57 protein-coding genes (2 of these 57 cut by a window edge) are annotated in these 57,671 nt (G+C 45.2%); 40 read left to right on the top strand and 17 right to left on the bottom strand.

The window, feature by feature from the left end; translation table 11 throughout:
* A protein-coding gene (locus AC4PM4_RS06755; protein ID WP_491613169.1) for a DNA methyltransferase crosses the window boundary here: on the top strand, positions 1 to 980 show its 3' portion. It extends 709 nt beyond the left edge of the window; 980 of the gene's 1,689 nt are visible here — the last part of the coding sequence; its start codon lies beyond the left edge, outside the window; the stop codon is at positions 978 to 980.
* A gap of 59 nt (positions 981 to 1,039) precedes the next feature.
* On the opposite strand, the gene AC4PM4_RS06760 is transcribed toward AC4PM4_RS06755, so the two are convergent.
* Positions 1,040 to 1,381 carry a helix-turn-helix domain-containing protein gene (locus AC4PM4_RS06760; RefSeq protein ID WP_491613171.1) on the bottom strand — a complete coding sequence of 114 codons (342 nt, stop codon included), beginning with the start codon at positions 1,379 to 1,381 and terminating at the stop codon, positions 1,040 to 1,042.
* Between the two features lie 142 nt (positions 1,382 to 1,523).
* On the opposite strand from AC4PM4_RS06760, the gene AC4PM4_RS06765 reads away from it, so the two are divergent.
* From AC4PM4_RS06765 to AC4PM4_RS06785, 5 genes are all read left to right on the top strand, one after another.
* The gene (locus tag AC4PM4_RS06765) at positions 1,524 to 2,039 is read left to right on the top strand and encodes a HEPN domain-containing protein (RefSeq protein WP_491613172.1); all 516 of its coding nucleotides are present in this window, start codon (positions 1,524 to 1,526) and stop codon (positions 2,037 to 2,039) included.
* Positions 2,040 to 2,262: 223 nt separating this feature from the next.
* Positions 2,263 to 2,457 carry a hypothetical protein gene (locus AC4PM4_RS06770; protein WP_491613173.1) on the top strand — a complete coding sequence of 65 codons (195 nt, stop codon included), beginning with the start codon at positions 2,263 to 2,265 and terminating at the stop codon, positions 2,455 to 2,457.
* Between the two features lie 161 nt (positions 2,458 to 2,618).
* Positions 2,619 to 3,653, top strand: coding sequence for a WXG100 family type VII secretion target (locus AC4PM4_RS06775; protein WP_274569723.1), 1,035 nt, complete (start codon positions 2,619 to 2,621; stop codon positions 3,651 to 3,653).
* An 8-nt stretch (positions 3,654 to 3,661) separates the two neighbouring features.
* Positions 3,662 to 4,165, top strand: coding sequence for a hypothetical protein (locus tag AC4PM4_RS06780; protein ID WP_338020323.1), 504 nt, complete (start codon positions 3,662 to 3,664; stop codon positions 4,163 to 4,165).
* A 228-nt stretch (positions 4,166 to 4,393) separates the two neighbouring features.
* Positions 4,394 to 4,720, top strand: a complete 327-nt coding sequence (locus tag AC4PM4_RS06785; RefSeq protein ID WP_491613174.1) for a pyrophosphohydrolase domain-containing protein — start codon at positions 4,394 to 4,396, stop codon at positions 4,718 to 4,720.
* Positions 4,721 to 4,790: 70 nt separating this feature from the next.
* Here the strand turns inward: AC4PM4_RS06785 and AC4PM4_RS06790 are convergent, their stop codons facing one another.
* The 4 genes from AC4PM4_RS06790 to AC4PM4_RS06805 all read right to left on the bottom strand — a co-directional run bounded on the left by AC4PM4_RS06790 (position 4,791) and on the right by AC4PM4_RS06805 (position 7,866).
* The gene (locus AC4PM4_RS06790) at positions 4,791 to 5,462 is read right to left on the bottom strand and encodes a metal-dependent hydrolase (RefSeq protein WP_491613175.1); all 672 of its coding nucleotides are present in this window, start codon (positions 5,460 to 5,462) and stop codon (positions 4,791 to 4,793) included.
* 68 nt (positions 5,463 to 5,530) lie between these two features.
* A complete protein-coding gene (locus AC4PM4_RS06795) occupies positions 5,531 to 6,298 on the bottom strand; it encodes a MerR family transcriptional regulator (protein ID WP_491613176.1) in 768 nt (255 codons plus the stop codon).
* Positions 6,273 to 7,199 (bottom strand): DUF2268 domain-containing putative Zn-dependent protease, encoded by a 927-nt coding sequence (locus tag AC4PM4_RS06800; protein ID WP_491613404.1) that lies wholly within the window; start codon positions 7,197 to 7,199, stop codon positions 6,273 to 6,275. Before AC4PM4_RS06800 ends, AC4PM4_RS06795 begins: the two co-directional genes overlap by 26 nt.
* Before the next feature lie 202 nt (positions 7,200 to 7,401).
* On the bottom strand, positions 7,402 to 7,866 hold the full coding sequence (locus AC4PM4_RS06805) for a hypothetical protein (protein WP_072735102.1): 465 nt from the start codon (positions 7,864 to 7,866) through the stop codon (positions 7,402 to 7,404).
* A 134-nt stretch (positions 7,867 to 8,000) separates the two neighbouring features.
* Between AC4PM4_RS06805 and AC4PM4_RS06810 the strand changes: the two genes are divergently transcribed.
* The 5 genes from AC4PM4_RS06810 (at position 8,001) to AC4PM4_RS06830 (ending at position 11,917) form a co-directional block, all read left to right on the top strand.
* Positions 8,001 to 8,741 carry a hypothetical protein gene (locus AC4PM4_RS06810; RefSeq protein WP_072735103.1) on the top strand — a complete coding sequence of 247 codons (741 nt, stop codon included), beginning with the start codon at positions 8,001 to 8,003 and terminating at the stop codon, positions 8,739 to 8,741.
* 28 nt (positions 8,742 to 8,769) lie between these two features.
* On the top strand, positions 8,770 to 9,381 hold the full coding sequence (locus AC4PM4_RS06815; RefSeq protein ID WP_491613178.1) for a hypothetical protein: 612 nt from the start codon (positions 8,770 to 8,772) through the stop codon (positions 9,379 to 9,381).
* Positions 9,382 to 9,544: 163 nt separating this feature from the next.
* Positions 9,545 to 10,843: a galactokinase gene (locus AC4PM4_RS06820; RefSeq protein ID WP_491613179.1), complete on the top strand. Its 1,299-nt coding sequence runs from the start codon at positions 9,545 to 9,547 to the stop codon at positions 10,841 to 10,843.
* Between the two features lie 295 nt (positions 10,844 to 11,138).
* Positions 11,139 to 11,420, top strand: a complete 282-nt coding sequence (locus tag AC4PM4_RS06825) for a hypothetical protein (RefSeq protein ID WP_099855497.1) — start codon at positions 11,139 to 11,141, stop codon at positions 11,418 to 11,420.
* Between the two features lie 245 nt (positions 11,421 to 11,665).
* On the top strand, positions 11,666 to 11,917 hold the full coding sequence (locus tag AC4PM4_RS06830; protein WP_274569732.1) for a hypothetical protein: 252 nt from the start codon (positions 11,666 to 11,668) through the stop codon (positions 11,915 to 11,917).
* Positions 11,918 to 11,959: 42 nt separating this feature from the next.
* Here AC4PM4_RS06830 and AC4PM4_RS06835 read toward each other — a convergent pair whose 3' ends face one another.
* Both AC4PM4_RS06835 and AC4PM4_RS06840 read right to left on the bottom strand, forming a co-directional pair.
* Entirely contained in the window at positions 11,960 to 12,292 is a 333-nt protein-coding gene (locus AC4PM4_RS06835; protein WP_274569733.1) for a DUF1433 domain-containing protein, read from the bottom strand.
* Between the two features lie 37 nt (positions 12,293 to 12,329).
* Positions 12,330 to 12,575: a hypothetical protein gene (locus tag AC4PM4_RS06840; RefSeq protein WP_072735106.1), complete on the bottom strand. Its 246-nt coding sequence runs from the start codon at positions 12,573 to 12,575 to the stop codon at positions 12,330 to 12,332.
* A gap of 170 nt (positions 12,576 to 12,745) precedes the next feature.
* On the opposite strand from AC4PM4_RS06840, the gene AC4PM4_RS06845 reads away from it, so the two are divergent.
* Both AC4PM4_RS06845 and AC4PM4_RS06850 read left to right on the top strand, forming a co-directional pair.
* Positions 12,746 to 14,113, top strand: a complete 1,368-nt coding sequence (locus AC4PM4_RS06845; protein ID WP_491613180.1) for a lipase family protein — start codon at positions 12,746 to 12,748, stop codon at positions 14,111 to 14,113.
* Positions 14,114 to 14,153: 40 nt separating this feature from the next.
* Positions 14,154 to 14,450 carry a WXG100 family type VII secretion target gene (locus AC4PM4_RS06850; RefSeq protein WP_063565971.1) on the top strand — a complete coding sequence of 99 codons (297 nt, stop codon included), beginning with the start codon at positions 14,154 to 14,156 and terminating at the stop codon, positions 14,448 to 14,450.
* Between the two features lie 107 nt (positions 14,451 to 14,557).
* Here AC4PM4_RS06850 and AC4PM4_RS06855 read toward each other — a convergent pair whose 3' ends face one another.
* A complete protein-coding gene (locus tag AC4PM4_RS06855) occupies positions 14,558 to 15,088 on the bottom strand; it encodes a hypothetical protein (protein WP_491613181.1) in 531 nt (176 codons plus the stop codon).
* A 148-nt stretch (positions 15,089 to 15,236) separates the two neighbouring features.
* Here AC4PM4_RS06855 and AC4PM4_RS06860 point away from each other — a divergent pair, with 148 nt between their 5' ends.
* Both AC4PM4_RS06860 and AC4PM4_RS06865 read left to right on the top strand, forming a co-directional pair.
* Entirely contained in the window at positions 15,237 to 15,605 is a 369-nt protein-coding gene (locus tag AC4PM4_RS06860) for a hypothetical protein (protein WP_099855503.1), read from the top strand.
* A gap of 193 nt (positions 15,606 to 15,798) precedes the next feature.
* Positions 15,799 to 16,128: a hypothetical protein gene (locus AC4PM4_RS06865; RefSeq protein WP_491613182.1), complete on the top strand. Its 330-nt coding sequence runs from the start codon at positions 15,799 to 15,801 to the stop codon at positions 16,126 to 16,128.
* A 153-nt stretch (positions 16,129 to 16,281) separates the two neighbouring features.
* Here AC4PM4_RS06865 and AC4PM4_RS06870 read toward each other — a convergent pair whose 3' ends face one another.
* Genes AC4PM4_RS06870 through AC4PM4_RS06880 form a run of 3 tightly spaced genes read right to left on the bottom strand, consistent with a single transcriptional unit; the run spans position 16,282 to position 20,040 of the window.
* Positions 16,282 to 17,445 carry a Ger(x)C family spore germination protein gene (locus AC4PM4_RS06870; RefSeq protein WP_064640472.1) on the bottom strand — a complete coding sequence of 388 codons (1,164 nt, stop codon included), beginning with the start codon at positions 17,443 to 17,445 and terminating at the stop codon, positions 16,282 to 16,284.
* On the bottom strand, positions 17,442 to 18,947 hold the full coding sequence (locus AC4PM4_RS06875; RefSeq protein ID WP_269053486.1) for a spore germination protein: 1,506 nt from the start codon (positions 18,945 to 18,947) through the stop codon (positions 17,442 to 17,444). The genes AC4PM4_RS06870 and AC4PM4_RS06875 overlap by 4 nt, the downstream gene beginning before the upstream one ends.
* Positions 18,904 to 20,040, bottom strand: coding sequence for a GerAB/ArcD/ProY family transporter (locus tag AC4PM4_RS06880; RefSeq protein WP_400347348.1), 1,137 nt, complete (start codon positions 20,038 to 20,040; stop codon positions 18,904 to 18,906). The genes AC4PM4_RS06875 and AC4PM4_RS06880 overlap by 44 nt, the downstream gene beginning before the upstream one ends.
* Before the next feature lie 196 nt (positions 20,041 to 20,236).
* Between AC4PM4_RS06880 and AC4PM4_RS06885 the strand changes: the two genes are divergently transcribed.
* The 6 genes from AC4PM4_RS06885 to AC4PM4_RS06910 all read left to right on the top strand — a co-directional run bounded on the left by AC4PM4_RS06885 (position 20,237) and on the right by AC4PM4_RS06910 (position 28,028).
* Complete coding sequence (locus tag AC4PM4_RS06885) at positions 20,237 to 21,130, top strand: NAD(P)-dependent oxidoreductase (protein WP_063565964.1); 894 nt, start codon at positions 20,237 to 20,239, stop codon at positions 21,128 to 21,130.
* A 247-nt stretch (positions 21,131 to 21,377) separates the two neighbouring features.
* Entirely contained in the window at positions 21,378 to 22,112 is a 735-nt protein-coding gene (locus tag AC4PM4_RS06890) for a nuclease-related domain-containing protein (RefSeq protein ID WP_063565963.1), read from the top strand.
* A 344-nt stretch (positions 22,113 to 22,456) separates the two neighbouring features.
* Positions 22,457 to 23,356, top strand: coding sequence for a hypothetical protein (locus AC4PM4_RS06895; RefSeq protein ID WP_491613184.1), 900 nt, complete (start codon positions 22,457 to 22,459; stop codon positions 23,354 to 23,356).
* 307 nt (positions 23,357 to 23,663) lie between these two features.
* Complete coding sequence (locus AC4PM4_RS06900; RefSeq protein WP_491613186.1) at positions 23,664 to 25,427, top strand: ABC transporter ATP-binding protein; 1,764 nt, start codon at positions 23,664 to 23,666, stop codon at positions 25,425 to 25,427.
* Complete coding sequence (locus AC4PM4_RS06905) at positions 25,408 to 27,249, top strand: ABC transporter ATP-binding protein (protein WP_491613187.1); 1,842 nt, start codon at positions 25,408 to 25,410, stop codon at positions 27,247 to 27,249. The genes AC4PM4_RS06900 and AC4PM4_RS06905 overlap by 20 nt, the downstream gene beginning before the upstream one ends.
* A 356-nt stretch (positions 27,250 to 27,605) precedes the next feature.
* Positions 27,606 to 28,028, top strand: coding sequence for a hypothetical protein (locus AC4PM4_RS06910; protein ID WP_491613188.1), 423 nt, complete (start codon positions 27,606 to 27,608; stop codon positions 28,026 to 28,028).
* Between the two features lie 186 nt (positions 28,029 to 28,214).
* Here AC4PM4_RS06910 and AC4PM4_RS06915 read toward each other — a convergent pair whose 3' ends face one another.
* On the bottom strand, positions 28,215 to 30,206 hold the full coding sequence (locus tag AC4PM4_RS06915) for a DUF4832 domain-containing protein (RefSeq protein ID WP_491613189.1): 1,992 nt from the start codon (positions 30,204 to 30,206) through the stop codon (positions 28,215 to 28,217).
* A gap of 643 nt (positions 30,207 to 30,849) precedes the next feature.
* On the opposite strand from AC4PM4_RS06915, the gene AC4PM4_RS06920 reads away from it, so the two are divergent.
* From AC4PM4_RS06920 to AC4PM4_RS06940, 5 genes are all read left to right on the top strand, one after another.
* Positions 30,850 to 31,950, top strand: a complete 1,101-nt coding sequence (locus AC4PM4_RS06920) for a Gfo/Idh/MocA family protein (protein WP_063565958.1) — start codon at positions 30,850 to 30,852, stop codon at positions 31,948 to 31,950.
* Positions 31,951 to 31,961: 11 nt separating this feature from the next.
* Positions 31,962 to 32,852, top strand: coding sequence for a carbohydrate ABC transporter permease (locus tag AC4PM4_RS06925; protein WP_063565957.1), 891 nt, complete (start codon positions 31,962 to 31,964; stop codon positions 32,850 to 32,852).
* A 12-nt stretch (positions 32,853 to 32,864) separates the two neighbouring features.
* The gene (locus AC4PM4_RS06930; RefSeq protein WP_053784043.1) at positions 32,865 to 33,698 is read left to right on the top strand and encodes a carbohydrate ABC transporter permease; all 834 of its coding nucleotides are present in this window, start codon (positions 32,865 to 32,867) and stop codon (positions 33,696 to 33,698) included.
* Positions 33,699 to 33,768: 70 nt separating this feature from the next.
* Positions 33,769 to 35,112 (top strand): ABC transporter substrate-binding protein, encoded by a 1,344-nt coding sequence (locus AC4PM4_RS06935; protein WP_064640458.1) that lies wholly within the window; start codon positions 33,769 to 33,771, stop codon positions 35,110 to 35,112.
* Between the two features lie 253 nt (positions 35,113 to 35,365).
* Positions 35,366 to 36,394, top strand: coding sequence for a LacI family DNA-binding transcriptional regulator (locus AC4PM4_RS06940; RefSeq protein ID WP_063565955.1), 1,029 nt, complete (start codon positions 35,366 to 35,368; stop codon positions 36,392 to 36,394).
* A gap of 59 nt (positions 36,395 to 36,453) precedes the next feature.
* On the opposite strand, the gene arr is transcribed toward AC4PM4_RS06940, so the two are convergent.
* Together arr and AC4PM4_RS06950 are read right to left on the bottom strand one after the other, a co-directional pair.
* Positions 36,454 to 36,870: an NAD(+)--rifampin ADP-ribosyltransferase gene (arr, locus tag AC4PM4_RS06945; protein WP_491613190.1), complete on the bottom strand. Its 417-nt coding sequence runs from the start codon at positions 36,868 to 36,870 to the stop codon at positions 36,454 to 36,456.
* A gap of 242 nt (positions 36,871 to 37,112) precedes the next feature.
* The gene (locus tag AC4PM4_RS06950) at positions 37,113 to 38,018 is read right to left on the bottom strand and encodes a helix-turn-helix transcriptional regulator (protein ID WP_491613192.1); all 906 of its coding nucleotides are present in this window, start codon (positions 38,016 to 38,018) and stop codon (positions 37,113 to 37,115) included.
* A gap of 187 nt (positions 38,019 to 38,205) precedes the next feature.
* On the opposite strand from AC4PM4_RS06950, the gene AC4PM4_RS06955 reads away from it, so the two are divergent.
* The 3 genes from AC4PM4_RS06955 (at position 38,206) to AC4PM4_RS06965 (ending at position 40,813) form a co-directional block, all read left to right on the top strand.
* Positions 38,206 to 38,847 carry a carbohydrate-binding family 9-like protein gene (locus tag AC4PM4_RS06955; protein WP_063565952.1) on the top strand — a complete coding sequence of 214 codons (642 nt, stop codon included), beginning with the start codon at positions 38,206 to 38,208 and terminating at the stop codon, positions 38,845 to 38,847.
* A gap of 50 nt (positions 38,848 to 38,897) precedes the next feature.
* Complete coding sequence (locus AC4PM4_RS06960) at positions 38,898 to 39,740, top strand: sugar phosphate isomerase/epimerase family protein (RefSeq protein WP_063565951.1); 843 nt, start codon at positions 38,898 to 38,900, stop codon at positions 39,738 to 39,740.
* Positions 39,741 to 39,802: 62 nt separating this feature from the next.
* A complete protein-coding gene (locus AC4PM4_RS06965) occupies positions 39,803 to 40,813 on the top strand; it encodes a Gfo/Idh/MocA family protein (RefSeq protein WP_491613193.1) in 1,011 nt (336 codons plus the stop codon).
* Between the two features lie 383 nt (positions 40,814 to 41,196).
* On the opposite strand, the gene AC4PM4_RS06970 is transcribed toward AC4PM4_RS06965, so the two are convergent.
* The gene (locus AC4PM4_RS06970; RefSeq protein WP_097115764.1) at positions 41,197 to 42,834 is read right to left on the bottom strand and encodes a bifunctional metallophosphatase/5'-nucleotidase; all 1,638 of its coding nucleotides are present in this window, start codon (positions 42,832 to 42,834) and stop codon (positions 41,197 to 41,199) included.
* A 251-nt stretch (positions 42,835 to 43,085) separates the two neighbouring features.
* Between AC4PM4_RS06970 and AC4PM4_RS06975 the strand changes: the two genes are divergently transcribed.
* From AC4PM4_RS06975 to AC4PM4_RS06995, 5 genes are all read left to right on the top strand, one after another.
* Positions 43,086 to 44,069 carry a phosphate/phosphite/phosphonate ABC transporter substrate-binding protein gene (locus AC4PM4_RS06975; protein ID WP_063565948.1) on the top strand — a complete coding sequence of 328 codons (984 nt, stop codon included), beginning with the start codon at positions 43,086 to 43,088 and terminating at the stop codon, positions 44,067 to 44,069.
* Between the two features lie 181 nt (positions 44,070 to 44,250).
* Positions 44,251 to 45,051, top strand: a complete 801-nt coding sequence (phnC, locus tag AC4PM4_RS06980; RefSeq protein WP_063565947.1) for a phosphonate ABC transporter ATP-binding protein — start codon at positions 44,251 to 44,253, stop codon at positions 45,049 to 45,051.
* The gene (gene phnE / locus AC4PM4_RS06985) at positions 45,048 to 45,911 is read left to right on the top strand and encodes a phosphonate ABC transporter, permease protein PhnE (RefSeq protein WP_079695054.1); all 864 of its coding nucleotides are present in this window, start codon (positions 45,048 to 45,050) and stop codon (positions 45,909 to 45,911) included. Before phnC ends, phnE (AC4PM4_RS06985) begins: the two co-directional genes overlap by 4 nt.
* Positions 45,908 to 46,714 carry a phosphonate ABC transporter, permease protein PhnE gene (gene phnE, locus AC4PM4_RS06990; RefSeq protein ID WP_063565946.1) on the top strand — a complete coding sequence of 269 codons (807 nt, stop codon included), beginning with the start codon at positions 45,908 to 45,910 and terminating at the stop codon, positions 46,712 to 46,714. Before phnE (AC4PM4_RS06985) ends, phnE (AC4PM4_RS06990) begins: the two co-directional genes overlap by 4 nt.
* Before the next feature lie 237 nt (positions 46,715 to 46,951).
* A complete protein-coding gene (locus tag AC4PM4_RS06995; RefSeq protein WP_063565945.1) occupies positions 46,952 to 47,365 on the top strand; it encodes a hypothetical protein in 414 nt (137 codons plus the stop codon).
* A 93-nt stretch (positions 47,366 to 47,458) separates the two neighbouring features.
* Here AC4PM4_RS06995 and AC4PM4_RS07000 read toward each other — a convergent pair whose 3' ends face one another.
* Positions 47,459 to 50,269, bottom strand: a complete 2,811-nt coding sequence (locus AC4PM4_RS07000; RefSeq protein WP_481853018.1) for a chitinase N-terminal domain-containing protein — start codon at positions 50,267 to 50,269, stop codon at positions 47,459 to 47,461.
* Between the two features lie 206 nt (positions 50,270 to 50,475).
* Complete coding sequence (locus tag AC4PM4_RS07005) at positions 50,476 to 50,952, bottom strand: RNA polymerase sigma factor (RefSeq protein WP_491613194.1); 477 nt, start codon at positions 50,950 to 50,952, stop codon at positions 50,476 to 50,478.
* Between the two features lie 206 nt (positions 50,953 to 51,158).
* Between AC4PM4_RS07005 and AC4PM4_RS07010 the strand changes: the two genes are divergently transcribed.
* From AC4PM4_RS07010 to AC4PM4_RS07035, 6 genes are all read left to right on the top strand, one after another.
* On the top strand, positions 51,159 to 51,872 hold the full coding sequence (locus tag AC4PM4_RS07010; protein ID WP_024628875.1) for a response regulator transcription factor: 714 nt from the start codon (positions 51,159 to 51,161) through the stop codon (positions 51,870 to 51,872).
* Complete coding sequence (locus AC4PM4_RS07015) at positions 51,869 to 53,332, top strand: sensor histidine kinase (RefSeq protein WP_491613195.1); 1,464 nt, start codon at positions 51,869 to 51,871, stop codon at positions 53,330 to 53,332. The genes AC4PM4_RS07010 and AC4PM4_RS07015 overlap by 4 nt, the downstream gene beginning before the upstream one ends.
* A complete protein-coding gene (locus AC4PM4_RS07020) occupies positions 53,329 to 54,486 on the top strand; it encodes a hypothetical protein (protein ID WP_491613197.1) in 1,158 nt (385 codons plus the stop codon). The genes AC4PM4_RS07015 and AC4PM4_RS07020 overlap by 4 nt, the downstream gene beginning before the upstream one ends.
* Positions 54,487 to 54,720: 234 nt before the next feature.
* Positions 54,721 to 55,425: an ABC transporter ATP-binding protein gene (locus AC4PM4_RS07025; RefSeq protein WP_063565941.1), complete on the top strand. Its 705-nt coding sequence runs from the start codon at positions 54,721 to 54,723 to the stop codon at positions 55,423 to 55,425.
* The gene (locus AC4PM4_RS07030; protein ID WP_063565940.1) at positions 55,422 to 56,786 is read left to right on the top strand and encodes an ABC transporter permease; all 1,365 of its coding nucleotides are present in this window, start codon (positions 55,422 to 55,424) and stop codon (positions 56,784 to 56,786) included. Before AC4PM4_RS07025 ends, AC4PM4_RS07030 begins: the two co-directional genes overlap by 4 nt.
* 94 nt (positions 56,787 to 56,880) lie before the next feature.
* Positions 56,881 to 57,671, top strand: the 5' portion of a protein-coding gene (locus tag AC4PM4_RS07035; RefSeq protein WP_161490609.1) for an efflux RND transporter periplasmic adaptor subunit. The gene runs 301 nt beyond the window's last position; the window shows 791 of its 1,092 coding nt (coding positions 1-791); its start codon is at positions 56,881 to 56,883; its stop codon lies off the right edge, out of view.

The raw sequence follows: 57,671 nt of genomic DNA on the forward strand, positions 1-57,671 counted from the left end.
CAAAAGAAGTTCTTACGCACATTGAATTGGCGAATGCTAAAAAAATGTCGTACATGAAAGATAAAGAAATTGATCTTATTTTAACCTCTCCTCCTTATGGAGATTCAGCTAGTACTGTTGCATACGGACAATTTTCTCGTCTATCATTGCAATGGATTGGTGATCTTATGGATTACTTTTTGGGCATAAGTGTAAAGAATTTCAATTGTGACGAGTATCTTTTGGGAGGAAGAAATTCTGATGCGAATGGCCATGAAGATTTAATTATATGCAGATCTAAGACTCTTCAGGGAATAGTTCTTAACATGCAGAATGTTATAGGTAAAGAAGTAACAAACTTAGAAAATATGTTAATTGCTATAAATACCATTAAAGAACATATAACAAATAAAAATTTTGATTTTAGTAATAGCTTAAATCCCGAAGTTATATCTCTTATTAAAGAAAGAGTGAGATTAGATGTATTTCGAAAAATCAATTATAGTATTAGCAACTCAAAAAGTGACAAGACTATAAAGACAATAGCAAAAAGAGAGTCAGACCGATTCATAGATGACCTCTTATCGGATAATGTTAAATTAATTTATCGACGTTTAGAGGATTTACAAAATAAACTGCCTTTTATAAGGGAAACTGTTAAGAGAAAGATTTCAGCTCAGCCCAAAAGATATAAGCAGGTCATGCATTTCTTTAAGGATCTTTACGAAGTAGTTGTTGAAACAGATAGAGTGTTAAGGGATGGTGGAATACAAGCTTGGATTGTAGGACATCGAACTGTTCTGGGCAAAGTAGTAATAGATATGGAAGGGGTATTATGGGACTGGTTTGAAAATTTACAATATACAAAAGTTACTTCTATGCAACGAAAATATTCTTTTAAACGTATGCCTTATCACATTAATTCAACTGTTACAAGAAAAGATGAAATTAAAACAATGATGGAGGAACACATCCTAGTCGTAAAAAAAAATGAAATTTAAAAAGGAGGGCTAATTATGTCAATTATAGTTAGCCCTCTTTTTAGTGAATTTTCTTGTGATTATTTTACAATTTCCTTAATAATATTTCTGATTGTGCTTAGTTGCACAATGTTTGAACTTTGGAGGAGGGTTATTATATCTTTTATAAGTAGTTCATCTTCAGTTACCTCAAACTCTTCTTCGACATAAGCAAATAATTGAATCAAATTAACATCCAACGACTCAGCGATCTTTGCCAAGTTCACCAGAGAAACGTTCTTTTCTCCACGTTCGATCTGTCCTATGTATGAAAAATGAAATCCGCCTTTTTCTCCGAGGGATTCCTGTGAATACCCTCTTTCTTTGCGTAGTGCGCGAATTCTGGCTCCGACCAGCTTCAAAACTTCTCTGTCCTCATTCATGGCATTCACCTCTCTATGTTCAAAAGTGTAGACAAGTTTCCTCAAGGTAAACACCAAACGAAAAATACAAATAATTTAAATTGATTACTATAAGTATCATTTTATTGTATAATACTGGTATTAACTCTTTGGAGGGATGACAATGGCAAGAAATTGGTCCATAACCGGAGCACATTGTAATCACCAAGTAGATTTTACTCCACGTTCGCAAGACCATGATAACTTCATACCAGCCAAGTCCAAACATGCTCCTGCTTACCACATGCTACATACTACAATATTGGACTATCACCAACATGCTATGTATCACCTCAAACTTGCAGCAATCATGCGTAATCACAATCAGTTCAAAGCCTGCCTCATTCTCTGCGATTGGGCTCTAGCCTCCATGATCAAGGCGCTATATATCTATAAGTATCACTCAGCACATCCACCCAAGGAACTCACCATGAACGAAATCTTGCCACTAGTGCATACGGACACTGAACCCGGATTGGATATCGCTTTGTTCATCGGTACGATGCAACATATGTCATCCCTAGCAGATTACCCACATGACCAGCCACTAGAACTGAACAACATCGAAAAGCTTCTTCAACGAACAGAAGAGATATTGGACGAGTTAGCCACTCGATTGAATGATAATTCATCAGAGTAAGATATTTTTTTAATTGATCATTTCGGTTAAATGTTTGATTGATCTATGTTACGCTTACAAGATGACATCATCCAAATAAAGGATATATGATGCAGAGATTACAAAGGATGCTCTTTGCTTTGCATCTGGAAAGTAGGTGTACATTTTGAAAAGAGTAATTGCTATCGCGTTTTTCATATTATCTATATTGGAATTGGTTACTCTAATCCTAATTGGTAAAAGCATGATGCATGGGTATATGGAACCGAGTACGTTTAAAGGGATAATTTCATTTCCACTAGGCGCTACGTACCTCTCGATCTGGATGTTCTTTTCACGGCAAGAGTTTACCGGAGGACGAGTCGCGGCACAGATCAGTTTTGCAGCGGCATTGTTGACGGCGTGCCCGTTGGTGTGTTTGTTAATTATTTTCTATTAAATCAAAAGATTAAGAAGATTTCCTTTAAATTAGGACCTATGAAGTACGTTGTTGGAGATATTGTTAGGGTGAGAAAGGAAAAATCAGGATGTTAGAAGGATGTATATACACCAAGCTTCTGCTAACATGGTAAAATCCTAATTCTAACGGCGGAGAATGATATGAGTACAATTAAAGTAACACCAGAGCAGCTGCTGCATGTATCCAGACAGATCGAGCAGGGTAGGCAGCAGTTGGAGGGTATACGTAATGACCTGACCGCACGGATCGGATTCATCGAGTCTCAGTGGGCGGGAGCAACGCAGGAACGGTTTTTCTATGATTTTCAACAGTCACGTTCTGTACTGGATCTAGCACTGGAAAGTATGGTTAAGTCATCCCAAGATCTGTTCGCGATTGCCGAGAGATTCGAACAAGCAGATCAGGAACAGGTGAGCTTGGGAGCTGTTGCTGGACAGATTGCTGCCCATACAATGATGAACCATAATATAGGTAACACAGAAGAACAAAGACGAATGGTATATAATCCTTTGTTTGGAGTTAACATGCCTGCCAGCGAAGCAGAGGATGGGATGCCAGGGCAAAAGGAGTTTGTTAAGTATTGGGAACAGGGTGGTACCTATGAGGAAATGAGGGCTGGACCGAAGCAACCGGAGTCTAGTGGTGGAGATATATATGATGAACAGATCAATGCATTTAAGGAAGGTCATCATCCCGTAACTGGAGAATCCATACCAGCATGGCAAGCAGCAGTTTCTATAGGAGGTTTACAGACTGCTAAGCTCGTGTTGGCTTTTACTGGAACGTATAATAGGGGTTATAAGGTTCCGACTGGAGGATTGAAGTTTCCAAAGTCTAAGCTAGATAACTTGAATGGTGTAAACCCTGTGATATTTAACAGAGATACCGTTATTAGTTCTGCTACTGCTCCCAAAAAAGGTGGAGAAACCGTTGTAGGACATGCTTTGCAGAAACACGCAGGGCGAAACCCAGATATATGGGGAAGAGTTAGAGGTGGGCCTGAACAAATTAATCAAGTAGCTCAAAAGCATTTACAGGATATACTTGATGCTCCAGGTGAATTCAAGAAAATTACAAATAATAGAGGTATTACTTTCCTCGAAAAGAATTTACCTGATGGTCGCGGAGCAAGGCTTAACCAAGATGGTTCATTCAAAGGATTTATCGATCAATGATGGAGGTTGTGAATTTGGAAAGTTTAGAAATCATTTTAATTGATTTTAACAAAAATAATCTGGATCAATTCATTAAAAATGATTTGAACATTCAGGTGGATCGGATCAAAAGTTCTCACTTTTATGATAACCGTAGTGAAAACGATATTGAATTTCAGCAAATAGAGAGCCTTGAAGAGATTCTTTCTCCTAAGGGAACGGGGAATATATTATTGTCTCAGCTTAACCTGGGCCATACCTTTAACGACGTGATGATTGTATTTTCATTTGATGAGGAATCTGGAGATATTGTAATTGATTTTCCTGAAGAGGAATTGTTCAGCGGAGAAACTTCAGAGACAGCGTTAAAAGCTCAGAAGTTAATAGAGTATATTCTTGATATTAAGAACAAGTATGCAATAGAGAAGGTTAGAATCGGTTATGAACCAGCTATGGATGATGACACTTGCTTGATCGAGATTGATAAAGAAATGATGGATACGAATGTTATTGTCTCGAAAATGTTGGCTTAGAATCCTTCTGAACCAGATTTTGATGCAGAAAAATTAGACATTAATAATGGCAGAAAGCCCATTTCAACTCGAATACGAGTAGTCATGGGTTATTTTTATCTCCTCGTTCCATCCCAACCACTTTACAAAATTAACCTAGCTCCTTCCATAGCAAAGGGTATAATGGCAAAAAGGGAGATTCTGACGTGAAGCTGGAAAACCTCCAAAGCAGAAAGGATGTTATACCACATGCCTACATACAACAAATTGGTGCGGGACAAGATTCCAAATATCATCACATCCAGCAGTAAGGAATGCCGCACACGCATTCTGGACCCGGAGGAGTATAAGCAAGAGTTAAGAACGAAGCTGCAAGAAGAATCGGATGAGTACGTAAATGCAGCGAGTGATCAGGAAGCTTTGGAAGAACTAGCCGACATGCTGGAGGTCATCCGGGCACTGGCGGAGGTGCACGGTGTGAATGCAGCTCAGCTGGATAAGCTTCGTGCAGACAAAGCCGAGGAGCGCGGTGGATTCCAGGAACGGGTGTATCTGATCGATGTCGACGAAGCTTAACGTTAAACTCAACTCATTACAAATAACTTGGCTGATGAACTGATCACCCGGATGCATCATGCGTCCGGGATTATTTTGTCACTGTGAAATAACTTCCTTTGCCGGAAATAATAGTGAGTTCATCAATTCTTACATAATAGTTCCATTGAAATGGGGTATTATCTGGATAGACAATAATATATTGTGGATCTTTGAAAGAGTAACGTTGTTGCAAAGAGTAGTTTATTATTGCATTAGAAATTCCTAAGCTTACAACAAATGAAGCCGCTAGTACTAATGAAACTATTGCAATGGGTTTAACCTTTTTATAAATTAATGTGATTGCAGTGGCAAGGGCTAACAACGCAGAAATGATGAGTTCATTATTTGATCCCAAGATCGCGAAATTCTGTTCTTGGTTCGTAAAAGGATAGAACAAATTAATTCCATTACCAAGAAAGTCTATAAGAAGATGCCCGATGAATAATGTGGCCATCGTACTTATCCATGCCCAGAAGAACCGAACGTTTAAGGTTTTATAGATGATCCAGCCATATGCAGCTCCAATTAAGGGAACCATAGCAAGAGAATGTAACAATATATCACCAAAGTACTTAGTGATGTCAGGAGTGATAGCAATAATAGATCCCAAAACAATAGTGATTATATAGTCTTTAGTAAGAGATAACCGCTTATCTAGAAAAAGTAATAGAATTGTTCCGCCCGTAATCAAGTGTATAGCCATATGAAGAAACATTTGCATCAAATTACCTCCTGAGCCTGATTCATACATTTAATTCTTTTAGTGATGGATTCTCACTTCACACAAAGTCACTTTTCCTCCCCCTCCACATAAACCATAATCGCTTGATACAAAAACCTCACAAATTCCTCATCGCCAAACTGATCAAAATAACCCACATAGCGACGATCCGTCGTATAGGTCTCCGCAATACATCTCAAAATCTCAGCATCACAACTCATAAACTGCTCCAGACAATTCTTCCATTCTCCCACTAACACTTGCACCTCACCAGAAGCAGGGGACAGATCCTGATGCTTCGCCAATTCCCGAAATACCTGCTCCATGTTAATCGAGAACTGCTGGTAAGCTTGTTCTTGCTCTTCCGCAGATAGCTGGCTCACATTGACTTCGAATTCCTGATATTTCTCGGTATCTCCGTAGATGAACTTTGCCTCGGATTCATATTGCTCTTGAATGGACAGAATGGAAGAGTCGTCAAACAGATGAAGATGAGAGATATCCGTCCCATCCACATACTCATCCAACTGGTTGATGATGGTTTCGAGCTTTTGTTTGCGTTGAACGAGTGTGCTGCGGTGCTTTCTTAGGATATCTTTCTGTTCTTCTTTGGAGAGTTGCATCATGGCTGCAATGTCTTTCAAGGAGAAATTCATTTCTTTGAACAACAGAATCATTTGCAGATTCCCCAGTGCCTCTTGATCGTAATACCGATAGCCATTGTCCTCGACTTTGCTCGGTTTTAATAGATCTGTTTTATCGTAATAATGTAATGCGCGTTTCGTGATGCCAGTAATCTGGATGATATCTTTAACGGTCAAATAGGGTGTTTTCATTCCAAAAGTCCTTTGTTTCAGCAAGGATGACACTTGCCGGAGTGATGGTTGCTTTGGTAATCGGTGTACCTGTTTTGTTCAGATAATATTGGATTAAGTGATAACCGCAGGCATAGCCAGCCGCATAGGGCATACCTACGGGCGTGAAGTTTTGCATGATGGAAAGTTCATCGCCGTATAGATAGGGATTAATCTGGTCAAAACCAGTGACATGCAGCTGATCTTTCATCTTCGGTTTGATAACGTTATTCAAAGTCTCCATATCTGTTTTGGCTACCCAGGGGCCTAGCAACTCTTCTCCATACAGGGATGTCGCAAAGCTCTCGGCCAACCCCTCGCTAACAACCATCTCGCCAAGCGTGATCTGTGGATTCCACTGGATATATTGATATCTCACATTATGATTGCATTCATGGGCTAACACGGATTGCATACGAGGTAGAGTATATCTACTCGGAATCAGGTTCGCAATAATATAACCCGGGATTCCACCATCTCCACTGATGCCTTTGTTCATGGTGAGTGAAGGACTGTTCTTATCGCCTAATAAAATCGTGTATAGATATTCGGAGACCGACAGGTCAATCCCTTGATCTGTAAAGGTGGATAGACTTGTACGAACAGCTTCATGACACTGTTGCCAAAATGCTTCAGACGAAATCGCTGCTAACGATTCGTTAATCTCAGGTGTGATATCTGCGGGAGCGATATTCATAAAGTTATTCATCATGATCACGTCGAAGCCGTGAGGCTCATGAGAGCGAAACGGAATCTGTTGAATGTTCCATTTGTTCATGAATGGACTCATCATTCGCTCGCGGTATAACTCCAATTTGTCATCAGGTGCAGCCTTGATGATCTCTTTATAGATTTTATCTGAGCGTAACGCGGTAATCTTCATCATTAATCTCTCCTTTAGGTGAACTTGAGCCCATTATCAAGTATGACCTTACGTAACAGTCAAGGAGGAAGTTGCGATACGTTTAAGTGCATTAATCGATCCGATTCTGAGATAAGATGTAAAAAACTTTGGCTGCAATCCAGATATCTATGGAGAAAACAACCAAAGTTTTTGAACGTTTATAATCGCCTCACACACGTTATTATCCACGTTTCATTAATCCCCAAACCACATATATGAACAACGCTACCAATAGAAATGCAGGTACGAAGATAGGTTGTGCCAGGTTGCCAACGGACATTGACGTGACCTGTGAACCAACCAAACTGACCGCGCCAACCCCAACAAACAAAGCGAGATTCCACAAGGCAAAAGGGAGTAATCTTTCTACATTTCTTCGGTACCGGGTAATCATCGTGATCATCACCAGTGTGAAGAGAACGAGGAACAGCGATTCAGTGATAGACGTCCCTTTTCCCAGCTGACTCATTGACTCGATCGCTTGGTCGCTTATGGAACCACCGGAAGTCCACTGTTGTGATTGAGCTATCCGATCCGATTCCAAGGAAACATAAATGCCATAAAATAAAATCATTAGTACGAGATACATAAGCATCGCTACGTTTATACGACGTTTATCTGGTTCTTTGTTTAAAATAACGTTCATAGATTCACCTCTTAACCTGAATAGTGGGTTATCTCATGAAAATAACATTGAACCGATCTGACACCAAAAATGGATATCTTTGTAGTATAATCCATTTGGTTCCGGATCGAAACCATGCACGAAGGAGGAGTGCTATGAAAAAGAAAATGTTTTTTTTGCTACTAGTTATAGTACTCGTTACTTCAGCGGTAATTATGATATGGTTTTCTGGGTTAGAACCTCCCGCATATCAGGTGGAAAATGATAACGATACCAACTCTTCAGGCTTGTATAACAAGGCATCTTCATTACCCAATATCATTGAAATCATGAATGAAGAAGCAACCCTACAATTACCTCTTAACGACGTCCCAGAGTATAGGCGCTACCTGATGAACGAACCGGACTTCCAAACTGAAATAGATCGTACACATGTGGAAGTATTGGAGGTGCCTTCTTCGGAAACATATTCGATGCTAAAGTATGGATGTGGAACCAAAGCCTGCTCTACCCTTTTGGTGAAAATTGATGGTAGAGAGACCCATAGCTTGCCGATGCCTGAGGGCATTTTACAAGATTATAAACTTTCCTCTGACTATCAGCAGGTGTTAATTCGATATGCTTATGATGAAGGCGGTCTGGTTAAGAGACAAATCCTTGTTGCCGTGGATCTCAAAAAATTAGAAATCATCCCATATACATCAACTGATTTGGAAGAAGCATTCATGTTGAAACCAACCTGGCCCATCATCTCTTATGAATGGATAGACAATAACCATTTCACGATTGAAACAGCAGCATTAGAAACAAGTGAATATAACGTACTTAAAGACTGGTTTGATTCTAATGATCGTGAAACGAGGAAGGTAACCATTCGGTTAAATTCATTGGATTAATTTTTGTTAATCAGAAACAAATTCAAAATTGAAATTAATCGGATCTTCTGAGGATGAACAAGTAAAACTTTATGCAATTATAGAAACGGAAGATGCAATTGAAAGAGTAACTCTAGATATAAATGGGCGCACAAAAGATTTTGATTGGAGCATTTCTCATCATTCGGGAACGAAGCCGCAGTTATTTTATACTGATCTTACCGGTGATGGTAAGGAAGAGGCTGTAATAATCATTCAGACTGGTCGAGGGACAGACTTGGATAACTATGAAATTCATGTCGTTAACTCCGATAATTTATCTGAAATTAAAGTACAGCGTTATGAGGATATTGTTGCTGAGCATATTGAATCGCGTGTTTCTAAAAATGGTGATGGCACATTAGCGATTACAGTGATTTCACAAGGGCAAGTAGGTAACTTCAATTATGATTTTGATCCAGCACCAGACTACCATCAAGATGAGCTTGCTTTCGGCGGTGTGGTTATTTATACATTGGATAATCACAAAATAAAATTAAGTCTTCCAGGCTCTATTGGCATATCTCCTACATATGTGTGTGACTTCAATATCACGTATACCTTCGATAAAGCCGACAATGAATTTGTTGTTGATCAGATTAAATTTAAACCTATTAAATAAGATAAAATGTCTTCAAAAAACGCTTACAAACTTTCAATTCTACCCTACCTTTTACGAAACGAAGCTGAGATAATGGGATAGTAAACGGGCATGAGTCGTTTCCCGTATTGTTTATCATCTACGTCAAAAAAATAAATGCTGCATATCCATAGGAGGATTATCAATGAATACTCAACCACTGGAACTGATCCAATCCACTTCAGGCCAAGTGCTGCTTGCCCAAATGTATGGTCAGCAACAACTAGAAGAACAGACAGCACGTTACACAAAGCTCAATGAATCATTCGAACAGTATTTTGGCGTACAAGAGGGCAGCAAATTGTTCAGCGCGGCTGGACGTAGCGAAATTGGTGGCAACCACACGGATCATAATCATGGCAAGGTGCTCGCGGGAAGTATTACGCTGGATACGATAGCGGTGGCTGCGCCAACTACGGATTCGGTAATTACCTTTTATTCAGAAGGCTATGAACAGAAATATGTAATCGATCTCACAGATTTGGCACCGAAGGCTGAGGACGACGGCACTACGGCGTTGATCCGTGGTATGGCTGCGGGATTTGGGCAGTTCGGATACAAAGTGGGCGGCTTCCAGGCGTACATCTCCAGTAACGTGTTCTCAGCGTCCGGGCTGAGCTCGTCGGCATCGTTCGAGATGCTGATTTGTACGATTCTGAATCATTTCTACAATGATGGATCACTGGATGTGGTGGTTATGTCCAAGATTGGTCAGTATGCGGAGAACAACTATTGGAATAAACCATCCGGTCTGTTGGATCAGATGGCTTGTGCCTACGGTGGGCTGATTGCGATTGATTTTGAGAACCCGGCCGAGCCTGTGATCGAGCCTGTACAATGGGATTTCCAACAAAATGGTTACTCCTTGGTTATTGTAAACACAGGTGGGAATCACGCGGATTTGACAGAAGACTACGCTGCAGTTCCTTATGAGATGAGAGCGGTTGCTAAAGCGCTGGGCAGCGAATATGTCCAGGAAATTACGGCCGAGGCGATCTACGCCAATCTCAAACATGTACGTGAAGTAGCAGGGGATCGTGCGGTACTGCGTGCACTTCATTTCTTGGAGGAAAACAATCGGGTGGACGGTCAGGTGCAGGCCTTGCGGGAAGGGCGTTTTGCTGATTTCCTGAGTTTGATTACGGCATCCGGGAACTCTTCCTGGAAGTGGCTCCAGAATGTATATCAGAGTGGTTCGGTGAAGGAACAGGAGATTGGTATCGCACTGGCGTTAACTGAAAATTATCTGCAAAAGCTGGGGGATGGCGCTTGCCGTATACACGGCGGTGGATTTGCAGGGGTCATTCTGACGATTCTTCCCAACGAAAAGGTTGAGGAGTATATGTCCTGGATGCACGGTATGCTGAATACGCCAATTATTGTGGTTAATGTACGTGCGCAGGGTGCGGTATGTTTGAACACATTAATCGAAAACGTGGGTTAATCTTGTCGGTGTAACACACTGCGATGTTTAACCTGTATAAGTAGTATTAAACAGTACATTATAGCGGTTCTCCAGATTGACGCTAGTCATGGAGGAGGATCGCTTTTTGTTGTCTACATTAGGAGAGATAGCTCGCTCTCGACTTTTTCTGAGGGAACGGTCCGTTATTAATAACTTCAGATCAGGAGTTGGCGAAGATGATTGTGGAACGTGAGCAATCTTAAGTTCAGTTCTCTATATAATTCCAAACTTTGGACGTGTTTCCGTGTTAATTAGGTAAGGGAGGGGATGCAGAATGACGACAACCACACTGGCTGAGCAGGAAGAGGCGCGTTTGTATGACGAGTTGCGACGTACGCTGGAAGAAGTGGAAGAAGGAAAGCAGCGGCAGAAAATGTTGAAGCGTATGATCAGGCAACTCAAGTTTGCCAAATGGCGGAAAGAAAGATTTCACTGGTTTGATCAATACTTCCTGAATGTAAGGCCAGTAACACTTTGGATCATGTTAGCCACTGGGGCGCTTATGCCAGTAATGTTGTTCAGCATTTTTATATGGGTATCCTTGTGGGTGGAATGAACAATGGAAGATTAGGGTAAATACCTTTGAATGATTAGCATGTTAAAGTGAGGGCAGTGGGTATGGAGGAATTATGTGTACATTCACTGCCTAATAACTTCATTAGGCCAAAGATGCACTATAATGATTCTACTTCTTTTGGTATAAGTTCACATATATAGGGGGTGAATAATATTTTTAAAAAGCTTAAATGTTTATCTATGATATCTATACTTCTATTACTTATCCTTGGAGGATGCAATTCTATGCCCAATCAAAACAAAATCATTGAACAGGCCACAGAAATTGGTCAACAGTATTTCATAGATCAATACAATACGGAAGTTGAGTTTACAGATCATAAGTTCATGCCAAAAGATCTTAGTCACAATGTTAGTCTAAGCGGACATGTCAAAGAAGACAAAGAAACGGAAATCTCTATTCTTATTGATTATGATACGTTTGAATTCCAAACAGCCATTGTCCCCAAAGAACTGCTTAAACAAAAGAAAAAATAAATTCTAAACAATATCTTACTTCTTAGTGAGAAATGAATCGATTTATTTAAGAGGTTTGATATGATCAGGCACTGAACCTGTTTTGACTTCATAGGTATCATAATCCACCATAGCGAATACTTCTTGATCTTTGTTGCCTTTCACATATCCCGTCAATGATACCGTTTGAGATAAGTCAGCCGGAATGAATTTATGATTTGTGAATTCTACATCAATTCCATAGTTTTCTTTAAAGTAAGTGAGACTTGCTTCTTCGGCTTTTTGAAGGATGTCTTTTTGTTCACTTGACATACATCCGCTTAATACGATGAAAGCAAAAATGAACCATATAAACAAGAACGCTAATGTAAGATATTTTCTATTAGGAATATTCACTTCATTACTCCTTGCCGTACCAATGAAATGTGATGTATTATTTCTTGTCCGTTCCTTCAGGGAGAGAAAGCGTTTCTACCTTCAGAGGATCGTATTTTACAAGTACAAATACTTTTTGGTCATCGTCTCCCTTGACATGGCCATGTATTCCTACAGATTTATCGAGATCAACTGGTGAAAACTTATGATCAGTAAAATCAACCTCCAACCCATAATTATCCAATATGTATTTATGGGCAAACTGCTCTGCATCAGCAAGAATTTCTTTCTCTTGAGTAGACATACACCCTCCTAGAATAGTAAAAATTAGTCCCAAGGTTAAAAAGAAAAGTAATCTTTTTTTCAAATCATTAGCACCTCGGCTTTCATATGATGGTATAAATATACTATAGACACTTAATTTAAACCAGATTACATATAAGAATAAAAATGCATTGAATTAGGAGGTTGGTTATGCAGGATTACATCAGTGATGAACTATATCATAAAATATCGACAATTGCTTACCAAAATGACATTTCTGTGGGTACCGTTATCTCGGAAGATGCTAAATATAAAGATTGGAAAGCAGTTGAACCAGAAGGAGCCACGCTGCATAAAAAATATTCGGGCTTCGATTCAATTATCTTTCGAAATGAAGAAACAAATCAAGTTATTTTCGGTTATAGAGGTACTGAACCTGAAGGTATTATTGGAAAAGCAGCTGATATTGAGACAGATGCCTTCGATGTCGTAGGTGGCAGAACCAGAAGGCTTGAAGATGCGATAACCGATCCAGAACGTCATAATATATTTAAAAATAGTCCCTTCAAGCTTATGAAGGATAACATGGATTGGGAAAATAATCAGTTTCACCAAGCTGAGGAATTGTATGAGGCGGTGAAGGAGGCGTACCCTGATTCAGACATTTCATTGACGGGTCATTCCCTGGGTGGCGGTTTAGCTCAATATGTAGCTGCTCGTCAGGATGTGTCTGGGATGACGTATAGTGCTCCTAGTGTAACGAATCTCCTGGATGATGTCAGTTTGTCCAAGGTGAATGAGGGTCATTTTGATAACAAAATGGTTAACGTGGTTCATCCCAATGATTCTGTAGGGGCTGGGGGAATAAGTGAATATGACAGGCACGTAGGAAGTACCGTGTATAAGGGTCAGGACTTTGACACCGCTAATGCGATGTATCAGAATTGGAAATTTCAGTTTCAGTTAAAGGTTCCTTTTCAGCCTCTGGGTGCAGGCTCGCCCATGTTAGTTCATGACGTAAGAATAGGTGTGGATCTGGACAAGCTTCATGTTGGTGATATTATAAGATTTTTTGATTCATTCTCGAAGGACGAAGGCAAAGGGTATCATTCCATGGATCAATATGAGTTTGATGAGAATGGAAATCTAAAAGGACCACTAATAGACCGGAACACTGGTGAAACCATTGATATTTCTCCTAGGTGGACGGCCCATCAGGAGGCATTAGCCACCTTCTCCAATTTGATGGCAGGTATTGTTCCTCCGTTGATCGCAGCAGCTACAGGAATTGTTAGTGGTAAAGGCGGGGGCAAGATTCAATTAACACCGGAAGAGTTAGCGCAGGCTGCTAGGGAGATGAGGCTAAGTTTAAGTGGCTTCTCGAATGATGCCCAGGCTTCGATTCAGATGTTTCAGACACATATATCTACCAGCGAAAGTCAGTCCTTTACACCCATCGCCTATAACGCAACAGCAACGTTACAAGCAATCAATCGTTGGTATCAGGAATCCATCAGCGAAATTGCTGAATATATTGAACGTAAAAGAGAAGATTTTGTAATCGCAGACCAAAACTAATGCATTTCTACATAGAAGGACTAACAGGAGGAAATGAGAAATGGGCAGAATATCCGTATCCTTGTCTGATTTAAGAAGGGCTGTTCAGCAATGTGAGCAGTTGCAGCAACGGCTCATGCAGCAGGAACAGAAAATGCGCTCCATTCATGGCCGATTGAAGCAAGACTGGATCGGTACATCTGCAACAGAGCTGACACATAAGATGCAGTCATTTATGGATGGGGCATCTGCAAAGCTGAATGAACTCGAAGCTCATAAAGAAGAACTGATGCGATATATTCGTAAAATGGAGGAAGCGGACAGAGAAGATCGCAGGGATCGCAGCAGGGTACAGTAATACCTCTTTACAAGAAAATAGTTAGATAGGAATGAACCTTCCCACCTAACTATTATGCTTTGTTTTTTTATACAGTGGGGCAATGCTATCCGAGTAGCCGATACAGATTAATGTGTGGCAGACTTAGCCTTGTTTAAAGTCTGAATTTTCTCTAGCATATACTGGTGATACTCGCGAAAACTGCTGATGTGATGCAATGAATCGGAATTCTCAGACTGGATCTTAATTTTACCGTCCTGAGGCAGTTTTTTCATCTCAGCAACCACTTCTTTCGAGCCTTGAATATCTCCAGCCATCTCCTGAATTCGTTGTAATAACGTTGGATGGCCCTCATGTTGCAGCATTTCAGCGAGAGGTCTCATTTCCTCCAGCTTCTGGGTGGATCGTTCAAGGGTGGTCATTACTTTGTCTTCATCCATGCTCGCATTTAGCGAAACCATGCGATGAATATGATCCTTTTCCATCCGTTCCAGCGCTTCAAGATGGGAAGCCTCCAGTCGTTTGGGATCGCTCCAGCTCTCGGTTTGAACAGTATCGTTCTGCTGCGAAGCATGGTTCATATTGGCATTGCCACAGCCCCATAACAGAGTCGAGCAAGTTAACACCGTTCCAACGGCGATGATGCTTTTTAACCTCATGTTGTCACTCCTTATATAATTTCCTTATGGTAGTATGAACCGTAAATTGGTAATTATGCATGCAAACCAATGGATCAAAAGGTCCAACTTTTTAGGATAAGTATTGTTTATAAAGTAAAAGGGTTGCTTGTTACAAAGGGGGAATCTCATGAAACTGTACACCAACAGCATCTGGCGATGGAGCACGACACTGTTGTATCCACTGCTAATTTTTTTAGATAGGAGTTGGACGGGGCAGCCCCATCCATGGTTCGCGTTAACCATTGCCATTGTGTTTTGTTTTCTATGGAGTGGGGTGAAGGAGTTATTCATCTCTACCGGACTGACCTGGTTTGTTGCCATCCCGTGCTGGTGGTACTTCATTGAACTTCCCAAACCATCGTTTGGCGCAGAGAATTTTGCTGCTCATCTGGTACTGATTGTGCCGCTTTTTATATTTGTGGTGCTACTGCCACAGACCCTGATTTTGACCACACGTATGCGAATAATGGAGTACTATAGGCAGAATGGAAAATAGTCTGATAGACGGTCGCTGCATAGGGTAAATACGATAATTTAACATCATTAATGACTTCCTAACCTGTATGGTTGGAGGTCTTTTTATTAATCAGCAAGGAATAAACTATTTATATTTCCATATCCATCCTGTAAAATCTTCTGATAAAGGTTTTTCACGTTGGGCGAATACGTTCATGCAATCAGGAGGGCATATGAGCAAGAGGAAAAATGAGAAGTTATACAATTATTTATTATTATTTTTGATTTTGTATGGAGTTACTTTGTTCATTTGGCCTATGGCTCTTTTTGGACTTGGTATGTCCTTATCGGCACCGTATCCACACACATATGATACTTCCCGTGATCTATTGGTTAAAATTCTTTTCACCTATCCTTTAGGTGTATTATTCGCAATTTTTTATTGTGGGATCAGTTACGAGAATGGGCGATATAAAGCCCCTTACTGGGTTGTTCATGTTCCATTACTTTGGCCTGTTTCATGGATCGTAGTTGAATATGTAGGATTAAAATTTAGCTTTTAAAGAAAAGAAGGTTGCATTTGCATACATCCCTGGACAACAAAGATTAGATGATCTGACGAATGTTATGAAACGTTTCAACCCCTACACAAAGTAATCGCAGCATCAACCAAAAAATCCCCTTATCCGTTTCATACGGTAGGGGATTTTCTGTGGCTACACTTTCCTACGGAATTTTCCCGTATATGGAATGGTAATATGAATGTCCAGCTTCTGAATGGAATCTTCCGTCAGGATCATCTTTGTACCGTTGTTGGACAGCTTGCGCCACAGGCTTGGATTTTTGCGATAAACCTTCTCCTGAAGTCCATAGACATCGACCCCACGCTTTAGACCTTCACGATACGTTTGCAAGATTTGCTCCCGCAATGTCTTCTCGCTGAATCGGACCATCTCGTCATAGGAAACAGGGGTGAGATATTCATACAAGGCGGTCAGGTATTTGGCATCGATGTTGAAATGAACCTCATTCCCACGAATGACGGGTACAATTTTGACGTTGGGCAAACCAACGCTGAGCGCGCCATAGATGGTTCCTTCGTTTTCAATGATCAATGGCGCACGCCGCATATCCTTAAGTAACCAGTGAAATCCAGGAAGCTTGCTATGGGGCAAATATTCAAAGTCATCCCCGGTTCTTTCAAAAAAAGCACCGTCAATCATAAACAGCTCATAATTCTTTTTGTTCTGCGACCAGTGCTCCTTGTTCAAGGTGATGCAAGGCAGATAAGTTGTCGTGGACGCATTGTTATGGGTGGCAATGAGTTTGAAACTGAGCACCGGAGGAAACAGCGATTCTTCCAGGAACGAGGGAAGAGGGTTATGCAGAATGCTATCCAGCGGCGACAAATTGTATATGGACGTGGCACTCAGAATATTTTCCAGTGGATCGCGAGTGCCGTATACCCAGGTTGTGTAACGTGATTCCGGAAAACGTCCAAGCATGTCAAACACTTCCTTAATATGCTTGCTTGTCAGGATACTTTCGGCCATGACAATGGCCGTCACATGGCCCCAGGCGATATGCAGCTGGGAACTTCGGAACAGTTCGTTTACCGCCAGATTCAATGTTTTCCCCGAAGCATGTCCAACCCATACAGGTGGAGCTTCCGCAGTTTTGGTTGAACTTTCGCTTTTGGCTACACTGGTAAAGTCCATGCTCTGAACATACATATGGTACAACCCGTCTTTGTAATCGATCCCGATCGCTTTGGCATAATCCACCTGTTGGATCTCATATGCACTCCAGCACCCGCTGGTCACGAAACAAAGAGAGAGACTTAGCAGCCCTAGCAACCATCGTTGTATAAGCCGCTTCATCGCTCATTCCCTTCTTTACGCGGCTCCTGCGTTTCCAGATAGACAGGTCTACGTTTCATCCATCCTTTCGGAAGTTTGAACAAGGAGGCGAGTGCCTGTTTGAAATTAAGCGGACTGAGCGGCGTCAGATAAGGAATACCGAACGATTTCAGATCGGTCAGATAGATCAGGAACAGGATAATGGACAGAATGAACCCATATATGCCAAGGGATGCCCCCAGTACAAAACAGAAAAAACGCAGAATCAGAACAGAACTGGTCATGACCTGATTCACAATCGTTGCGCCGGCCACTACGGTTACGGCAATGACAACAATCATGAGCGGGGAAACCATGCCTGCACGGATGGCCGAATCCCCAATAATCAATCCGCCAACAACTGTCAGCGTCTGACCAATGGCGCTGGGAAGCCTCACCCCTGCTTCCCGGAACAGCTCCATTAGAAGCATAATGAGAAACATTTCCACACCAGACTCCATAGGAAGACCCATGCGCCCAACTGAGATCGTAGCTACAAGCGGAAAGGGTAGCTGGTCCATGTGAAAAGAAGTCAGCGCAATATAGAAACCAGGCAAGAATACGGTTATTAATAGCCCGATAAAACGCAGCATGCGGCCCACATTCACCGGAAGAAACGGGAAGCTGGCATCCTCGGGTGATTTGAGAAGCAGAAACAAATTAACGGGTCCGATGATGACACTGGGATTACCATCCACGATAATGACGAAACGTCCGTTCAGCAGACATTCCGCCGCAAAATCAGGTCTGCCCGTGTAATGGGTTACCGGAAACAATGTGACTTTGGAAGGGGACAATAATTCCTCCAGTTCATTGGCGGTCATAATGCGCTCTATGTCGATTTTGCGCAGCTGATTCTTGACATCATCAATCAGTTCGGGATTGGCAATGTCCTTAATATACATCAGGGCGACTTTGGTCACGGAGCGAGAACCGATTAATTCAATGTTACAGGCTAATTCAGCTGTACGCAGGCGTGTACGAATTAAGGCAATATTGACTGACAGACGTTCGATAAAGCCATCTCGTGACCCGCGGATCGATACTTCTGTAGTGGATTCATCCGGCGATCGTGTAGGTATGTTGGATATATCCATACTCCACATCTTCTGGATAGAAGGAATGCAGATGAGCATATGTCCCTCAAACACCCGCAGGGACATGAGTTCCTTTCCCAGTGGGTTGTTCTGTATGTCTATACTTGTCCATTGCAGAGTAATGGACTTCTCGATATCCGATGCACGAACAAAGTGAGTGCTCTCGTACGTTCGCGTCAATTCGGGAAGAATAATATCATAGATGGATTTGCTGTCGACCATACCGCTGCAATACACAATGACAATCTGCTGCGGAGACTCCCCAATCATATGGCTGCTGATGATCACATCGTCTGAACCTGCAAAAAACGTCGTCAGATTATGCTCATTGATTCGGAATGGTTCAGCCAGATGGGGGTTCTTCTTTGGTGTGGTTGTGAGCGGCATGAGCGGGAGCCTCCTTATCTTTTTTGTGTATGAATGCGGCGAGGGTCAACAGGACTGTTACCGTGGATACATAGGCGAGCATCACGGGAAATTGAATATGGTTTACATAATAGTCAACGTAATCAATTCTCCACCACTGTACAGCTATGGCGCACATGATGAAGGTGACAATTAGAACGGCAACGTACCTTTTCTTAGGTCTGCGAAAATCGAGCAGGTCCACAATAAGATAGATGGAGATCGCCACTCTGGCAAATGAACCACTTAGCCATTGATAGATGGACAAGAAGTCCACGTGCTGGAGCAATTTCCCTATATTCACCAGCTTCCATTGCTCATAGGGGCTATTTCGTTGTTTCGCAGCTTCCTCCGGACCGAACTCAACGATGGCTCCCAGCGTTGGACCAATCGCCATACTGAGCATGAATAACCCGAGCAGCAGAAGATGCCACCAGCGAATTTTACTTTTGATATCGTGTTGGAACAGCATCAATATCCAGATTTCCATCAGTCCGGCAAGCGAATAGATCATGCCCCTCAGGACAGGACCGGCACCGTATTCCATGATGGGAAACAACTGACCATAGTCCTTGTATTTCATGTTGGCTGACATCACGAAATATCCAAGCAGGATCACGAATGGAAGTAGCAGACTTGAAGTCATGGCAATGGAACGAATACCTTTGGCAGCCGCCCAGGCAGCAACCAGAGCACCCACGCCTGCGAGCACATAGGGTGGGGTGAATTGAAGATAGGTAGATACCGTCCAGTTCGTTGTTTCATATAAGGTATGTGAGCCGAGTGCAAGCAGCATGAGTGAGGCAGTAATACGGAATATCCATGAAGGAATTGCGCCAAATTCCCGCGTGATCCAGTCAGTTAAGCGCTGTCCGCGTACCCGTCGGATAATAACGAACATCATACATAGAAATAACAAAAAGAAGGGAGCAGCAGCGACTACCGATAGCCAGCCATCTCTGCCTGCATAATCCAGAATTGCTGGAATGGACAGAACATGGCACACGAGGCCTGCACTTAACAAAATGATGGAAAAGGACAGCCATATCGTGATTTCTCCCTTTTCACGGCTCATGGGAATCCTCCTTTCCGTTCAAGGAAGTTTCCGTTAGGTTGTACAGGAAATGGATTTTCGATTCCTATTTTATTTTTTTGAACAATAGAAGACGAAACAAGATAGACGGAAGAGACAGAAAGCATTAACATACAGATATAGCAAGTTTAGAAGACAAGCTCCAAGCGAAGTATAGAGAAATAGGAGGAAACCTACGATGACAAATACAACGAAGGCACCTGGAGAGACGAAAGTTGGCTTTATCGGTACAGGCGTTATGGGCAAAAGCATGGCAGGGCATATCCAGCAGGCAGGCTATCCGCTGCATGTCTATACGCGCACGGCCGCCAAAGCGGAAGCGTTGGTGAAGGAAGGTGCCGTATGGCATGACACACCAGGCAAACTGGCAGCCGAGTGTGATGTCATCATCACGATGGTGGGGTATCCGAAGGATGTCGAGGAGATTTATCTTGGTGAGGATGGTCTCGTGGCAAACGCCAAACTGGGCTCGTACCTGATTGACATGACCACATCCAGTCCACTGCTGGCTGAACGGATCTATGAAGCCGCGGAGGCTAATGGACTGCATACATTGGATGCACCGGTTTCCGGTGGGGATATCGGAGCACGGGATGCCAAACTGTCCATTATGGTAGGTGGTAGTACGGAGGCCTTTGAAGTGGTTCGTCCGTTGTTCGAGCAAATGGGCACCAATATTGTGCTGCAAGGCAAGGCCGGAGCAGGACAGCATACCAAAATGTGCAACCAGATCGCCATTGCTTCAGGCATGATGGGTGTTTGCGAGGCACTCGCTTATGCCAAGACATCCGGTCTGGACGCGGAGAATGTGCTGAAGAGCATCGCTACCGGTGCAGCCGGAAGCTGGTCACTTAGCAATCTCGGTCCGCGCATGATCGCAGGCGATTATGAGCCTGGATTCTATGTGAAACATTTTATCAAAGACATGGGTATCGCTCTCGAATCTGCCAAAGCCATGGGTATGAAGACGCCAGGGCTGGCCTTGGCTGAATCCTTGTATCAGGAAATATCCAGCAACGGTCTGGATGAGAAGGGTACACAGGTGCTTTACACATATTATTTACAGGCTTAATCCTAACAAACAAGACAACAGCGTGTTCTTTTTCTTCAATAGAAAGGAATGCGCTGTTTTTATAAAAATTCTCCTTCCCGTATGCGTCTAAAGTCACAGTATTGGTTAAATATTGGTATATACTTTAGTTGAACAATGGATTTTTGGTCCTCTTCCCTTTATTTTTGCCCCTCTTTATCCGACATAAGTAATAGAAGTATACATAATGGATGTGCGAAACCCACACTACATAGAACGGAGCTTGCCCATGTTCAAAAAAATCCTGTCTCTGTTCAAGTCACAGCCAGAGCTCGCGAACCAGATCACAGCTTCCGCTTCATCTTTACCGTCAACGGCTCCCATTCCCACGCGTATGGTACGCAGTAGACGCAAAAAAACGAAATCAGATGGAGATTGGACCCGTCAGCCAGAGGAACCAAGCACTGCCCAGCAGCTGCATGCTCTTCCGGGTGAATACAAAGTGCTGAACGACTTGCTTGTTGCCAATACCAAGTCCCGCTCGGGTTACTCATCGATTGATCATGTCGTCATCGGTCCGCGGGGTATCTTCGTGATTGAGACACGAAACCTGACGACGGGTGAGATTCGTGGTGGTCGAAGAGAGGCCAACTGGACAGTCAGCAGCAGCCGAATCAAGATGTACAACCCATTGATGCAGCACCGAGGGCATGTGGAGGCCATTCAGGCACACCTCGGCGATTATAAAAGGGTTCGTCTCGTCTCCATGGTGACCTTCACCAATCGCTGCCGGATCAGTGTTGATCCCGCTGTGAGATATGTCAATTCGGATGAACTGATTATCTATGATCATGAATTGGTGGAGACCATTCTGCGCAAAACGGAAAGGCTTGAGACCGAAGTCCCCGAAACGTTGTATAAAGAACAGGATATTCAGGCGATCTACAACATGCTGTCCGCAGTCAATTCCACGGATCCCCAGATTCGGGCTGATCATATGGAGAAGGCGAAAGGCATTAAATAAGAGGAATCTGAATCTGTGGCAACATCCATGCGCGATGAATTGAAACGAATAATGCAACATAGCCAGTCAGACTTATCAACACGGTTGTCCTTCATGGATGACCGTGTTTTTTTGTTCTCTCCGTAAGTGAGAATAGGACAGGCAGAAATGTAGCATGAGCATGAGCATGCAGGCACATTGTCTTATACACCCAGTATTTAACTTATGATAAAATAAAGACCAGATTTCATAGTGATCTATCTATGTTATCCGAAAGGATATTTATGGAGTGAACTGTTCATGGATTGAAGTAGAGGTGGATGTAATACAGGTACATACATAAGATAAGGGGAAGATTATACGATATGAGATGGAATCATAGAATCAAAATGTTCACGGCCATTTTCAGCTTGGTTGCCGTTCTGGCCGCATGTGGCGGTGGGGCGAAGGAAGCAACAACGAAGGAGCCAATCCAGGATGCTGGTACAGTAGCAACAGCGACCAATAGCTCGGACACATCGACGGCTGACTCGTCGGCTGCAGATACGAATGCAGAAGACTCTGCGGACACCTCCTCAACTTCCGATACAACAGGGGCTTCATCTGAAGAAGGCAAGATCGGAGTGGACTCTACACTGGAGGAATTGAAGCAGAAGTATGCGGACAAGCTTGGCTATATCCGTGTGCCGCTTAATGATCATCCGGTGCGCAGGGTAAGTGAAGAAGGCTCCAAAAATATTAATATCGCCAACTATAGTGATGCGGTAGTGAATATGAACACAGGTATTCCAATCCATTCCGATTCACAGCGTTTGATCGATGATGCCTTTCCTTTTTTCACAACCGTTCAGGCACCAGAAGTATCCTATGTATCATGGGAAGAAGCAACCAATCTGGAGCGTGCCATGGTGAAGACGTTGTTTATCTCTCGTCAGGCGCTGCTACTTACGGAGGATGCCATGAAGAACAAGGATTACACCAGTCAGTCCTTTACGGACTCGATGGAATTTTTCAAGAATGCAGCGGAGTTCGACTCCATGGCACCTGTCGCGCAGCATACGTATGACATCACTTTAACGAAACTTTACGATAAAGCCCGCGAGTCGTGGGCCAAACTGGCTGCAATAGATCCGGAACAGGACGAAGCTGCATTTGCCGAGAAGTATACGGAAGCCAGAACAGAAGCGAATAACGTGATGGGGCTGCTAAACATTTTGCTGTCCACCAATGAAGAAGAACGTTTGGAACAGACGTACGGCAAATAAATGTGATCTGTCGTTGTAAGAGTAAGTTTGCTGTAACTGGAACATTTCAATCGAAAACAAAATCATCGCACCTGGGCAGTCTGCCCAGGTTTTTTTGTTGCAGATGCATGTTCTCTCACCGCCTATTTCAGGTTAATAATAAGATGGAAAGAAGATATTAGCGATTTGAAGGTTCAAAATGCGATATAATAAGCGTATTGGATACGTGAAATTTTACATAGAGTTATGGAAAGAGACTAACGGAGCTGGCTGCGTGAACATACCAAATCGTCACGAAGATTAAACGCTCTGGGCCGGAGGAATGGTTATGATCAAGCTGTTATACTACTTGAAGAAGTATCGAGTCGCCGCCATCGCAGCACTGGTCATGATGCTGATTGAATTGACGGTCGAATTGGCTCAACCCTATTTGATCTCGAAGATCATTGATAACGGTATCCAGCAAGGAGATCTGTCAGTGGTTTGGCTATGGGGTGGGGTGCTTGTGGGCAGTGCCGTCGTGGCGTTTGTCGCGGGTATTGCGAGTTCTTTTTTTGCGTCACATGCGAGTCTCGGCTTCGGTTACGATCTGAGGGAGAAGCTGTATGACAAAGTGCAAGCGTTCTCTTATGCTGTGTTTAACCGTTTTGCCACATCATCCCTGATTACCCGATTGACGGGGGATGTTACACAGGTGCAGGATACGGTGTTTATGAGTCTGCGTTTCATGACACGTGTACCGCTGGTGGTGATTGGCAGCATGATCATGGCGGTTGTGGTAAATCCGAAGCTGGGTCTGCTGCTTGTTGTGATGGTGCCTGTACTGCTCGTGTTTGTCATCTGGATGATCAAAAAGGCAGCGCTGCTGTTCCGCAATGTGCAGCGCAGGCTGGATGCCGTCAACGGAGTCATCCAGGAAAATCTGACAGGCATTCGGCTGATCCGTGTCTTCGTCCGGATGGGCCACGAGATTGAACGCTTTGCCGGTTATAGCGGCAAGCTGATGAAGGGCACGATCTCCGCGCTGCGCTTGACGGAGACAACAATGCCATTCATGCTGCTCATGATGAATGGTTGTATCATCGCCGTGCTATGGTTTGGACGACGTGACATCACTACCGGAAGTGCTACCGTGGGTGAAGTCGTCGCAGTTATTAACTATCTGCTTCGCACCATTGGCGCCATGTCTGCACTGTCCTGGATTCTGGTGACCTTCTCCAGAGCGAGTGCTTCGGCACAACGGCTTAACGAAGTTTTTGACACGGAGGAAGTTTCGGAATCAGCTCAAACATTGAATACAGATCGTTCTGAACAAACTGGTAAAGGGAATCCTGTTATCCAGGGTACAGTTGATTTTCAGGGTGTAGGATTCAGCTATCCGGGTAGTGAAATTACCGTGTTGGAAGACATTACGTTCTCAGCCAAACGAGGCGAGCGTATCGCCATCATGGGAGCGACAGGTTCAGGTAAATCCTCACTGGTACAGCTCATTCCAAGGCTCTATACCGAAGATCAAGGCGAGGTTCGTATCGATGGTAATGACGCAGAACGGTTGGACATTGCCACATTGCGCGGAGCAATCGGTTATGTGCCGCAGGAAGTGGTCCTCTTTACCGGATCGGTACGGGATAACATCGCCTGGGGCCGGGAGGACGCAACGCTCGAAGAGATTAAGGAAGCAGCGCGGCGTGCACAGATTCACGAGACCATTGAGAAGCTGCCGAATGGCTACGATACACAGCTCGGTCAGCGAGGAGTCAATCTGTCGGGTGGACAGAAGCAGCGGCTCTCGATTGCCCGTGCATTGATTCGTCGTCCAAGCATCTTGATTCTGGATGACAGTACAAGTGCTCTTGATGTCGCCACGGAAGCAAGGCTGCTGGGTGCACTGGAAGATTTATCGTGTACAACGTTTATCATTACGCAGAAGATCAGTTCAACCACCTCTGCCGATCTGATTCTGTTGTTGGATGACGGGCGTCTGATTGGACAGGGGAAACATGAGGATCTGATGGATTCATCTGAATTGTATCGCCGAATCTATGAATCACAATACGGGGAGGGTACACCACATGTTCAAAGCATTCATTGAACCTTTCCGTCAGCCCCCACCGCCGATTGATCCCGAGACGCTGAAGGCAGGTGGAGGTCGTAAGCCGAAGGTACGGGCGAAGAACTGGTCCGGTACGTTAGGCCGGATCTGGGCGTATCTGGCCCGTCGCAAGGTCAAGCTGACGATGGTGCTGTTGATGGTATTTGCCAGTTCCGCGCTCGCTTTGCTTGGACCTTATATGGTCGGTGTAGCTGTGGATAAATTCATTGATGGAGAAGCAACGAGTTCCAGCTGGACGACATTTTTATTGGGCCTGTTGGCAGTCTATGTTCTCTTCTCCTTGTCGTCATGGCTTCAAAATATCTGGATGATTGAAATTGCACAGGAGACCGTATTCCGCATGCGGTATGATCTGTTCTCCCATCTGCACAAACTGCCGATTCCATTCTTTGGCAAGCGTCAGCAAGGGGAGATCATGAGCCGGGTTACCAACGACATTGAGAATGTCAGCGGTACGCTGAACAGCTCAGCGATCCAGATTTTCTCCAGTGTGTTAACACTGATCGGAACGTTTGGCGTGATGCTCTGGTTAAGTCCGTTGCTGACCTTGCTTACATTTATCGTGGTACCACTGATGGCTATTGGCATGCGCTGGATTACGCGTAGAACCGGGCCGTTGTTCAAACAACGTCAGCGTAATCTCGGCGAACTCAATGGGTACATTGAGGAAACCTTGTCAGGACAGAAGATTATCAAGGCGTTCTCGCAGGAAGAACGGGTCATTCGCGGGTTTGAGGAACGAAATACGAAGATCCGGTTGTCCGGTTTCTGGGCACAGACCATCTCCGGTTTTATTCCAAAGCTGATGAATGGCCTGAACAACCTGAGCTTTGCGATTGTCGCAGGCATCGGCGGGATCTTGGCGATTCAAGGTTCCGTTACCGTCGGCGTGATTATCATTTTCGTAGAATATGCCCGTCAGTTTACCCGGCCGCTCAACGATCTGGCCAACCAGTGGAACACGTTGTTGTCTGCGATTGCTGGTGCGGAGCGCGTGTTCGAGGTATTGGATGAGGATGAGGAAGCGAAGGATGAAGGCGCAGCAGTATCTCTCGAAAAGGTGGAGGGAGCCGTTCGCTTCGACAAGGTATCCTTTGGATATGATGAAGGACGCAATATTTTGCGTGAAATTAACTTTGAAGCCAAGCCTGGCGAGATGATTGCTTTGGTAGGTCCGACCGGGGCAGGGAAAACAACATTGATTCAGCTGTTATCCCGCTTCTATGATCCTACATCCGGTACACTAACGGTGGATGGACGTGACATCACGACCATTCGGCGTGAGAATTTGCGCTCGCACATGGCATTTGTCCTTCAGGATTCATTCCTGTTCCAGGGCACGATTCGTGAAAATATCCGTTTCGGCCGCTTGGATGCGACCGATGAAGAGGTGGAAGCTGCTTCGAGGCTGGCGAATGCCCATTCGTTCATCATACGGATGAAGGACGGATACGATAAAGTGCTTCAGGCCGACGGAAGTGGCATCAGTCAGGGACAGAAGCAGCTGCTTGCGATTGCCCGGGCAATTCTGGCCGATCCTTCCATTCTAGTATTGGACGAGGCGACCAGCAGTATCGATACCGTCACGGAGATCAAGATCCAGGAAGGGTTGCAGCGCCTGATGCAAGGCCGTACCAGCTTTGTCATCGCCCACAGGCTGAATACAATTCGCCAAGCTGATCGTATTCTTGTCCTGAAGGATGGTCAGCTCCTGGAGCAAGGTTCGCATGACGCATTGCTGGAACAAGGCGGCTTCTACAGCGAACTGTATTACAGTCAGCTGCGGAATAAGGCGCAATAGTAAAAAAGAGGAATTACCTGAATCTTAAGCAGCCATAGCTGCATCAAGTAATCACAATAAAAAAAAGAAATACTCTTAATCGACGACTTGTTCCCAGATCTCTATCGGGGAAAGGTCGTCGTTCTTTGAGAGCATTTCTGTTTGTGGAACATGGTCCATAATTTGGTTTAGTGTTCTTTCCAGATTCTGAGGCTTCTCCTCAGGAATGTGAGATGTAATGTATCTATAAATTTTTTTGAAAAAAATCAATAATTCAACAGGTGTTGTATCCCAATATATAGAATAACAAGATTATAAAAAAAGGTATTAAAACGGGAAATTATAATATCTCAATGAATTAAGGGGCTGATAAAACTATGGTTAATAGTAAAGTGAAGAAGATAAGTCTGTTTGGTGCAATTTCTGTTACGTTAACCATGATTTTTGTTTATTCGTATCAAGTCTATCAAAATGTTGAAACGGTACATAATTATTTTTCTCCTAAAACGACTTCAATTCTCGCTCTTAATGTAGAAAATGATGAATGGAACAGTGTTAAATTTAATGGGAATGACTCTGTTAAATTTGATACTGTATTCTGGGATAAAACAATCATTAATGATGCAAACAGTGCGGGTAACATACGGATGAGAGTTAAAGATGAAAAGGGTAATATTGTAATAGCTGAGTTCGAAGTGTTTCCAGGAACAAGTACAAGCTTAAAGGATTTAAATAAGGATCAGCAGTACTACTTCGAGGTAAAAGCTGAAAATGGTCAATTTATCATTAATTTAATATAAGAAGAGGGACTCGGAAAAAAATCTGAGTCTCTCTTCTTTAGCATAATTAGAAAAGGTTTCAAATTATATACCTTCCTGGTCCCAAAAATTCAGAGTTTCAACGTTATGTCCATACAAAGCAGGAATGAGAGCATAGTGCCCTCATTCCTGCTCTTTTTCATTTTCACTAGTCGAAGCAACCTGAGATTACTTCGTTACACTGCTCAGTTTGAACGAGCCATCGGTCAATTTATTTGTATTGGCAAAGTCTACGCCAGGTTTATTCGTTTCCGGGTCAATGATCGCAATCGCGATATCATAGGTTCCGGCAGCAAGACCGGAGACCGGAATGGAATCGGTCAGGGTGAAGGTACCCGTTTTCCACGTAGTCAGATTAACGGTTGTTGTTTTCTTAGCGACCACGGTATTGCCGCTGCGCAGTTGAATTTCAACCGGCCAGGCAAACGGGAAGTGCTGTACGCCTTTATTCTCCACCTTAATCATTGTTGTAAACGTGCTTCCGCTAATGGTGGATGGATGCGAAATCTCCTTCACTACAAAGTGGTAACCCATTCGTTTCTTGAGTGCATCGATATTGGCCTGTAAGGCATGATTCAGAGGAAGCGAGGCAGGGGAATTTGGTCCCAGCCAGCTTGGTTTACTTAGCTCCGTTTGACGCAACGTTTCCGTAAATCCGCTACCGGTAGTTAATGCTGCAAGCATGCCGGAAGCTCCCCCGTAAAATTCGCCGCCTGAGATACGTGTCTCCCAGAAGTTCGCATGTGCAGGCTGCTGTTGACCAATGTCATCCCAATAGCCATTCTGGGTGCCTGTGTACCAGCCCCAATCCGCATCGAAGCTGTCTTTATGTCCAAACACATCGTTGAACATGCCCATGACCATGCCTTTATTATTGGTTTTGGCGAGGGCGATACTGCGCCGGATCAGAACCTGCATTTTGTCCTCTTTGCCAGCAAAGGCATCAATATAATGCTGAACGTATTTGTTCGAGATGTCATTGGTAGGGAAAGCGCCTGTGTAATTGGTTTCACCATTTGGTCCGACATAAGGCCATGTATGGAACTCGCCCCAGTGCCCGAGGGAACCGATCTGGACAAAGGCGACCGGACGATCATTGGTGTTGTATCTTGCCGCAATGGCTTCGATGGCTAATTTGTGCCTTTCTTGCAGATAGGTGGAGTTGTAGTTGGGAGAGAAGCCCATGTTGTTCCCAGTACCCATGCCTCCGGTTGTATCGTTATATACGGTTCCAGGTGATTCTCCGCGGGCAATCATGTCATTGTAGAGCCAGTCGGGAATATCTCTGTGAGCCTGTCCTGTCGGGCTGTCCAGAATGAAGCGGAACACCACTTTGACGCCTTTACTTTTCCAGTAGGCAAAATTGTTGGCGGCTTCAATCGCACTAAAATCAAATGTGCCTTTGGTGGACTCAAGCTCCTTCCAAGTCACTCCTGCATATACGAGCCTGTGTGGCTGTGCATAAGTTGTACTCTTGGCCGAAGGCGCCCAGCCTTTGAATGGATTGTTGAGTGGGCTGTCCAGTTCTACGGGATTCACCACGGTATTGTTCCCCGTACCACCACCTGATCCAGCCGAGGTCAGAAGGTAAGCTGGCAGTGTTTGTCCAGACGCGGGCAATCTCGATGTATCCGAGCTGTTGTCGATATACCCGATTCGCACTGTGCTGCCTGCACTGATTTGCAGAGTGGCGAGAGGAATAGCGATCTCAATGACGGTGGAGCTGCGGTAGAATTGGGAGCTGGTCAACGTGCTGTTGAAGTTCCAGACCCAGTCGGTTCCGCTGCCGCCATAGCGATATAAACCCGTATTTTCAAGCAGCCACTCCACACCTGTAACTCCCCAGCCCGCAGCCTGGTAACCGGTTGAAGTATTGTTATCGGTGTTGATCCAGAAGTTGCCCATCGTTGTACTCAGGCCTGAGCCTTGAATAAGCAGATAGAGGTTAGTTCCATCATTGGTTACTTTGAGCGTCTGGGCAGTGCCGCTATTGGTGGTGAGAGCACTAACGCTGCTCCAGTCGCTGACATTGCCATCAATGGTGATGGTTGCAGCAGAGGCTTTGGGTAAGGCTGCTGCAGGCAATAGCAGGGTAATCATGAGGACAAAAGCCAAAAACAATCCAAAGCTCCGCTTGCTTCTATCAAATAATCTTGTCATGGTATACCTCCTGAATAATGGATTTTGAATGATGACTCGTTCTGCCCACCCCGAATTTCGTTATGAGAGGAGAGTTAGGAGAGCTCAACTCCTTTCTGATCCACATGAAGTAGCGGAATAGTAACGTTTTATGTAAGAGTCATGGTAGTAATCGGGGAATAAACAACTAAAAAGGTGTGAATTTGGTTTGCGGCAAATATAAAATGTGTTTTTAGCTCTTGGATTCCGTGTCTAAATTGCATTATAGGGGATGAATACAGGAGATTCAATAGATATTTTTCCAGGATTTATTGTGTTTTCTATTGAGAATAGGCGTGTTTCATTGAATTTTGAACATGAGTATTCATAACTGGAATAAAATATTTGCCGCAAATAAAAATGAATTCAAATTAAAGTATATGATAATACAACAAAAATGTAAACGCTTAATTTATGATGAATAAAGAGTTATACTGTTTAGTAGTATATAAAATAGAGCGCAAATATGTTGCCGCAAAATTATTTAAAATTTAGCCAAAATCAATTGACAAGGAATAAAAACTATTTTACTATCGTTACATAGTCACAGTCCTGTTAGATTTATTAACATCGAATTGGCTTCATGGCATTTGCCGCAAATTTACGAGCAACGGAGAGTGTAAGCATGGGGAAGATAAAAATGGCTTTTATCGGTGTAGGAGATATGGGGTCACATCATTGCATTGGTTTTGATTTGCTCGAGGAGAGTGAGGTTCGTTATATCTGTGATATGAATGAAGCCAATGTGGCACGTACGCTGGCTGAACTCAAGAATAGCAACCCCACCATAGTTAGCGATTATCGTGAACTGCTTGCTAAGGAAGATTTGGATGCGGTGGTTATCAGTGTTCCGAATTATTTGCATCGCGAAGTGGCAGTCGCTTTTCTGGAAGCTGGTAAGCATGTATTTCTGGAGAAACCGGTTGCCCATACCATTGAGGACTGTGATGCCATTATAGAAGCGGCGGAAGCCTCGGGACGGGTATTGCAGATCGGATTGGTTTATCGATATTCGAATCTGTATCGCCGAATGGAGAAGGAATTGGAGAACGGACGTCTTGGTGACGTGAAATTGATGTGGTGCAAGGAATTCCGTGACCCGTTCCCGCCTGCGGATTGGTTCTATGACAAGACCAAGTCTGGGGGAGCGATTGTAGAGAAGGATTGTCATCACTTCGATATTTTCAACTGGATGATCCAGGCGAAGCCTGTCCGCGTGTTTGCCTCTGGAGGCCAGCATGTCATGAAGCAAGGAGAGCCCAATCGGATTCAGAATTCATACAGTCACTATCCGACGAAAGAAATTTCGGATACCTCCATCGTCGACCATGCATTTATCACCATTGATTATGATAACGGTAGTAAGGCCAATCTGGGCTTGTGCATGTATTTGAAACCGCGCAATCTGATGGGAGAAGGGCTTGAGATTGGCCTGATCGGAGAGAACGGTGGCCAGATGGTTGCCCGTAATGACAAGACGATTGACATCGTTGGCGGGCAGGACTGGACGAAGGACCATCTGGAGATTGATGTGACCTCGGATTCCATTATGGGTGGACACACGGGTGGACAGACCCAACGCATTGATTTTCTGAAATGTGTAAAGGAAGGCAGAAAGCCTTTTGCTAGTGCGCAGGTTGGTCGTAACGCGTTGCTTATTGCCCTGGCGGCAGAGAAATCCATTTTGGAAGAACGGTACGTCTATTTAGAAGAAATTTCAGGCTGAGGGGTGTCATCATGAACAGGTTGAGGAAATATGACACACTGCTGTTTTTTCTCTTCATTTTGCCTTGGATTATCGGATTTATCACCTTTTTCCTATTTCCTTTTGGGACTTCGGTTTTCTACGCCTTTACGGATGCGAGACTTCCGGGAGCGACCAACTTCAACTTTGTCGGCATTGATAATTTTACGCACATGATGGATGATCCCATCTTCTTGAAAAGCTTGATGAACACGATGTATTTCGTTGTATTCGGTGTTCCGATCGTAACGGCAGGTATGCTGGCTCTGGCGATGCTGCTTAATTTCAATGTCAAAGGTATTGCCTTGTTCCGCACCTTCTTCTATTTACCGACCCTGGTGCCCATTGTGGCAACAGTTATTATCTGGCGGCTGGTGTTCAACTCCGAATTCGGCATCCTGAACGCCGGACTTGGCGCGCTGGGTATAGGCAAAGTGGACTGGATTGGCGGGGAGCATACGATCAAGCCAGTCATCATCATGCTTCAGGTCTGGATCTCGGGCAGTGGGGTTCTGATCTTCCTGGCTGCACTGAAAAATGTACCCAGACATTTGTATGAAGCTGCTGCCATTGACGGTGCAAGCGGGATTCGCCGATTTTTCCAGATTACACTGCCGATGATCAGTCCTTCCATCCTGTTTGTCATCATTATTCAGACGATGTATAACTTTCAGATGTTTACGGAAGCGCTGCTGCTATCCAAGGGTGGTCCGAACTACTCTGCTTATACGTTTGTCTACAATATTTACAAGTCGGCCTTTACCGATCTGAAATTCAGCATGGCGATGACGCAGTCGATTTTCCTGTTCGCCGTGATCTCGCTTGTCACCCTGATCCTGATGAAAGTATCAAACCGCTTTGTGTATTACGAGGGAGAACGATAGGAGGAGAGTTACATGAACAGCCGAAAAATAGCGGTAAAAGCGTCCCAATATACCATGCTGATCGTAGCATTAATGCTGTTCGCAGGGCCTCTTGTATGGATGCTCTCGACCATGTTGAAAACCAAAGCGGAAACCTACAAGGTACCTCCAACCATCCTGCCAGACACATTCAGTCTGGAAGCCTTTGAACGGTTGTTCGCTGTGCAGCCGATGATGTGGCAGTGGATTCAGAACTCATTTATCATTTCCTTTTTTGTTGCGGCGGGAGCGGTGGTGTCCAGTTCACTTGTCGCTTATGGTTTCTCCCGTTTTGCAACCAAGTATCGGAATATTCTGTTCCCGGTTGTACTTGTTACCTTAATGATCCCTCCATCCATTATGATGATTCCCTCGTACGTTCTTTTTTCCAAACTGAACTGGATTGATACCTGGTTGCCTCTCATTGTGCCAGCCTGGCTCGGAGGCGCCTATTATATCTTCCTGTTCCGACAGTTTTTCATGACCATTCCCCAGGAGCTGGACGAGGCTACATATCTGGACGGCGGCAATCGCTGGACGGTATATGCACGAGTCATTATGCCGCTGTCCAAACCGATTATTATGACGACCATTATTTTTGCCTTTGTGAACTCTTGGCTCGATTTTCTGGGGCCGTTCCTGTATATCAAAAACCCAGAAATGTTCACGCTGAGTGTGGGCTTGCAGCTGCTGATTGGTCAGACGAGCCAGGATTTACCGGCGCTCGCTGCGGGTGCATTTATCAGTATTGTACCTATCGGTCTGCTGTATCTGTTTGCACAACGTTATATCGTCGAGGGGGTGGTGCTTACGGGCACCAAAGGGTAGAGTGGCTGCCTGCTTTCCGGTTTTCAGGTGAACAGGACTTATTGATATGACTTAAAGGGGAGCTGTGTATATGAGAGCGAAGAGTAAACGGCTATTCAATGTTTGGGCACTTGTACTTGCTACAATGGTGGTGATCAGTGGATGTGGAAACGGGGGATCGTCCGAAAACGCCGACTCTTCTGGTTCCGGCGGCAGCCAGAGTGAACCTGTAACAATCACATACTCCCAGTGGGGGACGGCAGAAGAGCTTCATCGTACACAGGAACTGTTGGATCAGTTCATGAAGGCCAATACCGATATTAAGGTCAAACTCGAAGGCAAGGATTGGGGCAGCTACTGGGACGGACTGACAGCGAATGCAGCAGGGGGCACACTTCCGGACGTGTTCAAAACGAGTTATGCATACGTGGAGAAATACGCCGAGCTGGGCATTTTCAAGGAATTGGACGGCTTGCTCGCGGAAAATCAGTTTGATCTGAACAATGTGGACAAAAGTCTGCTCGGTCTTCACCAATATCAGGGCAAACAAGTATCCTTGCCTATCGATGCCAACGTCATCGTATGGTATTACAACAAAGCGATCTTTGAGAATGAAGCCACGAACCCTCATAAAGCTCCCGTTCCATCGCTTGAGCCAACTTGGGATGAAATTACCGACATTGCAACCAAGCTGACGCTGGATAAGAACGGGAAAAGCGCAGACGAAGCGGGTTTTGATGCCGGAAACATTGTGCAGTGGGGCTTGTCCATTTCACCGGGATCAACGATGGATTGGTTTCTGGAGCCAGAGCTGTGGTCCAACGGAGCGAAGCTGGTGAATGACGATGGTTCCCTTGCGCTTGAGACACCTGAAGCGATGGAAGTGCTAAACTATTTTATCGATATGACCAAAAACAAAAAGATTAACACCACACCTGCACAGATTGAAGGTTTAGGTGGACAGGTGAATCTTGCGATCACTACATCCAAAGTAGCGATGAATCCGGGTGGCAGCTGGAATACAACCAACTACCAGGAGGCGGGCGTGGATTACGGTATCTCCTATCTGCCGAAATTCAAAACCAACCAAACCGTTGTTCAGCCAGCAGGTCTTGCCATCAGCTCCAATACAAAGCATGAAGAGGCAGCTTACAAGCTGTTGGCTTGGCTAGCAGGTCCGGAAGGACAGACAGAACTGGCGAAGCAGGGATACTCGATTCCCGCGAACAAGGCCGCAGCGGATGCTTATATTGCCACTGTAGGTGAAGATAATAAAATCTTCCTGGATGCGCAGCAGTATGGCATTGTATCTCCCTTTACAACCAAGAAAACCGATCTGGTCTGGACGTATGGTGAGCAATCACTCAAACTTCCACTTGCCGGAGATGGTGATCTGAACGCAGCGCTTAAGGATTTGGCCTCCAAGATGCAATAAGCAGATAAAGAGGTGGCAATGCTTCATACGTTTTCTTAAAAAGAATTAAAATCGCGGCAGTTATGGGGGACAGCAAGCTCCCTGACTGCCGCTATTATTTTATAAAAGACTGTGCCTGTGCACCATTTCATTGACTTCTGTCCAGTAGAAATATAGAATTATATTTGCCGCAAATTTGTGTTTGCAGAGATGAAATTGCCCCAATACGAATGGGGTTTAAATACATAGGTTGAGGAAAGGTGGGGGACTTCACATGGCAAAATTGAAGGATATTGCAGACCGCGTTGGTGTATCGATCTCTACCGTTTCACGTGTGATGAAGAACGATGTCAATCGATCAGTCAGCGATGAAACCCGCAAAAAAATATGGGACACCGCTGAGGAACTGGGCTATCGTTCACAGCGTCCGGCCAAGAAGAAGAAGGTCCAGCCCAAAACGGCATATGCGATCGGCTGTGTGGTGGCTATTCCCCAAAATAAATACAACAGTCCTTATTTTTCAGTCATTATGGAAGGGATTGAGAAGCAGCTTGCTGAAGCAGGCATGCGCCTGGAATTTGTGTATAGCATCGAAAACGATGGGGATATTGTTCAGTTGCAGTCTCTGGTGAAGGAACATCAGATTGATGGCATGATTGTGGTGGAACGGATTGATCCGGAAGCCTATCGCTGGCTTAAGACCAATGTAAGGACTGTTGTGGGTGTGGATATTACGGACCCCGACATTCCGGTCGTCGGTTATGATCGTGAAGAGGCTGCGAGGGAGGCAACGAATCATCTGATTGCCCAAGGTCATCGGATCATTGCTTACATTGGCGGAGCAGAATTCAAGAATGATTTTCTGGAGGAAAAACGATTTCTTGGTTACCGGCGTGCCATGACGGATGCGGGATTACCTATTGATCATGATTGGGTGATCGATGTGAAATGGGATGTTTCTCTGAGTTATGAATTGACCAAGCAGGCATTTACCAACAATGCGAACAGACCTACAGCCATCTTTGCAGCCAGTGATATGATGGCAATTGCGGCCATGCGTGCTGCAACCGAACAAGGGCTCCGCATTCCGGAGGATATCGCCTTTTTTGGGGTAGATAATATTGAAATATCCGAATTCACCTCTCCGCCGTTGTCGACCATTCATGTACCCAAGCTGGAGATGGGCATGTTCGCGGTTAAACAGCTGCTCGATTATCTGGATCATCCATATGAAGTGGCTGTCAAAATGATCGTCCCGTACCGCTGCATATTCCGCCAGTCTTCCAATGGCAAAATAGAGTAGCTTTCAACCAAAGAGTTCCCTTGTCCAGTTTTGGGCGGAGGGAACTTTTTGGTTGAAAATTAATCGTAGATCACATTTTTCCCTTGTTCACTTAATTTTTTTAAAGATGTAAGCATATGATTGATCTCTTCATCGGAGTGTCTCTCCCATAAAGCTAATTCAGCTACTATTTTTAGAGGTAATTTAGATCTGTATGAGCGTGTTGGGTTGCCGGGAAATTTTTTATCAGTCAAGTTAGGATCATTTTCAAAATCTCCTAATGGTTCTACAATGTAGATTCTTTCTTTGGCATTCGTTTTGGCTAATTCAGCACCCCACTTGGCAGCATTTAATGTTCCCGTAAAGTAAATATGGTTAGATTTTTTATCTTGGTAATTGGATAAGTATTGCGGTTCTAATAAATCTCCAATGTTCAGTTCTGCTTTAGTACCATGAAAAAAGGGTCCATTATCTAAGACATTTTTTTGGTCATCCATACTGATGCACCTCTTTTTTTAGATTTGTATTAAGCAGTATAGTGTAGGAATCGCCAAAAAAACAGTCTATAAAAAACATATAAATAACGGTACAATATAAGTAGAGAGAATGATATTGAGCGGAAATTACCTATATAGGCTGAATTAAAGGTTATGGTTTGACATGGGGAAATGAACCAGATGTCTTAACGTTATTTCAAAAAGCATGGAGCAGACTGGAAATTTTGCAGGCTGCTCTTTTTTTATAGCATTCTGGACAACTTCCGGTATTCCCTGGGTGAAATGCCTTCATATTTGCGGAACATGCGGCTGAAATAATGAATATCTGGGTAACCGCTTTGCACACCCACAGCCTCAATGGAATAATCCGTTTCCCGCAGCAGTTTGCGTGCCTGGCTTAGGCGTATGGATTGAATATATTCGTTGGGAGGCATGCCCGCAACCTGTTTGAACAATTTGGCCATGTGATCCACACTCAGGTTCAATTGTTTGGCGATACTCGAATTGGTCCACGGGTCGGAAGGGGCGGCCTCTATACGTTTCATGATTTCGAGCAGCTTATCTCCGTGTACCGAATCATGGCGTGACGAACTTCGCCATGATGAACGCAGCAGATGGGTCAATATTTGCAGCATCAAGGCTTTGCACACCAGTTCATATCCCGGTGGGCGCATCGTAAATTCATGTACCAATTGCTCCATAAGCTGCACGGCAGCTGGAGAAGGGGTATACACCGGGTTAATAGATAGCGGCGTCATGCCCTCTGCGCACGCCTCCACTGCGAATTTGTGGTGCAGAACAGTCTCTTCGTTAACAACCATATCTGCCTCGGTCTGAATGGTCAATTCGTTGAAGAAATCAAAATGAATGCCAATGAAACGTGCTTCCGGGCTGGAAACCACCTCATTCTGATGATAGACACCGGCAGATAGCAAGATTAGCTGACCTGCCTTCAAAATATGGTGTTTATCCTTCATATAAGTTGCAGCTTCACCTTGAGAGACGTACAGAAGTTCAAAATCATACAAACGCCGCTTTGCCAGCTTGCCGGGAGGAAGGCTCTGGAACTGAGCATAATGCACGTTTGGAGACCAGTCCTTGTAAGTGACGGTTCGTTGCAGAGGATATACCGCTTGCTGGAGAGACATAAATTCCATCTCCTTTTTCAATGAGATTGGCACAAACAGATTTAATTAAAACTGAACGGAATTGTGCAAATAATCTCTTTATCTCCTAAATAAATGATTACGTAAAATATTTATAATATATGTATTATCACATGTTCTTACGAGAGAGACAACATCACGGATTAAGCTAAAAAAGGAGAGGATTCAGATGCGCTCTCTCCCTGTGGAACGGAGCACGAGTTATTGCTGCGAATCACTCAGGTCAGTTGCACAGAGTGGATTCCCCTCGACTGCGGATTGGGAACGATGTGTTCCAGTGGAGCTGGTGGACACGGTAACAGGCAGGCCACCTCATCAATCCACAGAAGTCCGTTTTGGCTGGAGTCCCGAATATTTGCATATTCGCTTTATATGCCAGGATGATCACGTTGTATCTGATTTCACGGAAAGGGATCAGCCATTGTATGAGCAGGATGTGGTTGAACTGTTCATCGATGAACAGGGCGATGGCAGGAATTATATCGAACTGGAGGTCAGTCCGCACAACGTAATATTTGATGCACTCATTCACAATAACAGCGAAGGTTCCGAATTGAAGGCAGATGTAACCTGGCAGCTGGAGGGGTTGCAAACGGCTGTAGAAGTGGATCGTCAGGGCCATCGGGTGTATTTGATCCATATTCCAGCGAGTAACTTCAAGTCGCCCCTGACTAAAGGCGTATGCTGGAGGGTCAATGTTTACCGCATTGATGAGAATATGCAGGGAGATCGGGAGTATCAGGCATGGCAGCCCACGGGGGCTGTAAACTTTCATTTGCCTGCCCGATTTGGTCATTTTCAATTAGGATAGCGATGCGATGCTGAAGAACAGGTATTCATATTTTGAAGGAGGGTATTCGGATGGAAAAAGGGATTAACATATGGTCGTTTCCAGGAGATGCCTCTATTGCGGATTGTATTCAGACGGCGAAGCAAGCTGGCTTTGAGGGGATTGAACTTTCGCTTAATGGAGAAGGCGAGCTGAGTCTGTCTGCCACAGATCAGGAGGTTCGTGATATTCAGGGACGTCTCGAAGAGGCCGAACTCGGAATCGCGGGACTTGCAACCGGATTGTACTGGGATTACCCGATGACGAGCGCTCGTCCAGAGATCCGTACGAAAGCACTGGATGTGTGTAAAAAACAGCTGGAGCTTGCCGCGGCATTTGGTGTGGATACCATTCTGGTCATTCCAGGTGCGGTGGGTGTGGACTTTATTCCAGACAGCGAAGTAACGGATTATGAAGTTGCTTACGAACGAGCGCAAGAAGCCCTTGCGCATCTGCTGCCGTATGCGAAAAGTGCCGGAGTATCGATTGGTATTGAGAACGTATGGAACAAATTCTTGGTGTCACCGCTAGAGCTGCGTACCTTTATTGATTCTTTTAGCTCAGATTATATAGGTTCGTATTTCGATGTGGGCAATGTGGTGCAGAATGGTTACCCAGAGCAGTGGGTTCGCATTCTTGGTCACCGTATCAAGAAAGTGCACTTCAAGGATTACCGGCGTCAAGCGGGAGGGCTTCATGGATTTGTGGATCTGCTGGCTGGAGATGTGAATTATCCGGCGGTGATGCAGGCATTACAGGCCATTGGTTACGACAACTACGTGACTGCCGAGATGATTCCGCCTTACACTCATCATTCGAAGCAGATCATATTCAATACATCCAAAGCGATGGATGCCATTCTTGGACGTTCTTAGGAGTAAGTACAGATAACAACGTTTATACGATATATAATCTATTTTTTGTGGGAGGTAAAAACATGTTGAAAGTGGGATTGATCGGATTTGGGTTTATGGGACGTATGCATTTTGATAACTATGTACGCCTTGCCTCAGAAGGGGAACCCGTGGAATTGGTAGCCATCTGCGATCTGAGAATAGAGGAACTGAAGAACGGTAAAGCAGCCGGCAATATGGCGACAGAGCAAGAGGTATATGATCTCACACCTTATCGTTTGTACGACAACATCGACGCGATGCTGGAGCAAGAAGAACTGGATATCATTGATATTACGCTGCCTACGCCACTGCATGCTGAACTAACTTGTTCCTTGCTGGAGAAAGGCATCCATGTGCTGTGTGAGAAGCCGGTTGCACGCCATTCGGCGGAAGGCTGGAAGATGGCACAGACGGCCAAAGCGACCGGGAAAACACTGATGATTGGTCAATGTTTACGCTTCTGGCCAGCCTATGCGTATCTGAAATCCGTAGTAGAAGACGGGCGTTATGGAGCGGTCAACGCAGGTTATTTCTTCAGGGGTTCAGGTTTGCCTCAAGAGTGGTTTTTGGATGGGGAGAAAAGCGGTGGCTGCATATTAGATATGCACATCCATGATGCGGATATTATTCACTGGGTGTTTAGCAAACCGGATCAAGTATCCACGCTGGCTCGCAACGTCATTCCGGGAAGCGGCTATGATACCGTGTCGACCAATTATGTATACCCTGACGGAAAAGTACTGAATGCCCAAGCTGACTGGACGCTGGGGGGAGACTACGGTTTCTCGATGACCTATCGCGTTAATTTGGAGCAGGGGAATCTGGTCTTTGAGAATGGTGAGCTGAAAGTAAATCCGAACGATGCTCCCGGTTTCGTCGCTGAGCTGTCACCCGACTCGGGATATTACCACCAACTCAAATATTTTATCCAATCTGTTCAAGCAGGTACGCCTGTATCTGTATGTACACCGGAAAGTGCAACAGGTACACTTGAGTTAATTGAAGCGGAGATGCGCTCGGCGGATGAGCGTGGGGCATTGGTTTCATTATAATAGAAAGAGCAGAACCTGTGATGCGGGTTCTGCTCTTTGCATTTCTGAAGTAGTACGGGTCTTTGAAAAAGAGAGGATTTATGAATTTATTTATATTCTTTTAAACTTTCGTTATTCATTGCGCGTTCAATTTCGGCAAGTCTACTATTAATTCTCTTGATCTTATTATTCATAGTAATCAAAAAGTAAACCAGAGATATAATGCCTATAATAAAAACGAATTGAATTATAGTTGCAGACCATATAAAGCTCATTCGTACACCTCCCGAATTTCTGTTGATTAACTATAATTATACATAATTTGGGAGGCGAACGATGAGAAAATTAATTTTATGATCTTGTGGTAATGATTACACTTCTTCAATTACAGTAATTACTCCGTACTATCCAACAACCCGCCAGTTATTCGCCTGCTCCACTGTTAGTGGTTGATGTCTGCGAATATAATCCTCCACCAGTGCCGCCATATCCGTGGCGCCTTCGTGAAGTACCTTTTTGCCTGGATACATCGCATAATCACCGCCACCTGCTGCGCGATAACTGTTCATCACTACAGAGTACGTCGCGTCCATAGCAACAGGTATGCCCTCACGTTCCAGCTTCACCACACGACTTCCCACAGGTTTGGAGATATCCAGCTCATATTCGACGCCCGCCCACATGTCGTAATTATAATGCTGTGGTTTCGGCTGCATGTAAGCAGGATTAACGACAACTTCGCCTGATGTCTCCACTTCAAAGTAACGCGCCGTTTGTTCTAATGCATCCCGAATGTCCTGACCACGAAGCTCCAGCACCGTCAGTGTATTGGGATAGATAAAGTTAGATAGCACATCCCGAACGGTAATGAGGGAACCGAAACCGCGGGCCTCTTCACTGAGTAATGCGGTATTCGATATTTGTGCTCCCGTTGCTTCCATCTGCACCTGATGTACAAAGGCAATAAAGGGATGCGCCGCAAGCCGCAATGCGGCAGGATCGGTGATGGATAAGTCTCCGGCCACCTCGCCAATCGGCTGGTCCAGCCATGCCTGTGCTTTTGCTTCCAACTCATCCGTCAGTTTCATAACAGCCGCATCGGGCTGTACATCACTATCTTCATCCAAGAGCAACAAGCGAGCCTGTTTTCCGGCAATCTGCCACTTTCCATTCGATAACCGGTCCAACTGGGTGGATACATGACCTACACCGTTCCCACTAAATCCAGGCTGAACCACGGTCACACCATGTATTTCAGCGGTAAGCTGACGGTGTTGATGTCCGGTAAGCAGAACGTCAATCCCTTCAATGTCACGGCAGATCGCGTACGCCTGATTTTCCCCGGTTAACCGTTCAGCAGGTTCGCCTGTCTCCAGATCACTCTCAAAACCACCATGATAACTGACCACGAGCACATCCGGCTGTTCATGTTCACGAATATAGCCAACCCATGCACGAATAGTCTCCATAGCATCAAGGAACTGTAAACCTTCTATGTTTTTCGGATGCTCCCAATTCGGAATATAGTGCGTCGTTGCGCCCAGCAAAGCAATTTTAACGCCTGAAGACAAGGTTTTGATCAGATAGGGAGGACCGAAGGCGGGAATGGCTGCTCCAGTAGGTGCAGTGTGTAGTACCTCTTCGTCAGGCTTTCCTTCATTAACAATATTTGCAGATAGCCAAGGGAAATGGGAGTCTTGCACTGCTTTACGCAGCAAGTCCTGGCCGTAGTTGAATTCATGATTGCCCATTACGGCAGCATCATAGCCCAGTTCATTCAGAACATTAATGAAGGGATGCACTTCGTGATTCGAAACAAAGGAAGCAGCATATGAGGCCAAAGGAGAGCCTTGCAACAGATCACCGTTATCCACGAGCAGCAGTTCGGGTGAACGATCCCGTTCACGCCGGATCAGCGAAGCAAGCAAAGCAAGTCCGGCTGGACGATAGGCATTGGTGTTGTAATGTATGGGACGAATGGCCCCATGAAGGTCACTGGTTACCATGATGTCGAAGTTTGCCGTAGTTGTTATGGATGTCATTTTACAATCTCCTCTAAATATATAAGTTTAAACATATCAAATCACAGGTCATTCTAGCGGCAGAGTACAAGGGAATCACCATTTCTACTTGGATTATCAACCGTAATGAGGCTATTCTAACAGATCAAAGCCGCTCTGACAGCCTGACAGGAAACTTTACAAAACTCCAAATTTCGTTTCACATCGCGCAAATAATTGACGACTATAGTAGACAAGTAATGAAAAATAGAAACTCTTTGGAGGGTGTTCGCTTGAAGAAGTCTGCTTTATTTTTACCATTGTTGATTTTGGTTCTGTTTCTAAGTGCTTGTGGGTCTAACAGTAGTACAACAGGTTCGGCTAACGGGGCTGATACGAGCTCGAATTCATCCAGTACTGACACGGCAGAGACAGACAAAGCCGCTGAAGGTTATGTGCCGACTGAGCTGACTGTACAATTCGTTCCATCACAAAATGCAGATACACTCGAAGCCAAAGCAAAACCGCTCGAGAAGCTGCTGGGTGACAAATTGGGTATCCCGGTGAAGGTCAGCGTATCCACAGACTACAACACAATTATTGAAGCAATGGCTTCCAATAAAGTGGACGTAGGTTTCCTGCCTCCGACGGCTTATGTACTTGCCAAAGAAAAAGGCGCAGCTGAAGTTATTCTTCAGGCACAACGTTTTGGTGTAAATGATGAGACTGGCGCTCCAACTGAGGAACTGGCAGATTCGTATAAATCCATGATTATTGTGAAAAAAGACTCGCCGATCCAATCCGTTGAGGATCTGAAAGGCAAAAAAATCGCTTACCAGAACGTAACTTCTTCTGCAGGTTATGTATGGCCGGCAGCCCTGTTGCTCGATAGAGGCATTAATCCTTTGAAAGATGTACAGGCAATCACGGTTAAAGGCCATGACCAAGGTGTGCTGGCAGTGCTGAACGGCGACGTTGATGCCGCAGCGATTTTCCAGGATGCTCGTAACACTGTAGTGAAAGACTACCCGACTGTATTTGAAGATACGCGTGTACTGGCGTTCACTGAGCCGATTCCTAACGATACCATCACAGTACGTACAGACATGAATGCAGATTGGACAGCGAAGATCAAACAAGCATTCATCGACATCGGTAAAGATCCACAAGGTCACGAAATTATCAAAGAAATCTACACACACGAAGGTTATGTAGAGTCTGATGACAGCAAGTTTGATATCGTTCGTGAGTACGGGGAGAAAGTAAAAACCGAGTAGTTCTCTGTTCAAGAAATATCGTGATGGATTGATCGCATTGTATTGCATTGATTATCTTTTCATTGGATAACTTCATCGGTTCAGCGGGCAGGCCAGTTCAGCGTGATACACGCTGCGCTGGCTTGTCCCATTACAGCGTGACCCTGCGAAATACCATATTAATGAAAGAAGGATTACAGCCATGATTGAGCTTCACAACGTAACGAAAACATATGCTAACGGCACCAAGGGCCTGAATAATATTAATCTGAAATTTAAACAAGGGGAATTCATTGCCGTAGTTGGTTTGTCTGGTGCGGGAAAATCGACGCTTTTGCGTTCCATTAACCGACTTCATGATATCAGTGACGGTGAGATTTTGATCAATGGCAAGTCGATCACGAAAGCTCATGGCAAGTCACTTCGCATGATTCGCCGGGATATCGGTATGATCTTTCAGAGTTTCAATCTTGTGAAACGTTCCAGTGTGCTTCGTAACGTGCTTGCTGGACGCGTGGGATATCATTCCACGATGCGTACCATTCTGGGCCGTTTTCCCAAAGAAGATACAGAACTCGCATTTGGAGCACTGGAACGGGTAAATATCGCAGAAAAAGCCTATTCCCGTGCTGATCAGCTGTCCGGTGGGCAACAGCAACGTGTGGCCATAGCGCGAGTACTTGCACAGGAAGCCAAAATCATTCTGGCAGACGAGCCTGTCGCTTCACTCGATCCACTAACAACGAAGCAGGTAATGGATGATCTGAAACGCATCAACCAGGATCTTGGCATTACAACGATCGTGAACCTTCACTTTATTGACCTAGCCAGAGAGTATGCGACCCGTATTGTTGGATTGCGTGCTGGCGAAGTGGTGTTTGATGGTCCGGTATCCGAAGCAACGGATGAGCGTTTTGCAGAAATTTATGGCAGACCTATTCTGGCAGACGAGCTGCTGGATAAACAGGCTGTACAGGAACAGCGGGGAGAAGTTCTGGTATGAAGCAACCCGTAAACGTATCGATAGATGGATCATTGCAGAACGAATCAGGAAAGGGAAAGCGTCCTGGAACAGGTTCAGGCTCGGCTGTCCACCGTCCCAAACCACCAGGGCGTACCAAACATCTGCTCACGCTAGTGATCATTCTGCTGCTTTTGTGGGCAAGTGCCAGACAGACCGATGCCAGCTTCAGTGAGCTGTTTGAAGGTTTACCCAACATGCTGGATCTGCTGCGTGAGATGTTCCCGCCGCGGTGGACTTACTTTGACAACATCGTTCAGGGCATGCTGGAGACGATCCGTATGGCTCTGATCGGTACAACGATCGGTGCGATCATCGCAATTCCGGTCTCGATTATCTGTGCAGGCAACTTAATGCCTAGCCGTTGGATCTACTATCCAGCCCGCTTTGTACTGAACCTGATCCGTACCGTGCCTGACCTGCTACTTGCGGCGCTGTTTGTTGCTGTGTTTGGACTGGGACCGATTCCTGGTATATTGGCACTCGCTGTCTTCTCGGTGGGACTGATTGCCAAGCTGACCTACGAAACGCTGGAAACGATTGATCAGGGACCGCTCGAAGCGATGACAGCTGTCGGCATGAACCGGATTCAACTGATTGTTTATGGCGTGGTGCCACAACTGGCCGCCCAGTTTACTTCCTATGTACTGTATGCCTTTGAGATTAATGTACGTGCCGCTGCAATTCTCGGATTGGTTGGAGCTGGGGGCATCGGACTGTATTATGAAGCAACACTTGGATTCCTGGAATATGACAAAACGAGTGTAATCATTCTGTTTACCCTTGTCATTGTTCTGATCATTGATTATGTAAGTACTAAGCTGCGGGAGAAATTGTTATGATGAAAAATGAAACAAGCGTAATCCGGCGCAAACCACGGAAGAACCCGCTTCGCTGGGTCATTGTAATCTTGCTTATACTTGTGTACGCTTGGGCACTTGCCGGTGTACCGTTTACCGGTTTGAAGGAAACGGCTGGTCAGATCATGAAGGCAATTGTCGCCGGGATTTTCTCCCCGGATTGGGACTTTGTTTATCTGCCTGAGGGTGAAGATTTGCTGCGAGGATTGCTGGATACGCTGGCAATCTCGGTGCTGGGTACCGTCATTTCCGCTGTACTGTGTATCCCGTTTGCGTTCTGGTCTGCCCGAAATATGAGCAGCTTCCGTCCTGTATCGGGTACGGGCAAAATGGTGCTCAGCTTTATCCGTACGTTCCCGGAGATTATTATGGCTTTGCTGTTCATCAAGGCGGTGGGTCCGGGTTCCTTCGCGGGTGTACTCGCCCTTGGGCTGCATTCCATCGGGATGCTTGGTAAACTGTTCGCTGACGAAGTGGAAAATATTGATTATGGTCCTTCTGAAGCGTTGCTCGCTTCTGGGGCGACTCGTATGCAGCAGTTGTGGTTTGCTGTACTGCCACAGGTTTTGCCCGGATTCCTTAACTACACGTTGTATCGGTTCGAGATTAATGTGCGTTCCGCAACCATTCTGGGGGTTATCGGGGCAGGAGGGATCGGTACACCGCTGATCTTTGCACTCAGTACTCGGAACTGGCCGCGAGTAGGGATTATCTTGCTGGGGATTATCGTGATGATCACGATCATTGATCTGATCTCTGGATACATTCGCAAGAAGCTTGTATAGGAAGAAAGGGTAAGATTGTTTGCTAATAAAGACGAATAAAATAAAGAACATGATGGATATGTTTCAATCCATTGTTGATCTATCGGAAGAGCAGCCCATGCAATAGCAGGTGCTGCTTTTTGTATTTTATAGGAAGTTAATATCAGCAAAATGTTGAGCCTATATGAAATTACTGTTTTAGAAGTAGACTCATACTATGATACTGTATAGTTATAAATTTAGTAATGGAGGTAAATTGTGAGAAAAAACAATAATGTATTATGGGTGTCTATATCTATACTTATTTTAATAGTCGCGATGTCTCTCACTGGTTGTTCCAAAATGCAAACAAGAATTAATCTCATGGGAGAGAGTGAACATTGGAGAGGCGAGCTAGATACGACAGTAACAAATGAAAGAGCGGAAAATGGAGAATATACTATATTTTATAAAAAAGATAATTTGGAAGATATTAAAGAATATAAAATTAACATTAATGAAGGAAGAATAATTAGAAAGGAGAGCGATTTAACTTCGAAATCTATAGAGTTCCCTATAACGAGTACAAAAGGTTCAATGGTTAGTAGGAATGAAGACCAAACTATTGTCATTGAGTGGACAGATATGAATGGTAACAATTTTGAAGAGAAACTGATCTTATCAGAAAAATAACCCAAAAAAAACCGAAGCGAGTGCCTGGAGTCCCGGCAAACTTGCTTCGGTTTTTCAATGCTTGGTTAAACGTTAGGCATTCCTTATTGAGACTTAGCTTGCTGCTGGCAAAGATACAGCGGATTTCGTTACTTGTACCGTAATCGTTTCAGTGCTTGTCACACCCGCTGCATTGATCAGCTCAGCACGATACGTGTACGTTCCATTCGCGTGACCGGATACATCTGTCACAGCGCTTTGTGCATTAGGTGTTACTGCGTTCAGTGCTTTGGTATCGATCAGTTGACCATTCTCATAGAGACGGTATTCTGATGCGTTTGTTCCCCACCACAGATTCATCGTCACTTTGTAGTTGCCGTCCCCATCCCAATTGTCTTGGGAGAGAACTGCTTTGCCAGGGGCAGCATTCGCAACTTGCACCGTGAGTACTTCACTGCGAGTTGTACCCTTGGAGTTCGACAGCTCAGCTACGTAGGTATAAGTACCGTTAGCTTTACCATTGATCGTTGTTTGGGCCGATTGCGCCGCTGGTGTAGCGTCTGTCAGCTTTTGTGTGTCAATCAGCACGCCATCTTCATACAGCTTATAGCTTGTGCCATTGTCACCCCACCAGAGGTTCATAGTAACGGTATAAGACCCTTCAGAGAGACCGTTGCTGTAACCATTGTTGGATGTAAGCGCTGGTTTACCTGGTGCGCCAACAGCTGGCGTCGAAGGTCCTTCTTCGCCGCCTTCTTCAACGGCTACGAAATCGTTCAAGCTTCTAGGCTTCAGTTGAAATACATCTTTGAAAATAGCGGCAACACCTGTCACGCTGATTTTATCGCCTGCTGCATAAGGGAAGGTCGTTTGCGTTACACCTGTGCGTGTATCCACACGTACATGCGTGCTTGTTCCGTCCGCTGCAACTGCATCGAATTCAAACGAACCTACCGGTGTTGCACTGATGATGTTCTGAACAGTTACTTCTTTCAATTGAACGAGTTGACCCTGGTTTGCAGCCGTAACTGCTGGCACTTCAATGGCAGCAGGGATGGAGGCTGTACCCGTTTTCTCGATCGCTACGATATCCGTAAGCTCAAATTCACTGTTGTATAGCGCCGTTGCTGCGGTTACTTTAACCACATCTCCAGCGTGGAAGCCGGCAGTACTTTGGAAAACATAAAGGCCACCGGTGGTGTCTTGAAGATAGAAGGATTGTCCACCAAAAGCACCTGGCTCTGTAGTAACTACACCCTCAACTGTAACCGTTGAACCAGCTGCTTTGGTGCGTGCATCAGCAATGCTGATCGTTGCCGGGATTGGTCCTTCTTCTTCCGGAAGCTGCTCAGCCGGAACATTGCCGACGGTAACTGCAGTCGTGATCAGGTTGCTGCCGTTCAGACGCAGACGCAGGCTGGCAGCGCCCGTTGTACCTGATTTAATGCGGACATTCAGGTCTTTGATTGCGCGACCTTTGCTGTCGGAAGTTACGCTAAAGTTGGAGCTATAACCGTACGAAGTCGGCCATGTACCACCTTCATTCTGAATCATGGCGACCTGTGTTCCGCCAGTCAGGTAAATTCCTGCACTGTAACCGGAAACGGTTGTGTTAGCAGGCATGTTCTCTACAACCACACGGATCTGGAAATCCTCCGCATTAGGCAGGGTTTCCTGCTTCACGATGCTGTAGGAAGCGTTCGCGCTTGAAGCTGGTCCACCATAAGAACCTGCTTTGAACGTGGAACGATCATACCACTTGTATCCTGCAGCTGGTGCAGCCCAAGGTTCAGCCTGTGGTTCTGTGGAAGCAGCAGGTTGTTCGAACGGAAGCAATGCTGTTGCATTATCCAGTTGAAGTCCGTTCACTTGAGTCAAGCTAGTGTAATTTTCTTGATTAGCAAGCCAGTTAACGGTATTGACCAGCAATTTGCCGTCATCAACTTCTTTGAAGCCGTCATACGTTGTTTTGCGAGCGCCAGTCTCTTCGCGAAGATACTTCGGTGAAGCATCTTCAACCGGAGAGGAATCGCCGATAAATGCTGCTTTACCTGCACCCAGCTTGGAAACGGCTACGTAAGGACCTTCCTCAACTCCACCGCCATTGTATACGCCCTGGTCAACAGCGTTCGGCCAAGCGTCATTCGTTTTCGGCAGGTATACAATACCTTTAGCCTTTGTTGGATCAGTGATCGCAAGAGTGGACCCTGCGTGCATGGCTACAGCAGATACACCTTCTGTAATGCCAAATGCCTGTCCAGCAGGCACAATGTTAGTAGCGTTAATATCGCCTAATGCGTTGTAACGGAAGCGTACTCCGAAATTATCGGACAGCCAGTCGCTGCTAGTTACATTTTGCATAGCCTCAGAGTTACGCTCCTCTGTGCTCATGCCTTTGGCTGGGTCTTCGAATGCGCCACGACGATAGCCGTTAATCGCTTCAGAACCGTCCCAGCGGTTTTTGTTACGGTCAGCATTGTAGTGATCTCCAATGAAGAAGATGCTGCCGCCTTTTTCTACATACTCTTTCAAGGCTGCCTGTTCTGTCGTTTTGAAGGGAACATTGGGTTCAGCAATGACAAACACGTTATATTCTTTCAGATCGTCATAGGTAAAAGGAGTCGTCTTGCGCAGTTCCTTTACATAATATCCATCATTCGCGAGTGCATTGCCGAAGTCTGAGAAGCCTCCGTCAATGACCCAGTCAGCTGCTCCAGCTGTCTGTGCATGAGTATTGTCGAACAATACTTTCTTGCCTGCATTACCGTTAACAACCTTTGCCTGAATGAACGGTGCAGGGTCTGTCGCCCATTCGGCCTGAACCGATGCATCTCCATTCCACAATCCAATCTGAAGCGGCAATGCCATGGACAATGCCAGGAGTGATTTTACCCATACTCCTCGCATACGTGTCAATTTACCCAACCAAATCCCTCCCAAATATTAGTTGAAACATGAGTTCGTCCATATTCTAACACACCAAAATCTCACATAGTCATAACAATTTGTAAAAACGAACTCGACTTTTGTAAAAATGAGTCCTTTGTCATGCTCCATCTAACAAATTTTGATACTTTCTAACATCAGATGTTGATTTCACGTCATTTCTGCTCATGAAAAAAAGCCATCTCTTATGAGATGACTTTGGCCCGAATGCGATTGACGGCATGGAATACCGAGGATTTGATCATGCCTTCACTACGGTTAACGAGTTGTGCGGTTTCCTTGATGCTGTACCCGTGAATCACGCGTAATTCAAGAATTTTGCGATGCTCTGTATTGTTAATGATCGACACAAGTTCGTTAACACCTTCAGAGATCTCCAATTCGGATGTATCACAGTGATACGTCTGCATCTCCAACTTACTGTCCCGCTTCAGTGTACGGGTCCGCTTGCGGAATGTATCCATGGCGAGGTTACGGGCAATTCTTTTGAGGTAGTAGAGAAGTCGTTCTTCCGGAATGTCTGCCGATACATTCATCATTCGAATGAAACACTCCTGCGTGAGATCCTCTGCATCCTGTTGATTTTTGACGATCTGAGATAGATACCGTGTCACTTCTGATTTATAGTTTACATAAGCATCATGAATGGTTGTTTTGTTCACGTGATGTTTTCCCCTTTGGATACCGATCTGGCTTTGTCCGGTCTGGTTTGTTCTCTGTGTTCCAAGTATATCGGGATGATGTTTCCAAAGACGCCAGACTTGTATCCGAGTTGTAACATTTCCGGTGAACCTCTGTTCAATCCAAGAGCAGAGATACAGAATATAAGGCAGATGAAATTCATAGAGCAGGGAGATTAAGATTCATCATGAGACCGAAACAGATTTTGATTATTGAAGACGAAGAGTCCATTCGCGACATCCTATCCTATTCGTTGCGTAAGGAAGGATTTGAGATGACTGAAGCAGCAACAGGCAGAGAGGGCTTGGATCTGCTCAGGGAGTCCAGACCAGACTTGATCCTGCTCGACCTGATGCTGCCGGACATGAGCGGGTTCGATGTATGCAGACAACTTTCCGTGAATTCGAAGATTCCCGTAATTATGATTACGGCGAAGTCCGATATGCTGGACAAGGTGCTCGGCATGGAGCTGGGGGCGGACGATTATATTACCAAGCCATTCGACATTCGTGAGGTAGTTGTGCGCATTCGGGCCATTTTCCGCCGGATTGATCTAATCAGCGAGACGCTGGAGAATCAGTCCTATGAAGTGGTACGGCTTGGTAGACACATTGAGATCCGCAAGGATGAGCGTGAAGTCTGGAAAGATGGGGAACGCGCCGGACTGACCAATAAGGAGTATGATCTGCTCTTATATTTGGTCAACCATCACCGCAAAGTACATACAAGGTCCGAGTTGCTGGATAAAGTGTGGGGATTTGATTTTCCCGGAGATACCCGGACGGTAGACATTCATATTCAGCGTATCCGCAAGAAGCTGGATAGCGGGGAGCAGGGGATTTCACTTATTGAGACGGTCTTCGGCGTGGGTTACAAACTGAATATTCAGGTGCATACATGAAGTGGACGATCCAGTTCAAAATGGTCGTTCTTTTCTCGGTCATCGTATTTATTGGTTTTTCGGCCTTGCTCATTATTTCGAATAAAGTGGGTGAGGAGAACATGTACAGGGAAGTGCAGGAGGACATGGTGCAATCCAAAAAAAATCTGGATATCGCGCTCAATCAATACTTCCTGATTCATAATAAACGGATTAGTGAGGACTCCCTGGGAACAGGGAATCGGGACCTCGCAGAACAGATCGGCTCCGCAGTAGGCGGCAAGGTCATAGTCTATCGGTCTGATGGCACTCCGTTTAGCAACGTGGGTGCGGAGGCGAAGCTGGCTGCTGCTCAAACCTCTGATCTACAGGCTGCCATGAAATCAAAGATCGCCTATACAACCGTGGTGGACAAAGGCAGAGTAACAGGGAATCTGTCCTTTCCTGTGCTGTCGGAGGGGAGCATCCTTGGCATTATCCAGCTGGAAAGGGATTATACGGATCTGTTCAAACGGCATCTGCGATTTCAGAACACCATCAAGGGCTTTGCAGCCGTCATTTTTGTGTTTGTTTTCATTGGATCTGTCTTTATTTCACGCCAGATTACGAAGCCGATTCGTGTGCTGACAAAACGTTCAGCCGAAGTTGCACAAGGCAGCCTGAATGCAGACATCCACATCTCAACGAAGGATGAGATTGGAGAGCTGGCTTCCAGCTTTACCGTCATGATTGCTCGGGTAAAGGAGCAGATTGACGTGATTGAGAGAGAACGGGATGAGGTCAAGCATTTACAAGCACGCAACAAGGTTTTTTTTGACAATGTGACGCATGAATTAAAGACACCACTGACCACGATACTGGGGTATGCCCAGATTCTACGGGATAATGGATTTACGGATCAAGCATTCTTCGATAAAGGGTTGAAATATATTATCAACGAGAGCCAACGCCTCAACGTCATGGTTGCGGATATCCTTGAAGTGACCGTATCGTCCACACCGATTCAGACCTTCCGTTTTGAGCGGGTGAATGTATCGAATATTATTCGGGAAGCCTGCGAAGACATGTCCATCAAGGCGGGCAAGTACAATATTGGCATTCGCTATGAGCTGGAAGAATTGCTGTATGTCCAGGGGGACTGGAATAAGCTCAAGGAAGTTTTTTTGAATGTGCTGGATAACTCGGTCAAATACGGGAATGTGAATTCCATCATTCAGGTCCAATCGTTTCGGCTGGGGGATTCGGTAGCCATACTGATTCGTGATGAAGGAGAAGGCATTCCGGAGGAAGCGCTGAAGCATGTATTTGAACCCTTTTACCGGGATAACGGGATGAACAGGACAGAGAAGGGAAGCGCTGGGCTGGGCTTGTCAATTGTGAAAAACACGGTGGAGCAGCATGGGGGAACGGTGGAGATGAAGAGTATATTAGGCAAGGGAACACAGGTGAATATCAGTCTGCCTGGAGAATCGGACGTATGAAGAAACGAGGATTTTGGAGCAGATATCGCGATATGCTTATGTTATCCGGTTTGCTGATTGTATTTGTCGGAGGTATCTTTGGCATTGGTAGTCTGTTCAGCATTGGACATGGGAAGCCCAGGACCGTCATTCTGCCGGATAAACAGTTCAACAGCCGCCTCGCCCCACCGCCAAGCAGCACCATTCAGATTGAGTCGGCTACCAAGCTGCCCAATGACTTTGCCATTTATGATTTTGAGGTAGCTGATCCCAACACGGTCATATTGAATCGGCCGGATCGTTCCTATACCGGGATCAAGCTGTCGCAGCTGCATATGGATGATAACATCTTGAAGGACATCGCCACGAATACAGAGTATGGCATTACCTTAAGTCCGGATCAGAGCAAGCTGATTTACTCCCAATACCGATCGAGTCAGGCGCAGAAGACAACCTATGAATATGACTTGAAAACAGGAGAACATCATAAGCTGAAGAATGACAACTCCTATTCACGTGTCTTTGTAGGTAATGAATCCTACATCGGATATGATGACCTGGTGTTCAACATGGTGGAGCTAAAGTCAGGAAAGAAACATGAATTGTACAGTTATGATGAGTTAGTTGCCAAGGTCGCACAGACGAGCAACATTTCCAGTCCGGATGATACCCTGATTATGCTGGATTCATATGAGATTAGCCGGGATTTATCACGGGTGTATGTGCTGGTTAAACTGAAAGAAAATTACGCGGTCTATAGCTTCTCTCTGAACGACAAAAATGATATCACTGCATACACCCCTGCCCAGGATATACAGCAGTTTAAGGTTTTGAAGAATGGGGACATGCTGATTCAGGGCATGATCAACAACGAACAGGGATTGTACAGATATCGAGCGGATACCAAGAAGTTTGAGCTGCTGGTCAAAGGGCCCATCTGGAGCTTCGATCTGGATGAGGAGGAGTCCCGCATTGCCTATTTTTTGACACTCGAAGGACAGAAGAATGAGGTGCACATTGCCTATCTGAATGACCGGAAGCTGGGGTCCGATACGGTTATCTACCGGAATATTGATTACTTTATCAAGTTGAAATGGAATGACAGCAATCTCTTTGTTGTCGGGAGCTCTATGGAAAAAAGCGAGTTATATCGGTTTAGCTTCCGAGCTTGGTAAAGATGTGAATATGGAATGCTCAGAAATTAGGCCCTATGGAATGAAGTCGCTATGTTAAGGACTGAACCCATAGGGTCTTTTTGTGATTTGAACATGTTGCATAAATCCAAAGAAGGCCTTTCAATCCAATGCAGCTAAAGGCTGATTTTACAAATTGGATACAAGTCCAGATTGGACCGATACATCTGATGGCTATAATTACCTCTATTACATCGATGAGAGGAAGCCGGATTCATGCTGCGAGTTGAACAGGTATCACACACGTTCCGCAATGCACAAGGGATTGTTCCCGTATTGCAGGACATTAACATATCCGTGGGTAAGGGTGAGATGGTTGCACTGCTGGGAAGCTCCGGTTCAGGCAAATCGACGTTATTGCATCTGATGGCAGGTCTGATGAAGCCGGACACAGGCAAGATCCTTATTGCAGATCAGGATATTGTGCGTATGAGTGAGAACCGACTGGCGGAATTCCGCCGGACACATATTGGCTTTATTTTTCAGGCGTATGAGCTGCTGGCGAACCTGACAATTCGGGAAAATGTGGAGCTGCCGCTCGTATTTCAGGGCATTCGCCCATCACGGCGTAAGCAAAAGGCGATGCACCTGCTGGAACAGGTTGGCCTTGTCGGCAAGTCCGAATTATTCCCTTCCCAGCTATCAGGAGGGCAGCAGCAGCGCGTCAGCATTGCGCGTTCACTGATTACGGAGCCGTCCGTCATATTCGCGGACGAGCCTACCGGGAACCTGGATACCCGAACGGAGGAAGAGATTATTTCCATTTTGCAACAGCTGAATCGGGAGATGCATACAACATTCGTTATTGTCACGCATGAGGCTGAAGTGGCGGAGCAGATGCAGGTTGTCATTACATTGCAGGACGGATGCTTGGTGGAGAGCGGCCAGTCCAAGGCAGTAGAGCAAGGAGAGCGGTTGTGAGAGTTCTGGATGTGTTGCGAATGTCATGGGGACAGATTGTGCGCAGAAAGGTGGTTACTCTTCTGTGCATGATTGGCCTGTCCATCGGCTGTGCGGCCATGATTATCGCGTTAAGCGTGGGGCAGTCGGTACAGGTCTATGGTGAGAAAACGTTAAACGAGAATTACAAAATGGATGAGATTACAGTATCCCCCAATGAGGGAATCGGTTCGGGCGGAAGCAATGGGCAGACGTCCACCTTCGAACGAGGAGCGCTGACGGCTCGGAAAATCGATATTATTTCCAGCCTTCCGCATGTCGTCGCCGTTGCTCCGATGCTGAAGCTGGATATGCTGGAGATGGCTACATTGGATGGCAAAAGCTCCAATGTGGAAGTTATCGGTACAGAGCTTGGATCATTGAGCCGTTTCGGCTACCGTTTTGACAAAGGCGGGGCATCGGGGATCAGCGGAGCCGCTATTGTGAATTACGGTGCAACCTTCGGACTTGTGGACGCCGAGGTGATCCGCGAACTGAACAACAAGCTCATGGAGGATTCGTTTAATGACGAGTTTCTACAGCAATACATGGCGTTGATGTCTACCCAAACCGAGCTGTTTCAGGCACAGTTTAACCTGAAATATCAGGACATGAATGATTTGTCCAAAGCCAAAACAAGCTCCCCTTTGCGAGTGACGGGTGTACTGAAGGTGCCTGGCGGCATGAGTGAGAACAATGCCATGTATGACAAAAAGGTCTATGTTTCCCTCGAAACCGCCCGAATGCTCGCTGAACAGTTCCAGAGCAGTCAGGCACAGGCCGCGGCAGCAGGACGGTTGAACTCGGCGCTCGTGAAGGTAGAGGACAAGAAGTATGTGGCACAGGTGCAGGAGCAGATTCAGAAGCTGACGCTGATGACAGACAGCAATCTGTATCAGGAGCAGGCGATGAAGGAACAGCTTGGCATGTACCAGAAGGCCGCTATGGGCATAGGGATATTCGTTATGCTGCTAGCTTCTCTATCCATTATCGTTGCGATGATCATGTCCACACATCAGCGCCGCAAACAGATTGGCGTCATGAAGGTGCTGGGAGCCAATCTGTGGCAGATCAGGCAGATGTTCATTACTGAAGCTGCTGTACTTGGAGTGTTGGGCGGCATTGTTGGTGTCTTCATCGCTTACGGAGCCATTCAGGGGGTAAATGGACTACTCCAAGGACAAATCTCGATGGAGGCAAGCACACCTCTCCAAGTAGTTATTGAGACGTCGGCCCTGCCTGCTGGTATAGCGTTTGCGGTGTTGACCGGAGTACTCTCGGGAATCTATCCGGCGATTAGCGCCTCGCGTACAAATGCGTTGCAGGTAATTAAATCGGCATAAATATAAAGCAGAGATACAGGAAAGCACAGTTTAGGGATTTAAGGATTTAACAGACGGAAATCACCAGACAGATTCAATGAAGGGACATACGGCAATGAAGAATTCGGCAATAGGCAAATGGATAAAGAGAATCATCATGATCGGACTGCTCGCAGGCGCTGGATATTTTCTGTACCAGCAATATAAACCGGTACCCGAAGCGCCCATCGAGGCTCCGCAGCCCATTACATTTGGAGTCACACAGGAGACGATCACGCAGGAAATTCAGGTCAAAGGCAAGTCGGCTTATGCCAAACAGACGGATGTGTACGCTCCTTTTGCCTCGAAGATAAAGCAGTGGAATGTGGAGAATGGGGAGCCCATTCACAAGGGAGCCGTCATGTTCTCGCTTGATTCGAAAGCATTGCAGACGGAAGTGCAGCAGTTGGAGACCGATATTGAGAAATCGAGGCTGGAAGCTCAATTGAATGAGATTGGTCTTACTCAGGGAGAGGGTCCCGAGCAATTGGGGGTTACTGAAGAAGAACGGAAGAAAGCCTTCGCCGAGCGGGAAACAAAACGACTGACCAACGAAATGAACAAGGAATCCATCGCTGTGAAGGAGCAGGAGGTTCAGGCCAAGAAAGCGGTCATGGGTTTATCCACCGTGTACGCGCCGGTATCCGGTGTGTTTCTGATGAACGATACGGAGACCAAGACACGTATGGTGAGCGAAGGTCAGTATGTGGGTACCATTGTGGACACAGGCAAATTACAATTTGTGGCGGCCATTAGCGAGCAGGAGCTATTCAAAATCCAAACAGGCATGCCTGTAAGTGTACATATGACGGGAAACAAGGAGGTTCCGTTAACCGGAAAGGTCATCAAAATCTCCAAGTTTGCCAA

This window comes from Paenibacillus sp. MDV22-iso6, from assembly GCF_058408365.1.

Bases quoted from the DNA above. Each gene is read 5' to 3' on its own strand.
- AC4PM4_RS06920 (WP_063565958.1), top strand. From the start codon at position 30,850: ATGGGGAAGATAAAAATGGCTTTTATCGGTGTAGGAGATATGGGGTCA.
- AC4PM4_RS06875 (WP_269053486.1), bottom strand. From the start codon at position 18,947: ATGCCGCTCACAACCACACCAAAGAAGAACCCCCATCTGGCTGAACCA.
- AC4PM4_RS06910 (WP_491613188.1), top strand. From the start codon at position 27,606: ATGGTTAATAGTAAAGTGAAGAAGATAAGTCTGTTTGGTGCAATTTCT.
- AC4PM4_RS06970 (WP_097115764.1), bottom strand. From the start codon at position 42,834: ATGACATCCATAACAACTACGGCAAACTTCGACATCATGGTAACCAGT.
- AC4PM4_RS06820 (WP_491613179.1), top strand. From the start codon at position 9,545: ATGAATACTCAACCACTGGAACTGATCCAATCCACTTCAGGCCAAGTG.
- AC4PM4_RS06900 (WP_491613186.1), top strand. From the start codon at position 23,664: ATGATCAAGCTGTTATACTACTTGAAGAAGTATCGAGTCGCCGCCATC.
- AC4PM4_RS06765 (WP_491613172.1), top strand. From the start codon at position 1,524: ATGGCAAGAAATTGGTCCATAACCGGAGCACATTGTAATCACCAAGTA.
- AC4PM4_RS07010 (WP_024628875.1), top strand. From the start codon at position 51,159: ATGAGACCGAAACAGATTTTGATTATTGAAGACGAAGAGTCCATTCGC.
- AC4PM4_RS06760 (WP_491613171.1), bottom strand. From the start codon at position 1,381: ATGAATGAGGACAGAGAAGTTTTGAAGCTGGTCGGAGCCAGAATTCGC.
- AC4PM4_RS06940 (WP_063565955.1), top strand. From the start codon at position 35,366: ATGGCAAAATTGAAGGATATTGCAGACCGCGTTGGTGTATCGATCTCT.
- AC4PM4_RS06935 (WP_064640458.1), top strand. From the start codon at position 33,769: ATGAGAGCGAAGAGTAAACGGCTATTCAATGTTTGGGCACTTGTACTT.
- AC4PM4_RS06905 (WP_491613187.1), top strand. From the start codon at position 25,408: ATGTTCAAAGCATTCATTGAACCTTTCCGTCAGCCCCCACCGCCGATT.
- AC4PM4_RS06885 (WP_063565964.1), top strand. From the start codon at position 20,237: ATGACAAATACAACGAAGGCACCTGGAGAGACGAAAGTTGGCTTTATC.
- AC4PM4_RS06865 (WP_491613182.1), top strand. From the start codon at position 15,799: ATGAGCAAGAGGAAAAATGAGAAGTTATACAATTATTTATTATTATTT.
- AC4PM4_RS07015 (WP_491613195.1), top strand. From the start codon at position 51,869: ATGAAGTGGACGATCCAGTTCAAAATGGTCGTTCTTTTCTCGGTCATC.
- AC4PM4_RS06825 (WP_099855497.1), top strand. From the start codon at position 11,139: ATGACGACAACCACACTGGCTGAGCAGGAAGAGGCGCGTTTGTATGAC.
- AC4PM4_RS06805 (WP_072735102.1), bottom strand. From the start codon at position 7,866: ATGAACGTTATTTTAAACAAAGAACCAGATAAACGTCGTATAAACGTA.
- AC4PM4_RS06950 (WP_491613192.1), bottom strand. From the start codon at position 38,018: ATGTCTCTCCAGCAAGCGGTATATCCTCTGCAACGAACCGTCACTTAC.
- AC4PM4_RS06960 (WP_063565951.1), top strand. From the start codon at position 38,898: ATGGAAAAAGGGATTAACATATGGTCGTTTCCAGGAGATGCCTCTATT.
- arr (WP_491613190.1), bottom strand. From the start codon at position 36,870: ATGGATGACCAAAAAAATGTCTTAGATAATGGACCCTTTTTTCATGGT.
- AC4PM4_RS07020 (WP_491613197.1), top strand. From the start codon at position 53,329: ATGAAGAAACGAGGATTTTGGAGCAGATATCGCGATATGCTTATGTTA.
- AC4PM4_RS06955 (WP_063565952.1), top strand. From the start codon at position 38,206: ATGCGCTCTCTCCCTGTGGAACGGAGCACGAGTTATTGCTGCGAATCA.
- AC4PM4_RS06830 (WP_274569732.1), top strand. From the start codon at position 11,666: ATGCCCAATCAAAACAAAATCATTGAACAGGCCACAGAAATTGGTCAA.
- AC4PM4_RS06845 (WP_491613180.1), top strand. From the start codon at position 12,746: ATGCAGGATTACATCAGTGATGAACTATATCATAAAATATCGACAATT.
- AC4PM4_RS06895 (WP_491613184.1), top strand. From the start codon at position 22,457: ATGAGATGGAATCATAGAATCAAAATGTTCACGGCCATTTTCAGCTTG.
- phnC (WP_063565947.1), top strand. From the start codon at position 44,251: ATGATTGAGCTTCACAACGTAACGAAAACATATGCTAACGGCACCAAG.
- AC4PM4_RS06890 (WP_063565963.1), top strand. From the start codon at position 21,378: ATGTTCAAAAAAATCCTGTCTCTGTTCAAGTCACAGCCAGAGCTCGCG.
- AC4PM4_RS06850 (WP_063565971.1), top strand. From the start codon at position 14,154: ATGGGCAGAATATCCGTATCCTTGTCTGATTTAAGAAGGGCTGTTCAG.
- AC4PM4_RS06925 (WP_063565957.1), top strand. From the start codon at position 31,962: ATGAACAGGTTGAGGAAATATGACACACTGCTGTTTTTTCTCTTCATT.
- AC4PM4_RS06810 (WP_072735103.1), top strand. From the start codon at position 8,001: ATGAAAAAGAAAATGTTTTTTTTGCTACTAGTTATAGTACTCGTTACT.
- phnE (WP_063565946.1), top strand. From the start codon at position 45,908: ATGATGAAAAATGAAACAAGCGTAATCCGGCGCAAACCACGGAAGAAC.
- AC4PM4_RS07025 (WP_063565941.1), top strand. From the start codon at position 54,721: ATGCTGCGAGTTGAACAGGTATCACACACGTTCCGCAATGCACAAGGG.
- phnE (WP_079695054.1), top strand. From the start codon at position 45,048: ATGAAGCAACCCGTAAACGTATCGATAGATGGATCATTGCAGAACGAA.
- AC4PM4_RS06855 (WP_491613181.1), bottom strand. From the start codon at position 15,088: ATGAGGTTAAAAAGCATCATCGCCGTTGGAACGGTGTTAACTTGCTCG.
- AC4PM4_RS06795 (WP_491613176.1), bottom strand. From the start codon at position 6,298: ATGAAAACACCCTATTTGACCGTTAAAGATATCATCCAGATTACTGGC.
- AC4PM4_RS06880 (WP_400347348.1), bottom strand. From the start codon at position 20,040: ATGAGCCGTGAAAAGGGAGAAATCACGATATGGCTGTCCTTTTCCATC.
- AC4PM4_RS06860 (WP_099855503.1), top strand. From the start codon at position 15,237: ATGAAACTGTACACCAACAGCATCTGGCGATGGAGCACGACACTGTTG.
- AC4PM4_RS06790 (WP_491613175.1), bottom strand. From the start codon at position 5,462: ATGCAAATGTTTCTTCATATGGCTATACACTTGATTACGGGCGGAACA.
- AC4PM4_RS06915 (WP_491613189.1), bottom strand. From the start codon at position 30,206: ATGACAAGATTATTTGATAGAAGCAAGCGGAGCTTTGGATTGTTTTTG.
- AC4PM4_RS06800 (WP_491613404.1), bottom strand. From the start codon at position 7,199: ATGAAGATTACCGCGTTACGCTCAGATAAAATCTATAAAGAGATCATC.
- AC4PM4_RS06870 (WP_064640472.1), bottom strand. From the start codon at position 17,445: ATGAAGCGGCTTATACAACGATGGTTGCTAGGGCTGCTAAGTCTCTCT.
- AC4PM4_RS06770 (WP_491613173.1), top strand. From the start codon at position 2,263: ATGATGCATGGGTATATGGAACCGAGTACGTTTAAAGGGATAATTTCA.
- AC4PM4_RS06775 (WP_274569723.1), top strand. From the start codon at position 2,619: ATGAGTACAATTAAAGTAACACCAGAGCAGCTGCTGCATGTATCCAGA.
- AC4PM4_RS06965 (WP_491613193.1), top strand. From the start codon at position 39,803: ATGTTGAAAGTGGGATTGATCGGATTTGGGTTTATGGGACGTATGCAT.
- AC4PM4_RS06930 (WP_053784043.1), top strand. From the start codon at position 32,865: ATGAACAGCCGAAAAATAGCGGTAAAAGCGTCCCAATATACCATGCTG.
- AC4PM4_RS06840 (WP_072735106.1), bottom strand. From the start codon at position 12,575: ATGTCTACTCAAGAGAAAGAAATTCTTGCTGATGCAGAGCAGTTTGCC.
- AC4PM4_RS06785 (WP_491613174.1), top strand. From the start codon at position 4,394: ATGCCTACATACAACAAATTGGTGCGGGACAAGATTCCAAATATCATC.